The organism is Lacinutrix sp. 5H-3-7-4 (assembly GCF_000211855.2).
In the GTDB taxonomy this organism is placed as follows: Bacteria; Bacteroidota; Bacteroidia; order Flavobacteriales; family Flavobacteriaceae; genus Lacinutrix.
On the sequence record NC_015638.1, the window covers coordinates 2585875 to 2643545 of the forward strand.

Consider the following 57671-nt stretch of genomic DNA (forward strand, 5'->3'; position numbering starts at 1 on the left):
GGCATATTCTAATAAAAGTAGAAGGCGAACCAAACCAACTTCTGCCGCGCAATTAGTTGCAAACAAAAACAATGTAGTAAGAACACTTCAAGGTAGCGTTTCAGGTGTTAAAATAAAAAAAGCTACAAAAACTCGAATAAATAAAGAAAATTCTTCTATTGTTTTAAGAGGTAATACATCAACAAACGGAAAAATAGAACCTTTAGTTATTATAGATGGCAAACCATCAACACAAGAAGATTTAAGAAAACTAAAAGCTAAAAAAGTAAAAGAAATTAAAATATTAAAAGATGCTGGAGCAACAGCTATTTATGGCAATAGAGGTGCAAACGGTGTTATTTTAGTAAGTACAAAAAAAGGAAACTTTACAATGCCAGATGTGCATAAAATAGCTAACGAATCGTATACTAAAATTCATGAAAATAAATTTAAATTAACAAATACATCTGCATTATCTACATTTTCTATAGACGTTGATAAAGCATCATATAGTAATGTTAGACGCATGATAAATAATGCACAGCATATTCCGGCAGATGCTGTTAAAATTGAAGAAATGATTAATTATTTTAATTATAATTATTCACAACCAAAAGATGAACATCCTTTTGCTATTCATACCGAAGTAGCACAAACGCCATGGAACAACCAAACCAAACTTGTTAAAATAGGACTACAAGGTAAAACCTATGAGAATAAAGAGCTTCCAGCTGCAAACCTTACTTTTTTAATAGATGTTTCTGGCTCTATGAGTCACGAATTAAAATTATTAAAATCTGCTTTTAAGCTATTAGTAGATCAATTAAGAGATAAAGACAAAGTATCTATTGTAGTATATGCTGGAGCAGCAGGCGTTGTTTTAGAGCCAACCTCAGGAAAAGATAAAAAGAAAATTTTAAAGGCTTTAAATAAATTACAATCTGGTGGTTCTACAGCTGGTGGAGCTGGAATAAATCTAGCTTATAAATTAGCTGAAGAAAATTTTAATAAAAACGGAAATAATAGAGTGATTTTAGCTACAGATGGTGATTTTAATGTTGGAGCATCTAGTAATCAGGCAATGGAAGATTTAATTATTGAAAAAAGAAAATCTGGCGTATTTTTATCTGTTTTAGGCTTTGGTTACGGGAATTATAAAGATGATAAATTAGAAACTTTAGCAGATAAAGGTAATGGTAACCACGCTTATATTGATACTATGCAAGAAGCAAAATTAATTTTTGGAAAAGAGTTTGGCGGTACACTATTTACTATAGCAAAAGACGTTAAAATTCAAGTAGAATTTAATCCTACAAAAGTTCAGGCTTATAGATTAATAGGGTATGAAAATAGATTATTAGCTAATGAAGATTTTATAGATGATACTAAAGATGCTGGAGAATTAGGTAGTGGTCACAAGGTTACTGCTTTATATGAAGTAATCCCGGTTGGTGTTGAAAGCAAATATATAAAAGGAGAAACACAATTAAAATATACAAAAACAGTAGAGCAGAAGCAATATTCTAATGAATTATTAACAGTAAAGTTTAGATATAAAAAACCAGATGAAGATACTAGTATAGAAATGGTACACGTAGCTACAGACAAAACAACAGAAGCATCAGTAGATATGAAGTTTGCATCGGCAGTGGCTTTATTTGGTATGCAATTAAGAGAATCTCAATTTGATAATAATTCAAATTTAGACACTGTTATAAAACTTGCAAAACAAGGTAGAGGTGAAGATGAAGATGGTTATAGAGCAGAGTTTATTAGGTTAGTAAAATCTTCTCAAAGTATATAAAAAGGCACAGTAAAAAAAGCATTTAATTTTTAAATGCTTTTTTTACAATGTTTATAAAATAAAACCGAAGCTAACGTACCAACCAACGAAAAACCACTCATAATAGCAAAAACATGTCTTAATCCCAAAGCTCCTGGGTTTTTATCTAAAAAATAGCCCATTAATGGTCCTGCAAATATATCTGGTGTGTAGCCTATAATAGAAACGACACCAACGGCAGTACCTGTAATTGCAATAGGAATTTTACTTTCTTCAAAAGCAGCAAAATATAAAACTCTAGCAGAATATACGCCTAAAGCCATTGTGCCAATTGAGAGTACGAAGAGTAATGTAAGATTTTCATTAATTATTCCGCTAGCAAAAAGCGCGCTTGTTAATAGCATTAAAATAAAACCAATTACAATCCATAAAGATGCTCTGGTTCTATCGGCAAGTAAGCCTATTATCACACCAATTAGAGGTCTTAAATACAATAAGTAAGTACCAACTTTTGCAGCTTCAATTTTATTATATTTCATAACATCTTCTGCATATTGACTAAATAAATCTGTCATTTTATAACTAAAATAAGCACAAAGTATAATAATCATTAAAAGCCAAATGGCTTTAAATTTTAATACTTGTTTAATGTTTTTTAAAGTTGGCTGATTAAAGTTTTTGTTAGAAATGTTATTAGGTAATTTTCGTAATAGAAAAAACACTAATAAAGAAACGAGAACAACAGCTACAGAAAAATAAATTATAACTTGTTTAAACGCTAAGCGTCGCTCTGCTATAGAAGTAATTTCAATATCTGTAGAAATAAACAAGGAAAAAACATAAACACCAACTGAACCAAACAAGGCGGCAACAAGTCCACGTCCACCATCTAAAAAGCCAAAAGCGAGGCCTTGTTTTTGTGTTCCTCCCCAAATTCTAGTAGCTTTAATCATTGCAGCCCAAAACAAAAAAATAGTAGTAAAACCCCAAAAACCATATAAAATATGAAGGTTAACTAAATCTGGATATGTAGAAAGGTAAAAGCCTCCAAGTGCTGTTAGTAATAAAGCCACAAACATAAGTGTATGTGGTTTAAATTTATCTGCAATTGGTCCGCCAAATAAATAAGAAAAAAATGCAACCAAACCGTAAACTGAAAAGCAACTTCCTAGTTCGGTTTGACTTATATTAAAAGCCTCTAGAAACGTTGTTCTAAAGATCCTTACAATAACAAAAGGTAATATAAAAACTGCCTCACCAGCTAGTATAAGTAACAAGATTATAAAAACTGGTGATTTAGATTTCTTTTTCATAATATTAAACCTGTAAAACACCCATATTAAAAGGTTTCTCTATAGGAGCATGATTAGCAGCCTCAATACCCATAGAAATCCAGGTTCTTGTATCTAATGGATCTATTATAGCATCTGTCCATAAACGTGAAGCAGCATAATATGGAGAGACTTGATTGTCATATCTATCTTTTATTTTAGAGAATAACTCTTCTTCCTTTTCAGGTGTAATTTCTTCGCCTTTTTTTAGTAAAGAAGCTTTTTCAATTTGTAATAAAACCTTTGCAGCACTATTACCACTCATAACAGCCAATTCTGCACTTGGCCATGCAGCAATTAACCTTGGGTCGTATGCTTTACCACACATTGCGTAGTTTCCTGCACCGTAACTATTACCAACAACAATTGTAAATTTTGGTACCACACTATTACTTACTGCATTTACCATTTTGGCACCATCTTTTATAATACCACCATGTTCACTTTTACTACCAACCATAAAGCCGGTAACATCTTGTAGGAATACTAATGGTATTTTTTTCTGGTTACAATTAGCAATAAAACGAGTAGCTTTATCTGCGCTATCGTTATAAATTACACCACCAAATTGCATTTCTCCTTTTTTAGTTTTTACTAATTTTCTTTGATTTGCAACAATACCAACTGCCCAACCATCTATTCTTGCATAAGCTGTAATAATAGTTTGGCCATAGCCTTTTTTATATTCATCATATTCGCCATTATCTACCAATCTTGAAATAATTTCAAGCATGTCATATTGGTCGGCTCTTGATTTAGGTAAAATACCGTAAATGTCTTCAGGATTCTCTTTAGGTTTTTTAGCTTCAACTCTATTAAAACCTGCAGTATCGTGATCTCCAATTTTATCTATTAATCTTTTAATAGTATCTAAAGCATCCTTATCATCCTTAGCTTTATAATCTGTAACACCAGAAATCTCACAGTGAGTTGTAGCACCACCAAGTGTTTCGTTATCTATAGTTTCTCCAATAGCAGCTTTAACCAAATAGCTACCAGCAAGAAAAATACTTCCTGTTTTATCAACAATCAAAGCTTCGTCACTCATTATAGGTAAGTAAGCGCCACCAGCAACACAACTTCCCATAACAGCGGCAATTTGTGTAATGCCCATACTACTCATTACTGCATTATTTCTAAAAATTCTTCCAAAATGTTCTTTATCTGGAAATATTTCATCTTGTAATGGTAAATACACACCAGCACTATCTACTAAATAAATAATAGGTAGTTTGTTTTCTATTGCAATTTCTTGAGCACGTAAATTCTTTTTACCGGTAATAGGAAACCAGGCTCCAGCTTTTACTGTAGCATCATTGGCAACTACTATGCATTGCTTACCACTTACATATCCTATTTTTACAACAACACCACCAGATGGGCATCCGCCGTGTTCTTCGTACATACCATCACCTACAAAAGCTCCAATTTCAATACTTTTACGCTTACTGTCTAATAAGTAATCAATACGTTCTCTAGCAGTTAATTTTCCTTTTTCGTGATGCTTATCTATTCTTTTTTGGCCACCACCAAGTTTAACTTTTGCAAAGCGATTACGTAAATCTGAAACTAGTAATTTATTATAATCTTCGTTTTTGTTGAAGTTGATATCCATGTATTTAAATTTTTAAGCTAAAATACAAAGTTTAATCACAATAAAAATAGTTAATAAAGTATTAAACACCGCGACATTATATTCTATGGAAACTAAATTAATTATATTTGAGATAAACAAAAGTATATATGAAAAAAGTAATTGCATTTGCAGGAAGTAATAGTAAAGCATCTATAAACAAACAGTTAGCAACTTATACAGCTAATAAATTAGAAGATGTAACAGTAAAAATTTTAGATTTAAACGATTATAATTTACCATTATATGGTATAGATTTAGAAAATGATCAAGGTATTCCAAAAGATGCACATTCGTTTTTAAAAGAAATAAAATCGTCTGATGGAGTAATTATCTCTTTAGCAGAACACAACGGTGCTTATACAACAGCATTTAAAAATACTATGGATTGGTTATCTAGAATTGAAAATAATTTTTGGGATAATAAACCAATGTTACTAATGGCAACATCACCAGGAAAACGTGGTGGACAATCTGTGTTAACTATAGCCAGTGATAGATTTCCAAGACATAGTGCAAATATTATAGAAACATTTTCTTTGCCTTCTTTTTACGAGAACTTTTCAAGTGAAGGTATAAAAGATCACAACTTAAATACAGAATTAGAAAATGCATTAACTAATTTTAAAAATAATATGTAATGGGAGATATTTCAAAAGAAATACAATCTTCATTTCCTAGTAACGATTTAAAAGCTTATATAAATATATTATATACAGCAAGTTGGATAAATAGTGCACAACAAGAGTTATTAAAACCTTATAATATTTCTGCACAACAATACAATATTTTAAGAATTTTAAGAGGAGCAAAGAAACCTTTAAAAGTGCAAACAGTAAAAAGTAGAATGGTTCAACGTTCGCCAAATGTTACGAGGTTAATGGATAAGTTATTTGCCAAAGATTTAATAGATAGAGTATCTTCTACAACAGATAGAAGAGTTGTTAATATAAGTATAACAACTTTAGGGTTAAATTTATTAGCAGAAATAGACAAAAAATGGAATCCAAAATTCCTTGAAAATTTAAATGAAGAGGAAGCAGGCCAATTAAGTGATTTGCTCGATAAAATAAGGTGAAAACTATAAATAATAATGAAGACTATTATGAAAACAATACTACATAAAGCAAATAGTCGAGGTCATGCAAACCATGGATGGTTACAAGCTAATTACTCGTTTAGTTTTGCAAATTATTATAATCCTGATAAATTACAATTTGGAACTCTAAGAGTTTTAAATGATGATATAATTGCTCCCAAAATGGGGTTTGGTTCACATCCTCATGATAATATGGAGATAATTACCATTCCTATAAGTGGTGAATTAAAACATAAAGACTCTATGGCTAATGAGTGGTTATCTGTTACACCAGGAGAAGTACAAGTAATGTCTGCAGGATCAGGTTTACAGCATTCAGAAATTAACGGAAGTCTTACAAGTCATTTAAATTTATTTCAAATATGGATAATTCCAAATAAAAAAAATGTTACACCAAGATATGACCAAAAACATTTTAGTTTAGAAGGTCGAAAGGATAAGTTTCAAACCATTGTGTCCTCAATAGATAATGATGACGATGGATTAAAAATTCATCAAGATGCCAAAATTTCTAGAGTAGATATTTCAAAAGAAAAAACATTAGAGTATAAAACCATTTCAAAAAATCACGGTGTATATATAATGAATGTAAACGGAAGCATATCTATAAATAATACAAACTTAAATTCAAGAGATGCAATAGCGATTTCAAATACAAATAATTTTTTAATAACAGCAGAAACTAATTCAGAAATACTTTTAATTGAAGTACCAATGCTTTAAACAAGGTAATTAACTATTAAAAACACAGTAATTACGATGCTTTTTTTATAAAAAAAACGATATTTGTAATCCCTTTAAAATATAAAATATGGCAATGAATAAAAATACAGTGTTGGCATGGGCTACCACAATAATGATAATAGTAGGATTAGGTTTAATAGCAATGGGAGCTTTTAAATATCAAGAAGTAGCTGGTTGGGGATTCGCAGCAGTTGGTGTTGGTTTTTTTGCAATAGCCTGGGTTTTTAACGCTTTAAAAGGAAGAGTATAGATTATGAGTGACGATAAAAAAATAATATTTTCAATGTCTGGTGTAACCAAGACATTTCCAAGTGCAAACACACCAGTTCTTAAAAACATTTATTTAAGTTTTTTCTACGGTGCTAAAATTGGTATTCTAGGTCTTAACGGTTCAGGTAAATCTACCTTATTAAAAATTATAGCAGGAGTAGATAAAAACTATCAAGGAGACGTTGTTTTTTCTCAGGATTACTCTGTAGGTTATTTAGAACAAGAACCACAGCTTGATGAAAATAAAACGGTAATGGAAGTTGTTCGTGAAGGTGCAGCAGAAACTGTAGCTATTTTAGATGAGTATAATTCTATTAACGATCAATTTGCTTTAGAAGAAGTTTATAGCGATGCAGATAAAATGGAAAAGCTTATGGCTAGGCAAGCAGTGCTTCAGGATGAAATTGATGCCGCTAATGCTTGGGAGTTAGATACAAAGTTAGAAATTGCAATGGATGCTTTACGTACTCCAGATGGTGATAAAAAAATAGCAGTTCTATCTGGAGGAGAAAGAAGACGTGTAGCTTTATGTCGTTTATTATTAAAAGAACCAGATGTATTATTGTTAGATGAGCCAACAAACCACTTAGATGCAGAATCTGTACATTGGTTAGAGCACCACTTAGCGCAATATAAAGGAACTGTAATTGCAGTAACGCACGATAGATACTTTTTGGATAATGTTGCAGGATGGATTTTAGAATTAGATAGAGGTGAAGGAATCCCTTGGAAAGGAAACTACTCATCTTGGTTAGACCAAAAGTCTAAACGTATGGCTCAAGAAAGTAAAACAGCATCTAAAAGACAAAAAACATTAGAGCGCGAGCTGGAATGGGTTAAACAAGGCGCAAAAGGTAGACAAACAAAACAAAAGGCACGTTTAAAAAATTACGACAAGTTAATGAGTCAAGATCAAAAACAGCTTGACGAAAAACTTGAAATATATATTCCTAATGGACCACGTTTAGGAACAAATGTTATAGAAGCCAAAAATGTTGCCAAAGCGTATGACGATAAGTTATTATATGACGATTTAAACTTTAATTTACCACAAGCAGGAATAGTTGGTGTTATTGGTCCAAATGGTGCTGGTAAAACCACTATTTTTAAAATGATAATGGGTGAAGAAACTCCAGATAAAGGAGAGTTTATTGTTGGTGAAACAGCTAAAATAGCTTACGTTGACCAAAAACATTCTAATATAGATTCAGAAAAAACAATTTGGCAAAACTTTAGTGACGAGCAAGAGTTAGTAATGATGGGAGGAAAGCAAGTAAATTCTCGTGCCTATTTAAGTCGTTTTAATTTCAGCGGAAGTGAACAAAACAAAAAAGTAAAGTTATTATCTGGTGGTGAGCGTAACCGTTTACATTTAGCAATGACGCTTAAAGAAGAAGGAAACGTATTACTGTTAGATGAGCCAACAAACGATTTAGATGTAAATACACTAAGAGCGCTTGAAGAAGGCTTAGAAAATTTTGCAGGTTGTGCAGTTGTAATTAGTCACGATAGATGGTTCTTAGATAGAATTTGTACACATATTTTAGCTTTCGAAGGTGATAGTCAAGTTTATTTCTTTGAAGGTGGATTTAGTGAATATGAAGAAAACAAAAAGAAACGTCTTGGTGGAGATTTAATGCCAAAACGTATTAAATATAAAAAGTTAATTAGATAATTATTTTAATAAAACAATAAAAAAAAGCAGACTTAATTTAAGTCTGCTTTTTTTTATTGGTATAAATGGCCATCTGTAAAATCCTCATATTTTTTAGAGACCTTATTTTGTAGTGAGTCTAATTGCTCGCTTTCTTTTTTAAGTTTTTTTTGCTGTTTCTTTATTTTAATTTGCTGAAAAGAAATAATCAATATTAAAAATACAAGTACAGCGAGAATTCCAGTTAAAATAAAAATATTAGATACTAAACTAATCATCATATTTATTTTTATGCTGCTTAAGTTTAATACTAGATCTTAAACTATTTATTAATAGTAATAATACAGCTACTAACGCTATTACAAGAATAATACATACTTTATTAGACAGTATTTCTTCTAGCAAAGAAGAGAATAGTTTTTGATTAATTATTATGGATAACATTGATTATTAGCAAATTGGTTCATCAAATATATAATAATATTAACTAAAACCTATAAAAAATGTTAAACAATAAAATTTTAAATAATTAATTATTAGAGTACCAATCTAATTGTACAACTTCAATTTTATTATTTTTTTTGTTAACAATATCTTTAAATGCACCTACATCACTTAAACCTTCAGTTCCTCTATAATGATATGGGTAAACTTGTTTTGGTTTAAAACTTAAAACAGCATCGGCAGCACTTTCTACAGTCATTGTATAAGGTAAATTCATACAAATAAATGCTTTATCAATATTTTTTAATGCTCTCATTTCAGGAATATCTTCTGTATCTCCAGAAATATAAACACGTTGTTTTCCAAAAGTTAAAACATATCCATTTCCTCTACCTTTAGGATGGAAGTGTAGTGCTTCTTCTCTTAAATTATACATAGGTATGGCTTCTATATTAAACGTTTCAAATTCTTCTTTAGCGCCATTAATCATTGTTGTAGTTATACTTCTTATATTTTTAGGTAGCTGTTCATAAACAGCTTCTGGAGCAATAATTTTAGCGTTAGATAAATCTAAAGCTTCAATAGTATTTAAATGTAAATGATCGCTATGTATATCTGTAATTAAAATATAGTCAGGTTTCGAAAATGTTTCAAAAGCATCTTTACCACCAGTTGGATCAACATATATTGTTTTTTCACCATAATTTAAAACCATTGTGGCATGCTCAATAGGTGTTATTTTTAATTCAGCAATTTCTTTTTCAGGAGCTTCAATTTCTATAGTTTCTTTTTTATCATTTTTACACGCAGTTAAACTAATAGCTAGAGCAAGAATTAGATAGTATTTTATTTTCATATTTTATAGTATTATAATTTTGGTTAAAGATAATTTCTTTATTTAAAATAATATAATTGTAACATTTAAATTAAAGTTAATACATATAAGTATGCAATTTTATTTTGAAAGTAGATTTTTTTAACGAAATTGCTTAGCATAAAATGTACAACCTTAAAACTAAAAATACCTTATGTCTGACGATTTTGACTTACTAGAAACAAATTCAAACGAAAAAACCGAAAAAGTAGATGTTAATTGGGGAAAAGCTATAGATACCATGAAGTCTAAGCTTGCTCAAGAAGACGATCCAGAAAGCCGTCAAAAAATTCTTAACGCAACATTAGACGATGTTGTAAACATGGCAGAAAAAGACAGAACAACGCTTTTAGATGCTATTAAAGATTTAACAGATTATCAAGATGAGGTTGGTATATTGTTCGAGCGTTTTTCATCTTTAAACGAAACCGAACAAAAAGTAATAGACGATGCACAAAAAGCATTAGAACGTGCAAAGGTTGAACTTGAAGATGCAAAAAACAAACCAGACACGTGGTGGAATAACCTTTGGGGACGTAAAAGCAAAATCGCAAAAGCAGAACAAGCATTAAAAGATGCAGAGAAAGTTAGAGCAGGAGCAGACAATAAGGCAAAAGCAATGTTTCAAGAGCGTATAGAAAGCGCAGATGTACAAACATTATTAAGCGAGTTATCTTACAAATCTCAAGCAGCAGTAACGCGTTTAAAAAACCGTGAAGTAGAGATTAAAGAAGTAGAAGAAAAACTTAAAGACGCTATTGTAGAAGCATCAAAAAACCATACAAAAGCCTTAGAGAAAAAGAAAGAAACCGAAGCGAAGCTAGAAGAGCAATACGCTTTACTTAAACAAGCACGTCAAGCACTAGAAGAAATAGTAGATAAACAATCTGCCGAATACTCAGAAGCCTTATCAAAAGTAACCACTTTAGAGCAAAAAGTAGAAGAGTTAGAAGGACTTAAAAACGCTTACACAACACTAGCCGCTTCAAAAGACAGTTTCGTGCATAAACATAATTTAACCATTAAAGTACTAACATCTTTACGTAGTAACTTACAAACGCATCGTGCAAAATTAAAAAGTGATACAGACGAGCGTTTAAAATATTACGATGGTTACGTTGTGGCTTTAAAAGCAAGAACAGACCAAGAATTCGCAGCAATTTTAGAACATTTAGGAGTTAAAACCGATGAACATATTGGAGAAACACTAGCATCTATGCATACCGCAAGTGCAAAAGCAAGACAAGAAATGATGGACAATATTCCAGTTCACGAAAAAGTAATGCAAGGTGTTTACGGTAGTTATGCTGAAGCTTTAAGCGAGATTCGTGCAAAAGATGTAGACATCCAAAAAAACTTTGCAGAACGTTACGGTATAGACATGAAAGAAATTTTTGAAGACTATTACGCAGCAGATGCAAACGCACCTTCAGGCGATGGAGATAATGCTCCAGCACCAAAAAAGGAAGACACAAGCAACGAAGATTTACTAGGCTAAAATAATGATGGCGTTACCTACTTTTGCTTTTAATGGCAAAAGTAGGTCAGGCTTTCACTACTCGCTCTCTGCGAGGAGCTCAAACAAGCCGTTCAATCCTTAACGCATACACTATTAAGTTCTGTTTAAGCCTAAAAATTGGTGCTATTTATAATTTATATTTACATTTTGTAAATATTTATTACATTTGTATTAAGTAAATAAATAAAAACAAATTCATGGCAACATTTACATCTTCTTTACCAAACGAGCTTTTAGATAAGTTATCAAATGCAGCTAAAGAGTTAAAGCTTCCTAAAAACAAACTTTTAGAAAAAGCTTTAGAGCTTTATTTAGAACAAATAGAAAAAGCGAGTTACATTAAATCTTACAAATTAGCTGGTGAAGATAAAGACGTTTTAATGGTTGCCGAAGAAGGTATGCAAGACTATTTCAATACAATAAACGAAATAGAATCTTAATACATGAAACAAGGCGAAATTTGGGAGTTGTATTTAAACCCAACAAAAGGTAGTGAGCAAAGTGGTAGAAGACCAGCAGTAATAATAAGTGGTAATATGTTAAACACCTATTTGCAAGTGGTAATTGTTTGTCCTTTAACAACTAGTGTGAAAAATTATAAAGGTAATTTAATACTTGAGCCTAACGCAATAAATGGTTTAGCTAAAACATCAGAAGTCTTAACCTTTCATGTACGTTCTGTTTCTAAAACAAGATTAGATAAAAAAATTGGAAAAATACCAATTAAGGATGTGGAGGTTATTAAAAAAACCTTAAACGATATTCTTAAATTTTAACAAAATTGAAATCAGTAGTAATCGTGTTTAAATAACACAAGAGTAAGCAGGCTAAAAGTAGTTATTGAAAACTGCAACTAAAAATTGAATACTAAAAACATGTCATTAAACCACATAGTAACACCATTAGACTCAGCTGTTTTAGACAGTAAAGAACAATACGTGTTCTATCATAAAAAAGTAGATTTTGCATTAAAAGAACTCATTACAAGTGTGCAATTCAACACATTATGCACAGGACAAGAAATGACGTATTTTAAACAATACTGCGACCTACTATTATATTCTATCGAAGCCATGCGTGTAAAATACATGTACGACGATGAAGATAATATGAAGGTAGATTTAACCGATTCTGGTTTCCCAAACTACTTAGAGTTTCGTTATCTGTATAACGATTTATCACTACGCGATAATTACTTAAATAAATTAAAAGACGTAAGCGAATTACAAGAAGAGTTTTTAACGCAATTAATGCATAAAAAGGAACCTGTAAGACGCGACAAACTCTTTCAAGCAGCATCCATTGTTTATTACACTAGCGTAGAACAAAAATATATATTCAACCGTTTTGTACAAGGTAAAATAATAGAAGCAGAAGCAGGAAGTCAAGCAGAATATATGGTAAGTTGGAGTTTTTACGACGTGGCATTAAACAGACCATTTATCTGTTTTATGTATTTCTATTACGATGGTAAAAGTCCAGAAAGTATAAAAGAAGAACTTTACGATACACTAAAAAACGTTGCAGACAGAAAAATGCCGTTAGACACTATGGCTTATGGTATAGACAGACGATTAAAAGACGTAAAACCTAAACACATAAAACGTATAGATTTAGGGCCATTCCATAACATATTTGCAAAAGACGAAAATATTTTAACGCACAGTATTTTAGAAAGCATAGCTAAAAAAGAAATACCATTAGAATCTTACGCATTATCTCTAAAAATAGATGAGGTTTTATCTGGTAGTGAATTTAAAGAAGGTGGCTATTTTAGTAAACAAACCTTACAGAAATGGAGCGATGTAATAAAGCAAAACTACGTGTTTGCACCACATCGTATCATTCAATTATTATACAACAAAAATTCTGAAATTATGAACAAGTTGGCAAAACCACCTTTTCAAGTAGCAGATTTAAAAATGAAGTAAAAATTTAATTATGAAAAAACAATTACTATTTACAACCTTATTATTTATTACATTTTTTAGTTTTTCACAATCAGCACCTAAAGAGAGTGCAGAACTTTTCTTTAAAGAATTTAAAGAGAAAGGTTCATCAACAGCTATCGATAATTTATACAAACCTAATAAATGGATTAGTAAGAATTCAGATGCTATAATTCAATTAAAAAGTCAAATAGCAGGATTAAATGAAGATTTTGTTGGCAAGCTATATGGCCATGAATTAATGTTTGAAAAAAAACTAGCAGATAGCTATATATTATTGAGTTACATGGTTAAATACGATAGACAACCAATTCGTTTTACATTTCAATTTTATAAACCTAATGATGAGTGGGTTATTTACAGCTTTAAATACGATGGTAATATTGACGAAGAAGTAGAAGAGTCTGCAAAACTTTACAACTTCAGACTTTAAAAATATTACTTTCAAAAACCAATAATCAAAAATATTTGCTGAAAACTGAAGACTAAAAAAAATGGAGCATAACTCAACATTCCCTATAAAACAAAACGAATTAAACATGCTTCGCGACGAAGCAAGCGGTTACCTTAAAAGTATACAGTGGGAGCAAGGCGCAAGAGCTAAAAATAAAGATAAAGACGCAAAAGATGAATCTATATTATTGTATTTATCTCGTGCAAATAATGGAAGTGGAGCTACTCAGGTAACTTCGGTGTCAAAAACCATATTAGCTTTAAAAAAGCGATTATTACCAGATTCTATTGCCATTCCTGTACATTTAAATCAAACACTTTATGCCGTACAAGAAGGTATAGCATTAGGTATTTGGGTTAAAGATAGTTATTATGATGCTTCAGGATTATCTGGTTTGCACGAGCGTAGAAGTGGTTTAGATAGTAACGGAAAACGAGAATACGAAAGTAAAATGCATACAGCAACAGCATTTATGCTCTTTTCTATGGCTTACAATGTGCTTCATAATTTAAAACCACATGCATCAGATGATTTATCTGTAATGAAACAAAAATTTGCTGGACTTCCAGAAGTTTCGTTTATGTCACCATTAAAAGGTATTGCGTGTAGTTTATTTTACTACGATAAATATTTAGGGCATCCAGATATTATAAAAACCGATAAAGATGTAGTAGATTTTACAGTGGTTTATTTCGAGGCATTAATAGATGAAATTCAACTACGTAAAAGCAGCTTAGAGTACACCGAAACCATTGTCGATAGAACCTATAAATTAGAAAATAGCGATTTTGCCATTTCAGGTTGGGACAACGTATTTGCAGGAACAGCAAAAAGCGTTGAATTTAATAAAATACAATTCGAACAAATAGTAGGAAACAGAGATGCAAAGCACTTTGCAAGACGTTTAACAGAACGTATGCTAAGCTACGATTTCGAGGCTAAAAAGAATCCATTTCAAGAGCTTGGTGGTTTTATGCCAGTTTTTATGGGTTACGGTATTCCAGGAACAGGAAAAAGTATGCTTATTGCAGCCATTGCAACACGTTTAAAAGAACATTGCGATAATTTAGATATTCCGTTTTTATTTCATCCAATGCCAGATACTTTAATAAGTACATTTCAAGGTGGAAGTGCCGAGAAAATGGTAGAATGGATGAAACCAATGCAAGATCCTTCAAAATTAATTTTTGCACCAATTGATGATGCCGAAAACAATTTACAAGAACGAACAGCACAAGGTGTTTCGGCAGGTGTAAAAGAAGTTATTGGTGTTTTTCTGCGTTATACCGAAGGCGCTTACGCTGTAAATTATGGTAATAGTTCAATTGGGTTATTTACCAATTTACCAGAAATGTTAGATAAAGCGGTAATTTCTCGTGTACAAGGTCGATTTAAAATTGATGGTGCAAGAACAGAGCACGATTTCTTAGACCAAGATCATTTATGGTGGCGAAAACTTGAGCAAACCATGCCAGAATTTATAAACATGAAAAGCCCAGGCGATTACGAATATTTAAAAGCCCAAGGTTTAGCAAAAAACATGGGAGATATTTTAAATACTATCGAAAAACCAACCGAAGCTAGAGTTTTAGAAGCTTACCATAAAGCCGAAAAGCAAAATAAGGTTAACGAGCATGAGTTTTTTGCTAATTTATATTTAGAGATTCAAAAAATATTTCCATTCTTTTCTTCAAGAGATGTTAGAAATATTCAATCGGCAATATCATTACGTTTAACCGATTTTGATTTAGAACAAGATTGGTTTGATAATCCTGAAATTTATTTCAAAAAAGATTACAATACCAAGTTAAATATGCTTCAGGAATTGATGAAGCAAAACATGAAAGGTTTAGATTTTTCAGAAATTAGAAGACAAGAAGTTGTACGTTATTTAGATAATGTGGCAACCATTGCAGATACCGATTTTAAACGAAAAGTTGATGCACGCGTAAATCAATTAAATATTGAAACCAAAGCAAGAGAACAGTTTGGGAAATAGAATAAAAAATATAACCGAAAGAACTTTACATAAAGGTTGGGCAACATTAAGCGAGATTTTTTTCGATTATAAAATGAGTTCTGGCGAATGGACGCATAAACGGAGAGAATCGTACAATCGTGGTGATGGCGCAACAATTTTATTATACAATAAAGAAAAGCAAACTGTAATTTTGGTAAAACAGTTTAGAGTTTCGGCATATTTAAACCAACATAAAACTGGTTTTATACTAGAAACTTGTGCAGGAATGTTAGATGACGATACGCCAGAAACCTGCATAATTAGAGAAGTAGAAGAAGAAACAGGTTATAGATTACCTAAAGTCACCAAGATTTTTGATGCCTATTCATCGCCAGGCGCATTAACCGAGAAACTTCACTATTTTGTTGGAGAATATACCAGTGATATGAAAGTGAGCTCTGGTGGTGGCGTTGAAAGTGAACAAGAAGATATCGAAATTATAGAGATGCCTTTTAAAACAGCCTTAAAAGGCATTGAAACAGGAGAAATTGTAGATATAAAAACAATAGTTTTACTACAACACGCAAAAATTAATAAGCTGTTATAGTTTTTATTTAATATAAAATCAATCAATAAATCCTTTGTAAAAATTAAACTAAGAGTAATTAAATTAATATTACCGCTTTCGCGGAAATAAAATGGATAAATTAAAACAAGCAAACCTTTATAGAAGCGAACTAATTCCTATTAGCGGGAAACTAGTAGAACGTTATAATAAGTGCTTAGTAAAACTTGGTTTTTTACCAACAAAACTCACTACATTTTCTATAGATGGAAAAGGTTGGAGTCCAGAAATAGCAGAAGAAAAACAAAATTTGCATTATCTTAATAATGGTGAGGCAAATATGCATGCTATTATAATTTCACCATTACAAAAAGGCAAACCGGTTTACGTACCATTTCACACGTTCGACCGTGAAATGATGCAACATGTATTTAGAACACACGAAGCTAAAATTAATAATATAACTCGAGACAGTGCAATTTGTTTAGATTTCGATCAAAATATAGATGCATTTTACGAACCTTTAGATGTTTTAAAATACAGTGTTGTTACTATAAATTTTCATTTAATAGATAACTTAGATCAAATTCAAAAAGACCAATTAGAACTTGTAGCAAAATTTAAGCACGGTAATAATTTTATAGATGAAGACATTCATGCGCAATTATTAAATTCTGCTAAAACATATGGCGATTTAAGAACGCGAGATTTAAAGTTGCACGAACTCCAGTATACAACAAATTCATTTTATACAAAGGCATTTGGAGGCGTTTACGTGCTACGAGATTTTATTAAGGAAATTGTAGTTTTTGAAGATGAAAAATGGCATAAAGAAGCCATTAAAGATACAGCGCACGATGTATTAATTTATCATATTTCTCAGCCAGAATTAATGGATAAATTGAGAGATCATATTATAATTGAATGTGATTTAGAAGATGAAGTTAAAACACCAAGATACGAGCGTATAAAAAAGTTTGTTTTTGCCGAAGCTATAAAAGAAGCACAACATCCATTTACTAATATTTTAAACGATAAAGTGTTATATAAAAGCTATTTGAATAAGCTTGATATAGAAAGTAGAAAACGTGTAATGAGCGTAGAACGTTATCTCGAAAAATTAGAAGTAAGTAACGAATTTAAAATTGCAGATATTGTAGATGTTAAGTTTTTTGAGGCTTTACATAAACCACACTCATCTTTACACGCAAAGCATCAAGATTTAATATGGAAGCTATTAATAAATGTTTCTGCTAAAGATGTATTATTTTTATATTGGTATGATAAGGAACAATTTTATAAAACATACGAGACTTGGAACGACTCTTTAAAAGATTGGGTAATAGAGGAAATTAGTAACAATATTTAAAAAATGGTTACTAATAGTAAAATGGATTCTGCGTCGTAGCGCAGAATGACAGAGAGTATATTAATTTTTTAATTGTAAGAATGTCGATTTTTATTTGAAGTTTAAATGCAATAATAAAATTATTAATTGAAACACGAATGTTTGTCATTCTGCGTTACGACGCAGAATCTATAATAAAATGAAAGGAAATTATCATCAATATTACATGTATATTCTTTCAAACAAGAAAAATGGAACATTATATATAGGTGTTACAAACGATTTAGAAAGAAGAATTTTTGAACATAAAAAGAAATTAGTAGAAGGATTCACTAAAAAGTATGGATTAAATAAATTAATCTATTTTGAACAATTTCAATATGTTAATGATGCAATAAAAAGAGAAAAACAATTGAAGAATTGGAATAGAAGTTGGAAAATTAAATTAATAGAAAAAGAAAATAAAGATTGGACTGATTTATCGTCTAATTGGAATTTTTAAAATAGACGCTGCGTCGTAGCGTAGAATGACAAACCTTAAAATCATAAAAAACTACTCAAATGACAATAGAAATAATAGTATTCATCGCATCAATCCTTTTTGGAATACTGCTGTATTGGAGAGAATCTAAAAGCAATAAAATTTATAAATTTTTCAATAAACTCTTTTATTCTAAAGACCTACAAATGAAGGATGATAGTAAAAAAGGCTTTTTATATCAGCAGTCCTTTTTAATGCGATTGGTTTATATTGGTGTTTTGTTTTTAATTGGTGTATTAGTTTTAAGATTAATAATTCCAATAGATATGTACACCATCCAACTATTTATTGCCAGTATTTCTGGAACATTAATAGGTACGTATTTAGCTAATTTTGTCTTCAAATCTTCAGAAGTTATGGATGAACAAGGAGATTCACTTTTCGATGCAGTAAAAGACACTGTAGATAAAGGTAAAGACTTTATAAAAGATCTAGAAACTAAAGACACAAAAGCAGTGCAAGAAGCAAAAAAAGAAATTAAAGAAGAGCCAGAACCACCTAAAAAAAGTGCAAGACAACGATTAAAAGATAAAGGACATTTGTAATTCTGTACTTGATTCTTAACCTATAGAAATTAAATAACAATTAAACAGATTCCTGCTTACGCAGGAAAATATTATGATAAAAAATTACTGGAATAAAGGCGGAAAACAAAAACGCATTGTTGTAATACTAAGTATAATAATTATCGCATTATTATTTTTTATGCGTGACGATTATCAACCAGCATTACTGTTTATTAGAAAATTTATTTTCATAATAATACTTTGTGCAATTGTATTATTTTTTGGATTACGTCTCTTTAGAAAACAAGCCGAAACAGGAAAACGTATTTTAATACTTGCAATTTTAGCCGTGTTTTTTGGAGCATTATATTTTGTTGGTTGGAGTATGCAGTTATACGATTATATGAAAACCTATAACGTGTTTAACGATTTAAATAAAGTTGAAATACATGATTTACCATTAACACAAAACGAACGCATACAACCATTAAAAAACATCCATTCTATGGGTAACGAAAGTGTTGGTGAAACTAAAGATGTTTCGTTGCCACATTTAGTTAGAGTAGATGGACAAAATAAATGGACCATGGCCATACAGCCAACCGAGAAGTATTACTGGCAAGGTATGCGTGATAATACCGAAGAGGTTTTTGCTGTTTCAAGTACAACACCTTTTCCTCGTTTTTCTAACGAGAACAGAATACCTGTAACATTTTCTATTGGTGAATCGTTAAAATTTAGTAGAAACACTTACAATGCAGTTGTACAGCGTTTTAATCCTTGGATGCTTGTAAATTATGAGCCAAGCGATACGTATTACATGAAAAACGATACCGGTCAATGGGTTGAAGTTGTAAGTTTAATAAAATGGAAAGGCTTCTTTTTTCCGTATCCAAGTTTTGGTGGTGTTATGGTTATAGAAAATGGTGAGCATGATGCAAGCGATTATTTAGAGCGTATAACAATTGGTAAAGGAGAATATATTGCTCCAGAGGAAATGAAAAACTATCCATACCTAACAAAACAAAATACTTTAGCAGAAAAAGTATCAAGACTTCAAGCAGAATCGCTTAAATTTTTAGGTGGTTTTAGCGATCCATTACCGTGGAATATGGAAACAGCAGTAAAAATTCCAGATTTAGCAGACGACCAAAACCAACAACCATTTGTAACCGATTTTAATTTTGAAGATACCAAAATAGAGGCTTACAGCGGTTTATACCATTGGTTTGGATTAGAGCCAGTAGGCGATGAGCGTACTAGTTTAACATACAGTGTTTTTATTCCTGCCGATGGTACAGATAAACTGTTTTATTATGATCACGCAGCAAAAAAACAAGGTTATGCAGGAGTGTCTGCAATGCCTTTAAAAGTAATTGAATCTCGTAAAGAGTTTGATTGGTCTGTAAATAAACCAGTAGAATTTAGACCATATATTAAGAATATTGCAGGAAGAAAACGATTGTTTTTTTTAGGAACAATAGCAGCAATTCGTGAAGGATCAGATAATTTTGATGGTTCTGCCACACCAGATTTGGCTTTAATAGATAGCGAATATCGTGATGTTGTTTGGATAGATGTTAAACACCCAAGCGGTTGGGAAAAAGAAGTCTATAATCAATTAAACGAAGCTTGGCGATCAAGCGAAGGTATTGAAGAGTATTTTATTGAAGACACCAAAATTATTGATGTGGTTGGAGATGAATTAGAATCAATTACTATAGAAAATGTAAATGAAAACAATACAGAAGAAACTGTTGAGTCCTTACAACATAAAGTAGATTCTATTAAAAAACTTAAAAAAGAGGAAGAAATAAAGCGTTTAAAAAAAGAATTAGACTCTTTAAAAGGTATTTAAATTATGAAAAAAGCTTTACCATTTATAGTAATTTTAGCAAGCATAGGATTGATATTTGTAAATATTTTAGACTCTGAAGCCTTCGATAAACAATTCTGGCTTCGCACCGGTTCTAGTATTTTACTAATTGTAGCTATGATATTTACAATACGTTCTCAAAATGCATCAGAGGATTAATTTATAAATCAAAAAATTCCATCTTTATATTACAACGTTCGTACGGGCAATCTTTTTCTACATCAATGTCTTTAAATCCAAATTTTCTATATAAATAGATGGCATTTTCAAGCTTTGTATTAGAATAGAGAAGTAGTCTATTAAAATTATTTTTTTTAGCAAAACCAATACCATATTGTAATAATTTTTGTCCAATTTTAAAACCTCTATGTTTAGGAGAAACAGCCATTTTTGTTAGCTCATATGCATTATCTTCTTTTAAAGGCATTAATGCAAATGTACCCACAATTGTTTCTTCTATTTTGGCAAAAAAAATAAAACCACCTTTGTTAATTATATACAGGTCTGGATTTGTGAGTACCTCTCTATCAAAAGGTTCTACGTAAAAATAAGTTTCTAACCATTCTATATTTAAGTTGTAGAAGTCTTTTGAGTATTTTTTGTTAAAAGGAATAATATTAACTTTCATTAGCTCTAATAAAATCGGTTATTAAATAAGTAATTAATTTACCAACTTGTGTTGCAGTTTTGGGTGTTGGTGCAGCTTCACAAACGTGTAAGTATTTAGCATTTTTATTTGAAGCAAAATAGCTAACAAACTGTCTTGTTTTACTAACAGAGAAACCGGAAGGTGTTTTTGCGCTACTAGGTATATTAATTATAGCATCGCAATCTATTTCAATTCCAAAGTTGGTTTTTGAAATAAACTTCAAAGCTTTTTTCATTTGCGGTTTGTATTTTAGTATTTTTTCAACTTCTAATTCTTCAAAGGTATTGTATCTAATTCTTTTTTTAGCATTTAACGCTGTATCAAAAATAGCTTGAGAAGTATAGTTTTTATGTAAGCCAAAAATAAAATATCTATTTAAAAAGCCTTCCGCGAAAGCGTAACTAAAACCATTTCCGCTATGTCTGCCTTCTAATGCTCTAAAATCTGTATGCGCATCAAAATTAACAACATTTATTTTTTTATTTAATGCTAATGATGTGCCTTTAATATTTCCATATGCGTTATTATGACCGCCACCAATTATTATAGGTGTTTTTCCTGCTTTTACAATATTAAATATAATATTGGTTACTTCTTTGTCTATATTTTCTACTATTTGCCTTGATTTTTTTAAGTCTTTATTTGAGTCTTGACTTAATTTAGAGCATGTTTTTAGCTCTTCACTAAAATCTAAATAACCCAGTATTAATACATTGTTGCCGTTGTTTTCTTGGTTATGTTGCGTATTTAACAAAATTTTAATTGTGGACTCCCATGCTTTGTTAGTGCCTGTGTTTCCTAGGTTTGCAAACACACCAACATCTTCTGGTAAACCAATAAGTACATATTTAACGTCTAAATTTTTTAACTTGCCGTATATATCATCGAATGCAGTTAACAATTTGATGCGTTCACCAAATTTAATTTCGCCTTCGCGTTTTTTTATTATGTTGTTTAATTGGTTTGAATTAAATAAAACAAGTTTACTCATATAATAAATGTTTAGAGAAATTAAAATTACGTTTAAAAAAGAAATATATTTAATAATTAAAAGAAAAAAGGTAAATCCTTTAAACATTTAAATTATGGCAAATTCAGGAAACACAGGATTAAAAGTTGCTTTAGGTATTGCAATAGCATTATTTATTGGCGTTGGAGTATTTTCTTCTTCACTTTATAAAGAGAAGCAAGAAAACGAAAAAGTATTAGTTCAAGAAAAAAACAAAGTTTTAGATGAGCTAAACCAAATGGCAAATCGTTACGATGTTGCTATGAGTGAAAATACGGTTGCAAACCAAAATTTAATTGAGGCTAAAGAGCGTATTGAAGGTTTAATTGACTCTTTAAAAGTATCTGAAACTAATTTAAAAAGTCTTTGGAAGTATAAAAATAAATACCTTGCCTTACAAGATGAGATGACAGCAATTTTATCTGAAAATGATAAATTAAAAGTTGAAAACCAATTATTAGCAACAGCGTCTGATAGTTTAAAAATACAATTAGAAGAGCGTACAACATTTACAGACTCTTTATTGGTACAGAATACAGCATTAGCAGATGTGGTTGAAAGTGCCGCTGTTTTAACAGCAAATAGTATGGAGGTTTATGGTGTAATAGAGCGTTCTTCTGGGAAACAAATTCCTACTGAAAGAGCAAGAAGAAGTGATAAAATTAGAGTTTGTTTTACTGTAGCTAAAAACAGATTAGTAGAAGCTGGTGATAAAGAATTATTTGTACAGGTTATAGACCCTAAAAACAATATTTTAGGTTTAAATAATCAAGTAGCTTTTGGAGAAGAATCTTTAAACTATAGTTTAATTAGTAAATTTAATTACGAAAATAATAGTATTGATATTTGCGAATATATTGCAAAAGCTGACGAAGATACAGATTTTGAAGCAGGTGTTTATAAAGTAAATGTATTTAATGGAAACGAATTAGTAGCCAATTCTAAATTCGCTTTAAAGTAAATTATAGTCGCATATATTTACTTAATAAAAAACCTGAAACTTAAGCGTTTCAGGTTTTTTAGTTTTAAAATTAAATGGTTTTAAAATTTATTAAATTAACTCTCCATTTATTAATACTTGATCTATATTATTTTCACCAAAAGAGTACGGTAAATAATTATAACTAGGTACTGGTTTAGTAATAATTAAGTTAGCTTTTTTCCCTTTTGTAATGCTTCCATAATTGTTGGCAATTCCCATAGCGTAAGCTCCATTTATTGTTGCAGCATTAATAGCTTCTTCTGGAGTAAGCTTCATTTTTATACATGCCGTACTAACCACAAAATTCATGTTTCCAGATGGAGTAGAACCAGGATTATAATCTGTAGCTAGTGCTAATGGTAAGCCTGCATCAATTATTTTTCGTCCAGGAGTATACGGTATACTTAAAAAATAAGAACAAGAAGGTAAAGCTACAGGCATTGTATTACTGTTTCTTAAAGCATCGATATCTTCGTTATTTAGCTCTTCTAAATGGTCTACACTTAAAGCATTATGTTTTACAGCTAAAGCAACACCGCCAAAAGCATTAAATTGGTTAACATGAATTTTAGAACGTAGATGATACTGCTTAGCAGCATTAAGAATTTGTGCGGTGTCATCTAAAGAGAAATAGCCTTTTTCACAAAACACATCAACATAATCTGCAAGATTTTCTTTAGCTACTTTAGGTAGCATATCATTAATTATTAAATTTAAATAATCTTGTTTATTTTCTTTATAAATTTTAGGTACAGCATGTGCGCCTAAAAATGTAGCTTTTATTTTAATAGGAGTGTCTTGCTTTATTCTTTTAATAACACGTAGCATTTTAATTTCGGCCTCTGTGGATAGGCCGTAACCAGATTTTATTTCTAAAGCACCAGTACCTAATTTTATTATTTTATTTACTCTATCTATGGATTGTTTATATAGTGCATCTTCTGAGGTGTTTTTAAGTGTTTCAGCACTATTTAAAATACCGCCACCACGTTTTGCAATGTCTTCGTAACTTAATCCATTAATTCTATCTACAAATTCTTGTTCACGATTCCCAGCATAAACAATATGTGAATGAGAGTCGCACCAAGTTGGTAATACCATTTTATTTTGGGCGTTAATAGTTTTATCTGCATTAATACCCTTACAGTTTTCCATTGGTCCAAAATCTACAATTGTATCGTCAATAATAAAAACAAATGCATTTTTTATACTAGGAAGCGTTTTCATTTCTTCTCCAGATACTTTTTCTATATTGGTTTCTCTTACTTGTAAAAGTTCTTTAATATTTATTATTAATGTAGACATAAATTATAGCGTTTGTGTAAAATTTGTGTTGTAAATTTTTATTGCAGCATAAAACATTAAAAGTATTCCTGCCATACTAATTAACCAATTATATTTTTTAAAAAGTAAACGAGATGCAAAATAGATGAATAAGGTAAATAAACCGATAAAAGCAGGTATCCATTTTGTTAAAACAGCTTCAATTCCAGTTAGATTATAATTGACTGTAAATGTAATTGTTAAGGTAATTATTTCAGTAATTATTACTGCTATAATATTGTTTTTTGGGTTGTTTAATATTCTATTCATGGGTCAAATATAGACAAAATGCATAAAGTTGAATGACTGTACAGCGTATGTTTTGTATCGTTTAATGTTATGCTTACAACGAAAAATAAAGTTTTGTATATATAATATAATTACTTTCAAAAAGTAAATGTGTAATAGAATTATATTAATTTAATATTTTTCATAAAAATAAAGTATGAAACCATACTATAAAGAGAGTTTTGATTATATAAACTCTTTCTCCCCAATTTCGGAATCTGTATTTGAAAAAATGTATGATGCGACTACATATAAAGTAGTAACAAAAGGTACCAAATTATTAAATTTAGGTAATATTTCTCAAAAAATATACCTTATAACTAATGGTGTTGTTAGATCTTACGTTGTGTTTGATGATGGTAAAGAGGTAACAAAATCTTTATTTGATTCGATAATGTTTTTTGCATCTTTCAATTCTTTGCTAAATAAAAAACCTTCAGATACAATTTATGAGACAATAACAGATTGTCATATTTTTGAAATTGATTTTGGTTTCTTTAAAAGATTATGTTTAGAAAATGTTTCGGTTTTACAATTCTACAGTAAATTTTTAGAATATTTAATTTTAGAAAAAGAGAAAACTTTTCTTGATATAACTACTAAAAATGCTAAAGAGCGTTACTTAAAATTAAGAGATCGTATTCCTAACATAGATAAAATTATGCCACAATATGAAATTGCTTCTTGTCTTGGTATAACTCCTGTGCAATTAAGTAGAATTAGGTCTAAATTAAATGCTGCAAATAATGAGCTTTAACCTATGTTAATGTAAATTACAATTAAAAGTTTTAAACTTGTGTAGTGAAAATTATTATCCCTTATAATAACTAACTAATAAAAACCAAAAAAACCAATTGAATTTTCAATTGGTTTTTTGAATTTTAGGAATATTTTATTTTAAGCCACTAACCATATTTTCTGGTCTTACCCATTCATCATATTCTTCGGCAGTTACATAACCTAAGTTTATAGCTTCTGTTTTTAATGTTGTTCCGTTTTTATGAGCTGTATTTGCAATTTCGGCAGCTTTGTAATAACCAATTTTAGTATTTAAAGCGGTTACTAACATTAATGAGTTATTTAATAACTGTGTAATTACTTCGTGGTTTGGCTCAATACCACTAGCACAATGCTCTGTAAAACTCACACAAGCATCACCAATAAGTTGTGCACTTTGTAAAATATTAGCAGCCATCATTGGTTTAAATACATTTAACTCGTAATGACCTTGAGTACCTCCAATTGTAACAGCAACATCGTTACCCATTACTTGTGCACAAACCATAGTTAAGGCTTCACATTGTGTAGGGTTTACTTTTCCTGGCATAATAGAACTTCCAGGTTCGTTTGCTGGTATAATTATTTCACCAATTCCAGATCTTGGTCCAGAAGCCATCATCCTAATATCGTTTGCAATTTTATTTAGAGATACAGCTATTTGTTTTAATGCACCATGTGTTTCTACAATAGCATCATGAGCAGCTAATGCTTCAAATTTATTTTCGGCCGTAATAAAAGGCAAGTTTGTAAATTTAGCAATATATTTTGCTACAAGAATATCGTAACCTTTAGGTGTATTTAATCCTGTACCTACAGCAGTTCCTCCAAGTGCTAATTCTGCTAAATGCGGTAATGTATTTTCTAAAGCTTTTAAACCATGATCTAATTGTGATACATAACCAGAAAACTCTTGACCTAATGTTAATGGTGTTGCATCCATTAAGTGCGTTCGGCCAATTTTTACAACATCTTTAAAAGCTTGAGCTTTATCGTTTAATGCGTTGCGTAATTTTATAACACCAGGAATAGTATTTTCTACTACTTTTTTATAAGCTGCAATATGCATTCCTGTTGGAAATGTATCGTTAGAAGATTGCGATTTGTTTACATCATCATTTGGTTGTATAGTTTTTTCACCTTCGCCAATAGTTTTTCCTGCTATTTGGTGTGCTCTATTTGCAATAACTTCATTCACGTTCATGTTAGATTGTGTACCAGAACCTGTTTGCCAAATTACTAACGGAAACTCTTTATCATGTTTTCCTTCTAAAATTTCATCACAAACTTGTGCAATTAAATCACGCTTACTATTATCTAAAACGCCTAACTCTGCATTAGTATAAGCTGCAGCTTTTTTTAAATAAGCAAAACCATAAACTACTTCTAATGGCATAGAAGCAGCAGTGCCTATTTTAAAATTATTTCGAGAGCGTTCAGTTTGTGCTCCCCAAAGTTTATTTGCAGGCACTTTAACATCGCCCATTGTATCTTTCTCTATTCTAAATTCCATGTTTTTTGGTTTGTTTTAGGTATACAAATTTACAAAATTAAAGTGTATTTTCGCTTAATAAATTATATCAATGAATATCGTTTTTTTAGTTTTTGGTAATGACTATAAAAATTATCAACAAGCCTTATTTTCTATGTTAACTTTTCTTTCTAAAATGAAAGAAGAAGACCATATTATTGTTTTAACAGATACTCCAGAATATTTTAAGGTAATTGAAGAGCAAATAACTATTTCATTATTAAATGAAGAACTTCTTAACTCTTGGAAAGGAAATTACAACTTTTTTTGGCGTATTAAAATTAAAGCACTTCAGTTAGTTGAAAAAGAGTTTGGTGGTAAACCTTTTATTTATTTAGATGCAGATACTTTTTTATTTAATGATTTAAATAAAATAAAAAAAGGTTTAACTCAAGGTTATAACTTTATGCATTTAAATGAAGGAAAACTTAGTGAACTAGGTTCTAAAACCGAAAAGCGCATGTGGAAACAACTAAAAAACACTGTGCACGCAAATGTTTTGGTAGATGAAAGCTCATGTATGTGGAATGCCGGTGTTATTGCTATTGGTACAAAAATTAAAGAAACACTACAATTAAGTTTAGATATTTGTGATAGTATGTGTGCACAAAATGTAACACCACGACTAATAGAACAATTCGCATTTTCACTAGCTTTAAATAAAGAAAACAAGCTTATTGAAGCAGATGATACTATTGGTCATTATTGGGGTAATAAAATACAATGGAATGAGAAAATATCTGCTTTTTTTAATGAAAATTTATTGAAAAATATCTCTTTAAAATCTCAAATTAAATTACTTGATGATTTTAAATTTGATGCACTTCCTGTTAATATTAAAGTACCAAATACTAGAAAGCGATTAAACACAAAAATTGAACATTGGTTTCCTAATAAATATGAAATTTATATTAAAAGGTAAAACCAATTTTAATGCCTCCCCATTTTGCAGATGAACCAGAATTAAATTCCTTCGTTATAAAATAACGAGAATACTCAAAAAACAAAGTCCTTGTTTTTAAGATAAAGCCATAGGCATATTGACCAGTTAGACGTTTAACTTCGCCAGATGAAATTGTATATGTACTAGAATTATTGAACATACCGCTTTGTAGTGTAGCATCGTAAACAACTGCAGTACCAATAGATTGCAAAAAACCATAAAAATTAAATTTTTTAGCGCTATTTTTTATAGAAAACGGTTTGTCTATAATACCAAAAGTAGCACTTAAACCAAAAGATGCATTAGTAAATAATGTACCAGCCTTAATTTTAGATTGAGCTTGTAAAGAAAAAACAGGAGCTACTGTAACGATTTGTTTTTCTAAACCAATTTCATAATTCACTACAATATCGTTTTTAATTTGATTTTTCCATCCTTTAGGAATTTTATTGCCCGTCCATTTATGTATTCCTACTTGCATATCTTCACCAAAAGCAGCAGGACCAATAATACCTAAGTTAAATGAAGAGATAAGTCTTATTTTTTTAGTTGTATTAATAGTAATAATCATACTCTTAAGCATGATTGCAGATGCAAACGGTCGATCTCCAAACTGAATGTTTTCACTTACATAATCATCTGGAGTAAAACCTATATGCTCTAATGATAAACCGTATTTTTTGGTTGAATTATTTGGTTTGAAGAAAAGAAAGTTAATAGGATTTTTTTTTAAGCTTTTTAAAAAGAGTTCAAAATTATAACCTTGTGTATAGTTCTCGTCTCCATTTGCAAAATAGTCGTTTTCATAGTTAAAGCGGAAATAAGAGGTATTGTCTATATCTCTAAAAGAAACTAAATTATCTATTTTTTGAGCATTACTAAATGTAAAGCATGTGCAAGAAATTATAAAAAAGGTAAATAGTTTTTTCATAATCTATTTACGGTTTTATTACAACTGTGGTTTTGTTTTAATTATTAAAAAGAGTATTATTTATTTTAAAATTTAATATAGTTAACAACTATGTTAATAATTACAAAGTTTATATTGTATAAAAAAACAGTTTAACTTATCTTTGCTGCAAGATTTAAAACAAGACACATCAATTATGTTCGAATTTGACCAATATTTAGGCTTTTTAGCATTTTTAACTATCTTAACCATAGGATTTTGGTTAATGATTTTTTTATTAACTTTTGTAATTCCTTATTGGATTGGTGGAAGTTTAATTGAGCGTCTTAAAGAAATTAAAGAAGAAAGAGACGCTAAGAAAAAAGCTTAATTAGCTTTTAAAACATAAAAAAAAGGGAAACTTAATAAGTTTCCCTTTTTTTGTTTCCCATTGTTGGGACTTAAGTTTGAAAGCTATTAACCTTCAAACTCTTCGCCACCATCATTATTTTGTTGTCTTTGTCTTCTATCTTTTTTCTGATTAAATCTATATGTAAACGATAAGTTAAAGCTGCGTTCTCTCCATTGAAACTCACTCTCGCTCATAAATGTTGGAGTAGTAGTGGTTTGAGATCTTACTCGGCTATTAAATAAATCACTTACATTAAAAGCTATAGATGCTTTTTCGTTAAATAAATCTTTACTAAATGCTAAGTTTGCAGAGAATATTCCATCTCTTTCGTTTTGAGCATCTGCACTTGGCCCTCTATAAACTAAACGAGTTTGCCAATCTATTTGTCCTGGTAAAGTATATTTGTTATTTAATCTAGCAAACCAAGATGTGTTTGTGTTTCCAAGGTTTAAACCGTTTGGTGTTACACCATCAGTTTCATTTTGAAAGATATTAAAGTTAGCATTTATATTCCATTTTCTAGATGGTCTATATCCTAAAGTAAACTCAAAACCTAAGCGTTCTTCTGTTGCTAAGTTTATTGGAGTTCTATTAATTACGGGAAGCTCTTCACCATTAACAATTACAGTTTGCCCAGTATCAAAGCTAACAAAGTTAAAAACATCTGTTGCTCTTGAGAAATAAGCAGAAGCATCTAAAGTATATTTTCCAAAACGTTTTACATATCCAACATCTACAGTACCAGAATAACTTGGTGCTAAATTTGGATTTCCTTGAAATACACTAGTTACACTTGATCGTGATGGAAAAGGATTTACAAAACGGGATCTTGGTCTTCTTAAACGACGGTTATATGCTAATGTTACGTTTTCACTATCACTTAATTCGTAACTAAGATTTACTGTTGGAAAAAATCCAGAATATTGATTTTTTACTAAACTACCAGATGTTGGTTGGTCTATTGTTATTTGTGTATCCTCAAAACGAAGACCTAATAAATATGAAAATTTACCAAACTTACTACCAAACTGTGTGTAAAAAGCTGTAAGATATTCTCTATAATTAAACAGGTTACTTAAGTTGTTATCAACTTCAAATTGGTTTGTAGTTTCGTTTAAAAATTCTACTGTATAATCTGTACTTTGGTTATTAAAGTTACCACGGTATCCTATTTCAAATTGAGACTTTTCTCCTATAGGTAAAACATAATCTGTTTGTAATAAAATACGTTCTTGATCTTCTAAAGTTGCAACTCTTTCAGAGTCTAAACCATTTACATTTACTAAAGAGTTTTCATCTTCAGAACTTTCTTCATATTGAAAATCAAATGTAAATTTATGTCCGCTAGTTTCAAATTGTTTATCAAAGTTAACAGCATATTGTATTGTTTTATCATCTTCTAATTCTGGATCTAAACGTAGCGTAGAAGAGGTTAAATTTCTATTACTATCAAATTGATTAAGTAAATTTTGAGTATTACTTTCGTTATCACTCTCGCTATATAAAATAGAAGTTGTTAATGATGCTGAATCTGTAATGTACCATTCTACACCTAAATTGGTGTTAAAACCTTTACGAATACGGTCAAAATCACTAGATTCTTCAACAAAAGTATCTGGATTATCTGTGATTAAATTACCATCATCATCAAATTCTTTATTAAAGTTTACTCTTGAATCGTTTGTGTTTCCAGGTACTTCTCTATAGTTATAACTTGTAGTATTAAAAATGTTTAAATCTCCAGTTCTATAATTTATATTTCCAGATATTCCTGCTGAAGGATTATAACCTGCATTTGCAGTAATGGCTCCATTTAAACCTTGTAATTTACTACGACGTAATATAATATTTAAAATACCACCAGTACCTTCGGCATCATATCTTGCAGAAGGAGAAGTGATTACTTCAACTCTCTCAATAGATTCTGCTGGTAATTGTCTTAAGGCATCAGTAGAATTTAAACCTACTAAACCAGATGGTTTACCGTTAATTAAAATGGTAACATTTTCGTTACCTCTTAAAGCTACATTACCTTCCACATCAACAGATACAGATGGTACGTTATCTAAAACATCACTTACAGTTCCTCCTCTAACAGTTAAATCTTTACCAACATTGTAGATTTTTTTATCTAATTTTATTTCAACGGTAGTTTTTTCTGCAATAATTTCTACTTCTTCTAAAGCTGTGGCATCTTCAGATAAATAAGTAATTCCAAAGTTTTCATTTTTAGAGATAACTTTATTTTCTAGTGTTTTAGATTTAAAGCCAATATATTCAAAAGAAATCGTGTATGTTCCTTTTTCTACTTCAATATTAAATTCACCGTTTTCATTTGTAATACCTCCAGTTGCTAGTTTTCCAGGAATATTGCTTTTTACAACTACTGTAGCATATTCAAGAGGTGTTTTTGTGTTTTGATCGAGAATTTTACCAGTTAATTTTACTTCTTCTTGTGCATGTAAACCAAACACTGTAAGAAAAGTAAATAGAAGGTAATAAGAGATTTTGTTCATAAAATTGGTTGTTTCTGTAATAGTTTTTTTAGTTAGATTGCAAAAATACCTTATGGTTTAACTGGCTTTGGTTAAAACTATGTTAAATAAAAAAAGCCTTGAAATTATCAAGGCTTTTTTAAATTATTGTGTGATTTGAAATATTTTTTTTGGTGGCTCGCCAATTACAGCTTTTTGGCCGTTAATTACAATTGGACGTTCTATTAATTCTTGATGTTCTATCATTATTTCAATATATTCTTCATCTGTGAATTCTACACCATTTTGTATTAAATGATCAAATTTTTGCTTCCAAAGTAAATCGTTAGTTCTAATAATTTCTTTTGGAGAAATTTTAAGAATATTTATTATTTTTTGAAGCTTAATTGCATCTAAAGGTCTGTCCTGATATTTAATTTTTTGAGTGTCATGTTTACTGGTTTCTAAAATTTCTAAACCAGATTTTGAGTTTTTAGATTCTGGATTGTGATATATTACTATCATTTTAGTTTAAGGGATTAGGTATTACTATCAATCTCAATAATATTAGTTTTAGGATATATTAATTATTAAATAATGGTATTAATTAATTCGGTTGGTCGACCTAAAACTGCTTTATCATTATTAATAACAATTGGTCTTTCAATTAATTTTGGGTGTTCTATTAAAATGGAGATTATTGCATTGTTAGATAATGTTTTTCCTTTATAGTTCTCTTTCCAAATTGATTCATTCTTTCTAACCAAATCTATAGGTTTAATTGCTAATTTTTTAATGACATCAGTTAATTCATTTGTGTTAATAGGTGTGTTTAGGTATTTTACTATTTCAAATTTTTTCCCTGAGTCTTCTAATAGCGCTAAACCTTGTCGTGATTTACTGCATCTAGGATTGTGGTATATTTTTATCATTTAAAGAATATAATAATTGTTTAGATAAAGTTATAATTCGTTTGTATTTGTAGATTGTTGTCCCATTGACATTAAATAGGATTTTAGAAAAGGTGTTATATCGCCATCCATAACAGCGTCTACATTACCAGACTCAAAACCTGTTCTTACATCTTTAACTAATTTATATGGATGCATAACATAGTTTCTTATTTGGCTTCCCCACTCAATTTTCATTTTAGCAGCTTCAATATCTTCACGTTGAGATAATTGTTTTTGAAGTTCGATTTCATATAATTGAGATTTAAGCATTTGTAACGCTCTAGATCTGTTATCATGTTGTGAGCGTGTTTCGCTACATGAAATTTGTATACCAGACGGTTTGTGAGTAAGTTGTACTTTTGTTTCTACCTTATTTACATTTTGTCCACCGGCACCACTAGATCTTGCAGTTGTTATTTCTATATCTGCAGGATTAATTTCAATTTCTATAGAGTCGTCTACTAATGGATATACATATACAGATGCGAAACTTGTGTGGCGTTTAGCATTACTATCAAAAGGTGAAATGCGTACCAACCTATGTACACCATTTTCTCCTTTAAGCCAACCAAATGCATAATCGCCTTCAATTTCTAAAGTTACTGTTTTTATACCTGCAACATCACCTTCTTGAAGGTTAAGTTCTTTAACTTTAAAATTGTTTTTTTCTGCATACATTAAATACATACGCATAAGCATTTGTGCCCAATCACAACTTTCTGTTCCACCTGCGCCAGCTGTTATTTGTAGTACAGCACTTAGGCTATCTCCTTCTTCAGAAAGCATATTTTTAAACTCTAAATCTTCAATAGCTGTTTGTGCTTTTGTAAATCTATTTGTAACATCATTTAATGTGGCTTCATTTTCTTTGTAGAATTCATAAATAACATCTAAATCTTCTATTAGTGTATTTGCAGTATTGTAGTCTTCTACCCACTTTTTTTTAACTCTAAGGGTTTTCATTATAGCTTCGGCAGCCTTGGAGTCTTCCCAAAAATTAGGATTAAAAGTTTGTTCTTCTTCATTACTAATTTCTATTAGTTTTGCGTCTATGTCAAAGATATTGCCTCAACAATGTTAGGCGGTTTGAGAGATCCTTAATTTGATCTTGTGTTATCATCTGTAGTATTTATTTAAAACAAAAATAGAATTATTACAATGATATGAAAATTATTACCTCCTTATTTTATAGTTTTATCATCAAAAAACAAGAATGATTATAGATTTAAGAAGTGATACGGTTACAAAACCAAGTCCAAAAATGTTAGAAGCTATGCTAAAAGCCAATGTTGGTGATGATGTATACAAGGAAGATATAACAACAAATGAGTTAGAAACTAGAATAGCAAATATGTTTGGTAAAACACGTGGACTTTTTTTTCCAAGTGGTACTATGGCAAACCAAACAGCAATTAAGTTACATACTAATCCTGGAGATCAAGTTATTTGTGATAAATATGCACATATTTTTAATTATGAAGGTGGTGGTGCTTCTTTTAATAGTGGTGTTTCTTGTAAATTAATAGATGGAGATCGTGGAATGTTTACAGCAGACCAGGTTTTAGAAGCTATAAATCCTCCAGATTTTTACCATAGTCCTTTAACCACTTTGGTAGAAATAGAAAATACTACAAATAAAGGTGGTGGCGCTTGTTGGGATTTTAATGAAATTTTAAAAATAAGAGCAGTTTGTGACTCTCACAATTTAGGCTTACACTTAGATGGAGCAAGGTTATGGAATGCTCTAATAGCAAAACAAGAATCTGCTAAAGATTATGGACAAGTTTTTGACACTGTTTCTGTATGTTTAAGTAAAGGACTTGGTTGTCCAGTAGGATCAGTATTAGTAGGTGATGAGAAATTTATGAAAAACGCTATTAGAATAAGAAAGATTCTTGGTGGTGGAATGAGGCAAATAGGCTATCTCGCAGCAGCAGGTTTATATGCTTTAGACAATAATTTGTCAAGATTACAAGAAGACCACGATAAAGCCAAGGAAATTGCTTCAGTTTTAACAAAAGCTTCATATATTAATAAAGTAGAATTAGTAGAAACTAATGTCGTAATTTTTAGTTTAGCTAAAGATATAGATGAAACTCACTTTATTAATCAATTAGGAGATAAATCTATACTCATAAGTAATTTAGGAAAAGGCAAAATGCGAATTGTAACACATTTGGATTATACAAATGCTATGCATAAGCAATTTTTAAAAGTTTTATTGACACTGTAAAATCAACTGTTTTTATAAAGTATTGATATTCATTTATTTAGTTTTATTTTTTTAAACTTAAACGACATTTTTTGCTTTTTATCGAATTATTAAGTAAATTTTAACAAAACTTAACAGTTTGAGTTTGATTACATTTAATTTTACACGTAATTAGTAACAAAGCTAGTGGTTTCCATTAGTTAATTAATCTTTAATATAACCATAAAACTTTTAAAAATGAAAAAAGTATTACTAACAATTTTATCTTTTGTAGTCTGCACCTTTGCATTTGCACAAGATTTACCAACTAACCCAGATCCGGGAAAATGTTACAAGAGATGTGTAACTCCAGATGTATGGGTAAATCAAGATGTAACTATTCAAGTTGCACCTGCGTACAAAAAATTAAAAGTTGTACCTGCACAATACAGAACAGAAAATCAAGAAGTTGTAGTTCAATCTGCAGGTCAAGAATTATCTGTAGTACCAGCAAAATATGAAACTCAAACTTTTGAAGTAGAAGTTCAAGGTCCTGCACAAAGACTTGAAAAAGTTGCTGCAACAACTGAAACTAGTACTGAAGTAATGGAGATACAACCAAGTTACCAAGAATTAAGTGTTGTACCTGCAAAATACGCTACAGAAAACTTTGAAGTTACAACTTTTGAAGGAGGACAAACCTTATCTGTAGTACCTGCTAAATTAGGAACAGAATCTTTTGAGGTTGTAGTAAAAGAAGCTAGCCAAAGATTAGAAGTTGTGCCAGCACAGTACGAAACAAGAACAGAGACTGTTATTGTACAGCAAGCATACCAAAAATTAGAAACTATTCCAGCACAATACGAAACAAGAACAGAAACTGTTGTTGTAACAGAAGCGGGTCAACGTATGGAAGTTGTTCCTGCTAAATGGGGAACAGAAAATGTAGAAATTGTTGTTCAACCAGCTTCATCTAAATTAGAAATAATTCCAGCACAATACGGTACGGAAAATGTAGAAGTTGTTGTGAGTGAAGCTAGCCAACGTTTAGAAGTAATTCCTGCTAAATGGGGAACAGAAACTTTATCATATAAGAAAAGACAATATGGATCTACATTAACTGTAGTACCAGCTAAGTTTTCTTCAGATTACCAAGTGATTGAAACTAAACCAGCTACTGCTAAATGGGGTATGAGTGATACACCTGCTGCAGATTGTGCTTCTAGTGATCCTAACGATTGTAGATACTGGTGCTATAAAAATGTACCAGCACAAAACATTACTGTAAATACTACTGTATTAGCTTCAGATGCTCAAGTTGTAACTAAACCTGGATGTGACAATGGAGATGCTAGTAATGAGGATTGTGGAATGGGAACTTACACAAGAAAAGTTGTGTTAACTCCAGCTACAACAAGAGTAATTGATATTCCAGCTGTAACAAAAACAGTTAAAAGAACAGTAATGACTCAACCATCAACTACAAGAGTAATTGAAATACCAGCTGTAACAAAAACTATTAAGAAAACAGTATTAGTTTCTCCAGCTACAACAAGAGTAATCGATATTCCTGCAGTAACTAAAGAAGTAACTAGAAAAGTTATGGTTACACCACCAACAACAAGAGTAATAGATATTCCAGCGGTAACAAAAGAAGTAACAAGAACTGTAATGGTAACACCACCAACTACAAGAGTTATTGAAATACCAGCTGTAACTAAAACTATGAAGCGTACTATTGTTGCAACACCTCCAACTACAAATGTAACAGAGATTCCAGCTACAACTAAAACAATGAAACGTACAGTTATGGCTGCGCCTCCAACAGCAAGAGCTACAGATATTCCTGCAAAAACAACTGCTATTAAGAAATCTGTTCTTTCTCCAGAAACAACAAGAACAGTTGATATTCCTGCAGTATCTAAAACAATGAAGCGTACTGTAATGGTAACACCTCCAACAACTAGAGTTATAGAAGTACCACAAAAAACGGCTACTTTAAAAACTACTGTTTTAGCTAATGATGCTAGAGTAGAAGAAGTAACAATTCCTGCAGTTAACAAAACAGTAACTAAAGAAGTTTTACAAACAAAAGGAGGATTAACAACTTGGGCTGAAGTAGATTGTAAATTAGTTGAGTACAACAGTCTTAATATAAACTGGGACTTAGGTTCGGCAACATTAACTCCAGCAGCAAGAGCAGAGATTGATAGAATTTTATTACCAGTATTAGCAGATGGTGTTTCAGTTGAAATTGCATCTCATACAGATTCTAGAGGGTCTAAAGCATCTAACCGTTCTTTATCAGAAAGAAGAGCACAAGCAGTAACTAACTACTTAATCTCAAAAGGAATTAATTCTTCAAGAATTGTTTCTAATGGATTTGGTGAGTCTAGATTATTAAATAACTGTTCAGATGGTGTTTCTTGTACAGAAAGAGATCACAGAATAAACAGAAGAACTCAATTTAGAGTAATTGATGCAAATTAATAATAAGTAAACTTATTTCATTTATAAAAAAAAGGAAGCCAACTGGCTTCCTTTTTTACTTTTTTAAAGGCTATACACTTAAAAGTTAATTGCTATATTACTTAAACATATCCATACCAGGAATATTGGGCATACCTTCTTTAGTTACCGCAGCAATTTCAGTTTCATTAACTTCTGTAGCACGAGCAATTGCTTTATTTAATGTAAGAATTAAATAATCTTCTAATTGTTCTTTATCCTCTAAAAGAGAATCGTCTATAGTTATAGATTTAATACTTCTATTAGCTGTGATAGTAACATTTAATAAATTATCATTACTTTTTTCATCAATTAAAACACTATCTAAACGTGTTTTTGTTTCTTCAACTTTCTTTTGGGTTTCTTTTAATTTACCCATCATTCCCATTAAATCTCCAAACATAATTTTCTTTTTTAAATTAATTTTGATGCAAATTTATTAAAATCAACGGTTAATAACCAATAGCATATCTATTATAAAATTTTGAGTTTTTATTTCTATATAACTTATTTTTGTAAACTCTTAAAATTAGAATGTTTATGATATTAAAAAATGAAGCTTTAGTAAATATACCTATAGCTAAAAAAATAGAAAAAAAATTAGAATGTCATAATGATGTAAGAATAGACAATTATTTTTGGATGAATGATAGAGAAAACCAAGAGGTAATCGATCATTTAAATACAGAAAACAACTACACAAAATCTATTTTAAAACATACAGAAGCCTTTCAAAAAGAATTATTTGAGGAGATGAAAGGTAGAATAAAAGAAGACGATACTTCAGTTCCATATAAATTAAACGGTTATTGGTACATAACTAAATATGAAAAAGGAAAAGATTACCCAATTTATACAAGGAAAAAAGAAAGCTTAGAGTCTGAAGAAGAAATAATTTTTGATTGCAATGAAATGGCTAAAGGTCATGCTTACTTTAAACTTGGAGGTATTTCAATTAGTCCAGATAATACAATGGCTAGTTTTTCTATAGATACAGTAAGTCGTAGACAATATACTCTACAAGTAAAAAATTTAGTGACAGGCGAAATTTTTTCAGATAAAATAGAAAATACCACAGGAAGTTCAACTTGGGCAAACGATAATAAAACTTTGTTTTACACAAAAAAAGATGCTGTTACTTTACGCTCTAATAAAATTTATAAACATAAATTATATACTAAAGAAGAAGATGACATATTAGTATTTCATGAAGAAGATGAAACCTTTAATGCCTTTGTGTATAAAACAAAATCTAAAAAATATATTATAATAGGATGTTCAAGTACATTAACATCAGAATATCGTTTTTTAGACGCTAATACTCCAGATGCTGAGTTTAAAATATTTCAAGAGCGAGAACGTAAGTTAGAATACTCTATAGCCCATTATGATGATAGTTTTTATATAATTACAAATAATAATGAAGCTACAAATTTCAAATTACAAAAAACATCTATACATGCTACAGAAAAGTCAAATTGGGTAGACGTTTTACCACATAGAGAAGAAGTATTATTAGAAGATATAGAGATTTTTAAAAATTATTTAGTTGTAAATGAGAGAGAAAATGGTTTAAATAATATAAGAATTATAAGTTGGGATAAAACAGAAGACTATTACTTAGATTTTAACAGTGAAACCTATACAGCAAGTTTAGGTAATAACCCAGATTTTAATAGCAATACACTTAGGTACAGTTACAACTCATTAACAACACCAAGCTCTGTAATAGATTATAATTTTTCAACAAAAAAAAGCGAAGTAAAAAAAGAACAAGAAGTATTAGATAAGAATTTCGATAAAAATAATTATACATCACAACGTGTATGGGCTACAGCAAAAGATAATACAAAAATACCAATGTCTATTGTTTATAAAAAAGGAATAGAATTAAATGGAGAAAATCCAGTATTACAATATGCTTATGGATCTTATGGTTCTACAATAGACCCATATTTTTCAACCATAAGATTAAGTTTACTAGATCGTGGTTTTATATATGTAATTGCTCATGTTCGAGGTAGCGAATATTTAGGCCGTGAATGGTACGAAAATGGAAAACTATTAAAAAAAATAAATACGTTTACAGATTTTATAGACTGTTCTAAATATTTAATTAAAAATAAATACACATCACCAAAGCATTTATACGCAATGGGTGGCAGCGCAGGAGGTTTATTAATTGGCGCAGTTATAAATATAAATCCAGAGCTATATAATGGTGTAATTGCAGCAGTACCATTTGTAGATGTAGTTACAACAATGCTAGATGATACTATACCATTAACCACAGGAGAATATGATGAATGGGGAAACCCAAATGAAGAAACGTATTATAAATACATGAAATCATATTCACCATACGATAATGTTGCGGCTAAAAACTATCCAAATATTTTAGTAACAACAGGACTTCATGATTCGCAAGTACAGTATTTTGAACCAGCAAAATGGGTAGCGAAATTAAGAGAATTAAAAACAGATAAAAATAAATTAATTTTTCATATCGATATGGAAGCGGGTCATGGCGGTGCTTCTGGAAGATTTGAAAGTTTAAAAGAAGTTGCATTGGAATATGCTTTTTTATTAGATTTAGAAGAAATAGCCCATTAAAAATAATTTTCTTATTTTTGCGAGGTTTTTGGTTACAATTCTAACTAAAGTAACAGATCAAATATTGTTTATGGCACAAAACAAACAAGTTTTTGAAAATGTATTAGACTTAATTGGTAATACACCTTTGATAAAACTAAATAAAATGACATCAGAGTACAAAGCTGATTTTTTCGCAAAAGTAGAAGCTTTCAATCCAGGTCACTCATCAAAAGATAGAATAGCGCTTTATATTATTGAGCAGGCTGAGAAGCAAGGCATCATTAAACCAGGTGACACTATAATAGAAACTACTTCTGGTAATACAGGATTTAGTATAGCTATGGTTAGTGTAATTAAAGGTTATGATTGCATATTAGCAGTAAGCTCTAAATCTTCGGCAGATAAAATAGACATGCTTAAAAACATGGGAGCCAAAGTTTACGTTTGCCCAGCAAATGTAAGTGCAGATGACCCAAGATCTTACTATCAAGTAGCAAAACGTTTACATGATGAAATAAAAGGTTCGGTTTATATCAACCAATATTTCAATCAATTAAACATAGATGCTCACTATGCAACTACAGGTCCAGAGATTTGGAATCAAACTAATGGTGAAATTACACATTTGGTAGCTTGTAGTGGTACAGGAGGAACCATTTCTGGTACAGCAAAATATTTAAAAGAACAAAACCCTAATATTAAAGTAATAGGAGTAGATGCTTTTGGTTCTGTAATAAAAAAATATCATGAAACTAGAGAGTTTGATGATAAAGAAATTTATCCATACCGTATTGAAGGTTTAGGTAAAAACTTAATACCAACAGCTACAGATTTTGATGCAATAGATAAATTTATAAAAGTAACAGACGAAGAAAGCGCTCACACAGCACGTGAAATTGCTAAAACCGAAGGTTTATTTGTAGGTTACACCTCTGGTGCAGCAATGCAAGCAGTAAAACAATTAGTTGAAGCAGGAGAATTTAAAGCAACAGACAAAGTAGTTGTTATATTTCCAGATCACGGTTCACGATACATGAGTAAAGTATACAGTGATAAATGGATGAGTGATCAAGGCTTTTTTGATAGTAAAAATGAAGAAGCAGCACAGAGCATTCAATATATAAAATAACACATATTATTATGTAACATAAGCTGATGCACTACGTATCAGCTTTTTTTTGTTAACAATAGTATATAAAAATAATAGGCAAAAAACACAGAATTATGTAGTTTTGTAAATTCTGAACTAACGAAATAGCATTAATGAAAGATTTATTTGAAAAAATATACAGAGATAAAGGACCATTAGGTAAATGGGCTGAACAAGCAGAAGGTTATTTTGTTTTTCCTAAATTAGAAGGTGAAATTTCCAATAGAATGAAATTTCAAGGAAAAGAAGTTATTACTTGGAGTATTAACGATTATTTAGGTTTAGCAAATCATCCAGAAGTTCGTAAAGTAGATGCAGAAGCAGCTGCAGAATATGGTTCTGCTTACCCAATGGGAGCAAGAATGATGTCTGGTCACACAGAGTTACACGAGCAATTACAAAATGAATTAGCAGAGTTTGTAAGCAAAGAAGCAGCTTACCTTTTAAACTTTGGTTATCAAGGTATGGTTTCTACTGTAGATGCATTAGTTTCTAAAGATGATATTATTGTTTATGATGTAGACGCTCACGCATGTATTATAGATGGTGTTCGTTTACATATGGGTAAACGTTTTACATACAAACACAACGATGTAGAAAGTCTAGAAAAAAATCTAGAACGTGCTACAAAAATGGCAGAACAAACAGGTGGAGGAATTTTAGTAATTTCTGAAGGTGTTTTTGGAATGCGTGGTGAACAAGGTCGTTTAAAAGAAATAGTTGCACTTAAAGAGAAGTATAACTTTAGGTTATTTGTTGACGATGCTCACGGCTTTGGAACCTTAGGTAAAACCGGTGCAGGAGCAGGAGAAGAGCAAGGAGTACAAGATGGTATAGATGTTTATTTTGCAACCTTTGCTAAATCTTTAGCAAGTACAGGAGCATTTATAGCTGCCGATCAAGAGATTATAGACTACTTAAAATATAACTTAAGATCTCAAATGTTCGCAAAGTCACTACAAATGCAATTAGTTGTAGGAGCTTTAAAACGTTTAGATATGTTGCGTTCAATGCCAGAGTTAAAAGAAAACTTGTGGAAAATTGTAAACGCATTACAATCTGGGTTAACAGAAAGAGGTTTCGATATTGGAACCACACAAAGTTGTGTAACACCAGTATACCTTAATGGTAGTATTCCTGAAGCAATGGCTTTAGTAAAAGATTTAAGAGAAAACTATGGTATATTTTGTTCTATAGTAGTGTATCCAGTTATTCCTAAAGGATTAATTTTATTACGTATGATACCTACAGCTACACATACTATTGAAGATGTAAATGAAACTCTAGATGCTTTTGATGCTATTAGATCGCGTTTAGAAAATGGTACTTATAAAAGAATGTCTGCTGCTTTAATGAAAGCAATGGGTGAATAATATATTTAAGAATACAATAAAAAAAATCCGATTCGTAAGAATCGGATTTTTTTTATTTAAACTATGCTTAGTAAGTAATTTCTTTTCTAAAAGTTTTTCTACGCTTTACAACAACAGGATCAAAATGCTTCCAAATTTTATGTATGGCTTCATTATCTTCTAATTCTGGAGTTCTATAGCAGTTCATAATTCCTTTTTCAGTAAATATTTCATAATATTCATTAAAAATAACAGCATGAATACCTTTGTTTTGATATTCTGGATGTACACCAATTAAATAGAAAACAACGTCTTTACTATTCTTTTTAGCGTTTAATAGTTTTAAAAAACCAAAAGGAAAAAGTTTACCTTTCATTTTTTGTAAAGCATGAGCAAATCTAGGCATTACAATAGCAAAGGCAACCATTTCATCATGATCGTCTACTACAAATTTAATGTATTCTGGATTTATAAATGAAATAAATTTTTTCTTAAAATAGGCTTTTTGTATATCAGTAATTTCAACAAAAGAGGATAAAGACGCGTAAGAGCTATTAAATAAATCGAACATCTTATCTGCATAAGGCATAACTTCTTCAGTTTTTGTAAACTTTAAAGCTTTTAATTTATAGCGCCTTTTTATTAATTCCTGAGCTTTTTTAAAGAATTCAGGTTTAACATTTTTAAACGGGAATCTACTTTCAGAATAAGATTTTTCAACAGTATAGCCTAGAGCTTCATAATGTTTTACATAATATTCATGGTTGTACCAAGTAATCATATTACTTATCTCTTCAAAACCTTCGGTCATTACTCCAACTTTATCTAAGTTAGAAAAACCTACAGGACCTTCTGTATACTCTAAATTATGTTGTTTTCCTATAGAAACCACTTGTTCTATAAGTGCTTTAGATACTTCTAAATCATCAATAAAATCAAACCAACCAAATCGCATTTTCTTTTGGTTTTGATTTTTTACTTCTAGCCAATTAATTATAGCTGCAACTCGACCTACAATTTTTCCGTTTTTATATGCTAAAAAGAAAGTAGCTTCAGCATCATTAAAAATTGGGTTTTTATCCTTACTAAAAGTTTCTAATTCTTGATTTATAATAGGAGGAACCCAATATTTAGAATCTTTATAAAGCGAAAAAGGAAAAGTTACAAAAGCTTTAAGCTCTTTTTTAGTTTTAGCTGGTTTTACTGTAATCATATATTAATCTTCATCATCAAAATCGATGTCTTGTAATTCTTTTTTACGTTTTTTATCGCCACCAGAACCATCTTTGTCTTTATTTTTTTTCTTACTTCTTCTTTTATTGGCTCTACGTTCTGCTTCTTCTTCGGCAGAAGTACCATTATCAAGACCTGGATCTTTATGGAAATCCAAACGGTAAGATACACCAAAGTTTACACTAAAAACTGATGGAGTATCTTTAGTATTAAAGGTTAGTGCAGTATCTAATTGAAAGTTTTTATTCCATAAATATGCGCCTCCAAATCTAAATAAATTATCTGCATAAAAATCACTTTTTATGCCTTGAGTTTCTCCAAATAAAACCCATTGATCACTTATAGACTTGGTAAGTGTTAATATATATTGAAATTCGAAAGGGTTTACTGGTTCGCCATTTACAAATACTTCACCTCCAGTATCAGATTTTGTTTTTGTAAACGGTCTATTTCCAATAAAATTCATTACAAAAACCCAACCACTAGAAAAATTGTTTTGAGTAGCTATCATGATTTTAGGACTAAAACCACTAACTCCTGGTGGCGTATATGGGTTGTCTTCTGTATCATAATTACCGCCAACATATACTGCAACAGCAGGAATTAAATCTCCCCATTTAAAGCGTTTATTCGCATGGTAGCTATAAAGATTTGGTTTTTCTTCTCCTTTATTTTTGTAAGGATCATAAACTAAATATTTTGCACCTAAAGTAAGTGTTTTAAAATTTGCACGTTTTTGTTCTGTAGTTATAAATGAGCGATAATCTGTTCTGGTATCGTTTTGGTAAGAACCTTCTAAATTAATTTCTAATTGTGGTAATAACAAGCCATATCTAGCAGCAAAGTCAATACCAAAACCTTTATCTTCTCTCTTTAAAGGTGTGTGTTCTTCGTTAACTGTATAAGGTCCAGCTTCAAACTGTACAACATTTGTACCTACAGAAAAAGCCGATCTAGATACTCCAGGTCTATTAGAATTTATAACTTCGGTATATTGGGCATTAGCCATATAAACAAAAGCAAACAGAAATAATAAAAGATAAATTTGTCTTAGACGCATAAGTGATAGGTTTGCCTCAAATATAGAGATTTTATATTTTTTTTAGGTATTAATAATTAAAATTAAAGCCTAACTATTGTATTTTTGTACAGCAATTATTGAAGTAGATTATGTTAAAAATATTATTAATTATATTACTTGTTTATTTTGGTGTTAAAATTCTCTCTAGACTTTTTGCACCTTTATTACTTAAATACTTATCTAACAAAGCTGCCGAGCGTTTTGGAGGTCAGTTTAGAGATTTTGGAAATCAAAAACAGCAATCACCAAGACAAAAAGAAGGTGAGATTTCTATAGAAAAAATGCCAAATAAAAAAGAATCTAATACTACAGTTGGAGAATATGTTGATTACGAAGAGATTGATTAAGTAGTAATTTCATTTTACTTACAACACTTTTCTAAAAAATTATGATTAATTTTCACTTTCATAATTTCAAACTATTTTATGCAACCAGCGTTTAAAAAACTCCTACCACATTTATTAGTATTTATTGGTTTTATAATCCTTTCTTTGGCTTATTTTAGTCCAGTTTTACAAGGAAAACAAATTTTGCAAAGTGATATCGTTCAATATAACGGTATGGCAAAACAGCAGCGTGATTTTAAAGCAGCTACTGGACAAGAAACCTATTGGACTAATAGTGCTTTTGGTGGTATGCCTACGTATCAATTAGGTGCAAGATACCCTCATAATTACATTAAAAAATTAGACTCTGCATTACGTTTTTTACCAAGACCTGCAGATTATCTTTTTCTGTATTTTCTAGGATTTTACATATTGCTAATAAGTTTAAAAGTAGATTTTAAATTGGCAGCGCTTGGAGCTTTAGCTTTTGGTTTTTCTACATATTTAGTAATTATTTTAGGAGTAGGCCATAATAGTAAAGCACATGCTATTGCTTATATGCCTCTAGTTTTAAGCGGTATTATTCTCACCTTTAGAAAAAAGTATATTCTTGGCTTTTTGGTCACTGCAATTGCAATGGGATTAGAATTGGTAGCGAATCATTTTCAAATGACGTATTACTTACTAATTCTTGTTATTATATTAGGTATTGCATACTTAATAGATGCTTATAAAAAGCAAACATTACCACATTATTTTAAATCTGTTGGTATTATGGTTGTAGCTGTTATTCTTGCTATAGGAATGAATGCTACAAATATTTTAGCCACACAAGAATATGTGAAAGAAAGTACCAGAGGAAAAAGTGAATTAACCATAAACCCAGATGGCTCTCCAAAACCAGTAGCTACAGGATTACCAAAAGAAAAGATTACAGAATATAGTTACGGGTTTTTAGAAACATTTAATTTATACATTCCAAGACTTTTAGGTGGAGGAATGAGTGAAAATGTAGGTAAAGATTCTGCTTTTTACGATTTCTATATTTCTCAAGGAGCATCGCCATTGCAAGCTAAAGACGCAGTAAAAACGGCACCGCTTTATTGGGGAAGTCAACCTATTGTTGAAGCTCCAGCGTATGTAGGAGCAGTAGTTCTTTTTCTTTTTGTTTTTGCTTTGTTTTTAATTAAAGGACGATTAAAATGGTGGATTGTTGGAGGCGCAGTAATTTCATTACTACTATCCTACGGAAAGAATTTAGAATTTTTAACCAACTTTTTTATAGATTATGTTCCTTTTTACGATAAGTTTAGAGCAGTAACTTCTATACAAGTAATTTTAGAATTATGTATACCAATACTTGCTGTATTTGGTTTATCTCGATTATTTAACAATTTTGAAAAAGAAGAACAAAAAAAGAAAGCTTTACTGTATAGTGTTAGTATAACAGCAGGATTAGCTGTAATATTTCTTTTATTTAGATATACTGGAATTTTAGATTTTGAAGGCGGAAGAGATGCTAGTTTTAAACAAAATTATGGTCCAGATTTTTTAAACGCTATAGTTGAAGACCGAAAATCTATTTTCACCACAGATACATTAAGATCATTAATATTAGTTTTATTATCTGGAAGTATTATTTACCTATTTATAAACAAAAAAATATCTGAAGTAAAAGTTATTATTGCTTTTGCAGCACTTATAATTTTCGATTTAGTTGGTGTAGATAGGCGTTATGTTAATACCGAAAATTTTGTATCTGCAAGACAAGTATCACAACCGTTTCAAGCCAATGCAGCAGATGTCCAAATTTTAAATGATAAAGAAAACTTTAGAGTGTTTGATGTTGCTTCTGGTGGAGCAAAAGCATCATTTTTCCATAATTCATTAACAGGATATCATGCAGCAAAATTAAAACGTTATGATGAGTTATTCGATTTTTATATTGCTCAAAATAATTTGAATGTTTTAAATATGCTAAATACTAAGTATATTATAGCTCCAGACGAATCACAAAAACCGTATCCATATTTAAATAAAGATGCAAATGGAAATGCTTGGTTTATTGAAGATTTAAAGAAGGTAAATTCTGCAAATGAAGAAATTACAAGTTTAGCAAATTTAGATACTAAAAAAGAAGCAGTTTACACTAATGAAGAAACATTAAATGCAAAATATAAAGTAGATTCTTTAGCATCAATTTCTGTTTTAGAATATAAGCCTAACTATATTAAATACGAATCTAAAAACCTAAATGATGGTTATGCAGTTTTTTCAGAAATATATTATAAAGAAGGATGGCATGCATACATAGATGGTACTAAAGCACCTTTTAACCGTGTTAATTATGTACTTAGAGGTATGCAAATTCCAAAAGGAAGGCATATTATAGAGTTTAAATTTGAACCAGAAGTTGTACAACAAGGTATTACAATCTCACTAGCAAGCTCTGGAGTATTGTTACTTTTAATTATAGGCGGATTATTTTACAGTTTGAAACAAAAAAATGAAGAATAAAAAGGTTTTAATTATTACATATTATTGGCCACCAGCTGGAGGACCAGGCGTACAACGTTGGCTAAAATTTGTAAAATATTTGCCAGAATTTGGCGTAGAACCTATTGTGTATTGTCCTTATAATCCTATTTATCCTCAGGTTGATGAGAGTCTTCTAGATGAAGTACCTGAGAATATTACCATTTTAAAGCAACCTATTAGAGAACCATACAAGCTAGCTAATTTTTTTTCTAAACAGTCTAAAACAATTAGTAAAGGCATAATTCCAGAAAACGAAAAACAAGGACTGTTGCAAAAAGCAATGCTTTATATTCGTGGCAATTTTTTTATTCCTGATGCTAGAAAAGGTTGGGTTAAACCATCGTTTAAATATTTATCAACTTACATTTCAGATTTTAATATTGATACTATTGTAACTACTGGTCCGCCACACAGTTTGCATTTAATTGGTCTAAAATTAAAAGAGAAATACAATGATTTAAATTGGATTGCAGATTTTAGAGATCCATGGACAACTATTGGCTATCATAAACAACTAAAATTAACAAAGGCTTCTAAAAAGAAACATAAAATTCTTGAAAAAGCAGTTTTAAACTGTGCTAACCAAATTTTAGTAACTAGTAATAATACTAAAAAAGAATTTGAAGCGATTACCAATAATCCAATAACTGTTATTACAAATGGTTATGATAACGAAAACATAGAAAGTGTACCTTTAGATAAAGCATTTACATTTTCACATATTGGGTCTTTACTTTCAAAACGAAATCCTGAAAATCTTTGGAAGATATTTAAAGAATTAATTAATGAAAACGAAGCATTTAAAAAGGCGTTTAAGTTAGTATTGGTAGGTTCTGTTAGTGATACTATTTTAAAATCTATTGCAGCATATGGTTTAACAAATTTTTTAGATAATGTTGGCTATGTGTCTCATAAAGAATCTATTAAATACCAAAAAAAATCTCAAGTATTATTACTTATAGAAATAGATTCAATAGACACTAAGGCTATAATACCTGGAAAGTTATTTGAGTATATGGCTTCACAAAGACCAATTCTTGCCATTGGGCCAAAAGATACAGATGTAGAACGTATTTTAAAATCAACCAATAGTGGTAGCTATTTTAATTATAATAGTGATAACGATTTAAAAAATGAAATATTAAAACATTTTGAAGCCTTTAAGCATAACAATTTAAAAGTTAATGCTATAGGTTTAGAGCAGTATAGTCGTAAAAATTTAACAAGAGAATTATCTAAAGTTATATTAAAGCCTGTTACGTAGTAGCATATTCTTCAGGTTTTAAATTTTAAAAATATATGGGAGTAGTTGTAAACCAATCTATTAAAAATACTATAATCACTTATATTGGTTTTGGTATTGGTGCAATTAACATCTTGTTTTTATTTACCAATTTTGTTAGTGATACCTATTTTGGTTTAATAACATTTATATTTTCTACGGCAAATATTTTAATGCCACTCATGGCATTTGGTGCACATAACACAATTATAAAATTTTATACTTCTTTTAAAACAAGGCAATCTCAAAACAATTTTTTAAGCTTAATGTTGTTATTGCCGTTGTTACTTATTATTCCTGGGATTTTAATAACTTATTTTTCTTTCGATTTTTTAAGTAACTGGTTGTCATCTCAAAATAGTATTGTAAAAAGTTATACATGGTATATTTTTATTAGTGCAGTAGCTTTTGCATATTTCGAAATTTTTTATGCATGGAGTAGAGTGCAAATGCAAAGTGTTTTTGGAAATTTTATGAAAGAAGTATTTCATAGAATTACAACCACTATTTTATTAATTCTATTGTATTTTGGACTCCTTACGGCAGAAGAATTAGTACTTTGTATGGTTGCCGTTTATGTACTTAGAATGTTAATTATGAGTGCTTATGCCTTTAGTTTAAGGTTTCCTATTTTTAAAAGTTTTAAAATTTATAACGGAATTAAAATAATAAAATATGCAGCCTTAATAATTGTTGCAGGTTCTGTAGCCAATATGATTTTAGAAATAGATAAATTCATGATTGGTAAATATGTAACCATAGAAAATGTAGCGTATTACGGTGTTGCTATTTACATTGCAACAGTTATAGGAGTTCCAGCTAGAGCAATGCAGCAAATAACGTACCCATTAACAGCTAAGTTGTTAAATAATAAAAATAATAAAGAGTTAAGCCTACTTTATAGAAAAAGCTCATTAAACCTTTTTATTATTGGTGGCTTTATTTTTTTACTAATTATTTTAAATATAAATCAACTTTATAAACTTTTACCAACCGATTATAGCGAGGGTTTAATAGTTGTTTTTGTAATAGGTATATCAAAACTTTTTGATACTATTTTAGGAAATAATAATGCCATTTTATTTTATAGTGATTATTATAGAGTAGTATTGTTAATGGGCGTGTTTTTAGTAATAGTTACCGTTTTATTAAATGTATATTTTATTCCAAACTATGGTATAAATGGAGCTTCTTATGCAACAGCACTAGCTATATTTTTATATAATATTATAAAACTAGGCTTTGTTCATTTTAAAATGAAAATGCAACCATTTACAGTAGCAACAGGTAAAACATTTTGTTTAATTATTGCATGTGTTTTAGCATTTTATTTTTGGGATTTTAGGTTTCATTCTTTATTAAATATTGCTGTAAAATCTCTGTTGCTAGCTATTTGTTATGGCTTTATTGTGTACAGGTTTAATCTTTCAGAAGATGTTACAAGTTTGATAAATAAACTTATAAAACGCTAAAAATCCTGCTAAAATGTTTTGGGAGCACATTATAACAGGATTTTATTTTTTCTGTGTAAATACAGAAAATTCTATATTTTAACCTCTACGGTTTCTTGAGTTTCTAGACGTACTTTTAGAACGTGAACTTGAGCTTCTAGAACTTTTACTTTGTACTTTACTACTTTTTCTAGGTGTAGATTTTACAGCACTTCTAGTTTGTTTTGTTCTAGTAGAACTAGGCCTTACATTTTTAGTTCTAGTACTTTTAGTTCTAACACTAGAACGCGTTTTTGGTGTTGCCGCTTTTGTATTACTTCTTACATTTCCACGCGTATTACTTTTTATTCTAGTAGATGTACTTTTTCTAGTTGTACTGCTTTTAGCTTTAGCATTACTATTATTACGTTGCCCACCAATAACAGTATTATATCTTGTTCTAGATCTTGGAGCTGTAGCCGTATTATTACGCGTTCTAGATCTTGAGTTGGTAACATTTGCATTACTTCTTCTTGTATGGTTTGCTTTAACGCGGCCATTGGTTCTTGAAGCATAACTTCTATTTCTTACTACAGTATTTCCTCGTCTGCTTGCAACAGCAGTAGTTCTGCGGTAGTTGTTTCTATAAGGTCTATCGTATCTATAACGAATAGGTGTATAATATTGTCTGTATGGTCTATTATATACTACACAGTAATTTACAGGAGGAATAGCATAAAATCTATGCCAAGGTCTATAAACATAAGCTCTGTTGTAAACATTTATAAAACCAGTATAATGAGAAAATACATTATATGTATTATAGTGAACATATAAACCTCCAACACGAGAAATGTAACCTCTGTTATTATAGTTTATAAAAACATCACCAGCCTGTACAATTCTACCATAGTGGTCGTAAAATATTGGAGTATTTTCAATTTGAATAACGGCGCCAAACTCATCATACTGTACATAAGCGCTATAATCGTAACCTGTATTAAAACTAATATTTACATTATTGGTATTAACTGAAACAGCAACATTTGGACCATAATTAGGCATATAGAAATCAAATTGACCATCTGCATAAACAGAGAATTCTATACCTTGTTCATTAAATATAAAAGATTTACCATAACCTCTATAAGCATTTGTAGTATTGGTTTCTATAGATTTTAGCGTGTTAGTATTGTCTGCATTTACAGTAAAACTCGTAAAAAGTAATGCTGAAAAAAAGTACATTAATTGTTTCATAATAATTCGTTTTTAAGATTGAATATTAAGTAAAATACAAGCATCGTGCCAAAATCGAAAACGTGTATGTTTTGTAAACCGAAGAAATACACGTAGTTTCGCAGTATACTTATAATTAAGCAGTAAAATATGTCTTTTAAAAAATTGAATCCTGAAATTTTAGAAGCTTTAGAAACTAATGGTTTTGAAGCTCCAACACCTTTTCAAAAAAATGTAATACCTATTATAAAAGGTGGTGCAAATGTTTTTTGTATTGGAAATAAAGGCTGCGGAAAAACAACAGCAATTATTATTAGTGTAATGCAAAAATTAAAATGTAAGGCTGAAGGTGATGCTCCTAGAGCTTTAATTTTAGTTGAAACTAAAGCTGATGCCTTAAAATTAAAAGAAGAATTTGAAAAATTTACAAGACGAACAGATTTAAGGATTTATACCGCTTACGACGAGCAAACTTTAGAGCAACAACGTGAAGAAGTTTATTATGGTCAAGATATTTTAATAGCTACGCCAAAACGCTTAAACAAGCTTTATTTATTAAATAGTTTAGATTTAAGCCAATTAAAAATGTACATTTTAGAAGATGCAGAATTTGCAGAAAAAGGCGCTTATTTTGCAGCAATAAACCGTATTCCAGAAAGTATAGACAAATGTCAATACCTAATATTTGCCGAAAAACTAACACCTAGATTAAAGCGTTTTGAAGACACCTTTATGTTTTTACCTCAGGTAATAAAACAATAAAAAAATCCCATAAGCCTTTAGGTTTATGGGATTTTTTAATTCTAAATAATTAAATATCTATTGTTTTGGTTTTACTGTTTTAATTTTTTTCTTTTTTAAAACTTTACCATCTTTTTTATAGTAGTAGTGACCGTTATTTGTATTCCAGTTGCTACCTTGATTATTAGAGTGATTACCAGGACTAGTTTGTATTAAATTACCCTGATGTTTATTTCTAAAATTTACAAAACCAGTTGTTTTAATAATTTGCCCGAAACGGTTATACTTTATACGTAAACCACCAACTTGTGTTAACCAACCTTTACGGTTATATTTCATGTAAACACTACCTAAACGTTTTACCTGGTTGTAACGGTTATAGTTTACAAATACATTACCAACACGTCTTACTTTACCATCGTTATCATGCGTTACAATTACACCGCGACTTCTTGGAGTAGAGTAAGTAACTTGAGTTCCTGGTGCACCAAATGTTCTATTAACACCACTACGTTTTGTGTTTGTATTTCTATAATAACCATCATTATAATTATTATGGTTAGATTCTATATTTGTATTAAAATCGAATGCGCCATCTGGAAAAATTAAAAATTCTACACCGCGCTCAATAAATTGAATAGGTTCAATAAAATTATAATTGTTATTACTAATTCTATTTTCTAATTGTTTAACTTTATTTAAAGATTTCTCTTTTTTTTCAGTTGCTGTTACAGTTGTTAATCCCATTAACAATCCTGTAAATAATAGTACTAATTTTTTCATAGTATTACGGTATTAAATTTATGCGTATTTCTGAGCGTTTCAGAAAAGCTTAAAAGCCTACGCGATTTGTTATATACGTTTTCAATATACGTGCCAAACTGTAAAAGTGTTATTTTTACTAGGTGTTTCAGCCTATTTTAAATAGAGTTTAGTTATTGTTTAAGTTTTTCAAAATTGGTTTTTTATACTATATTTACATGTAGAAACCAACCCAATGTCTTTAGAATATAAAAGCTGCAAAAACTGCGATTCTAATTTTAGAAGTAGTTATAAATACTGTCCAGAGTGTGGCATGAAATCTAAAGAAGAACTTACCTTAGGTGTACTTTTTTACAATACAATAAATAACTATTTACTTTACGACTCTAAGTTTTTTAAAAGTTTTATACCATTAATGGTTAAACCAGGTTTTTTGGCTAATAAATTTATAGCTGGAAAGCGTTTGTCTTTTTTACATCCTGCCCAATTGTACTTGTTTGTAACTTTTATTTTCTTTTTTATGTTCTCGTTTGTAACCAATAAGCAAGAATTAAAACTAAATCAAGAATTTAATAAAGCAACTACAGAAATTAAAAATGAATTAGAAGCTCAAAAAAGTGATTCTTTAAATAGAATAGAATTGTATAACACTTTAAAAAAAACACAGCAGTTTACAGGACAAAATGATAAAGTAATAGATTCTATTGTTGCAAATACAGATTTTAGTAAATCTAAAAATAAAATTAGTTTTGGTTACGATGTAAAAAAAGTAGATTCTTTATTAGAAATTAATGCACCTAAAAATGATATTTATCTAGAAATGGGTATGCATGAAAACCCTTACTGGATAGAGAAAATAATCTATCCACAAGTTTTAAAATTTCATCAAGAGCAAAATATAGGAACCATTTGGAATTCTATGATAAAAGCAACGCCAATAGCTCTATTTATACTTTTACCAATATTCGCATTATTATTAAAAATTTTCTATTATAATAAAGGAAAATATGCATACCATTTAGTATTTACATTTTACTTTTTTTCTTATTTGTTTGTAGTATTTAGTATTCTTTTAATTGCCGATTTTATAACTACAGTACCAGGTTGGATAGATTTATTAATATTACTATCTACTTTTATATACTTGGTAATTGCATTAAAAAAGTTTTATAATCAAGGTTGGTTTTTAAGTTATTTAAAAAGTGCTTTAATTACTTTTTTCTTTTTAATATTTGTAATGCCTATAGCTTTTGTAGCACTTGGTTTTATTACTTTTTTACTATACTAAAAAGCAATTTAAAACATTATAATTTTTCTTTTAAATACTTTCCTGTTTCAGAGGATTTTACTTTTATAATTTCTTCTGGTGTACCAAAAGCCACTAAATTACCACCATTTTCTCCACCAGTTGGACCTAAATCTATAATGTGGTCTGCACATTTTATTAGTTCTAAATTATGTTCTACAACAATAATAGAATGTCCTTTTTCAATTAAAGCATTAAAAGATTTTAGTAGTTTTTGTATGTCATGAAAATGTAATCCTGTTGTAGGTTCATCAAAAATAAATAATGCAGTTTCTTTAGTGTTTCCTTTTCCTAAAAACGATGCTAATTTAATACGTTGTGCTTCACCACCAGAAAGTGTAGAGGAACTTTGACCTAAGGTTACATAACCTAAACCTACGTCTTGTAAAGGCTGTAATTTATTTTTAATTTTAGTAACATGATTAGTGTCAAAAAATGCAATGGCATCATCAATTGTCATGTTTAAAATATCGTCAATATTCTTATCGGCAAAAGTAACCTCAAGTACTTCTTTTTTAAAGCGTTTACCTTTACAGGTTTCACATTCTAAATGCACATCGGCCATAAATTGCATTTCTATAGTTACTTCACCTTCACCTTTACAAGTTTCACAACGTCCGCCATCTACATTAAAACTAAAATGCTTGGCTGCATAATTTCTTATAGTACTAAGTTTTTGTTTGCTGTAAAGTGCTCTTATATCGTCGTATGCCTTTATATAAGTTACAGGATTTGATCTAGACGAGCGCCCAATAGGGTTTTGGTCTACAAACTCTATGTGTTTTACGTTGCTATAATTTCCTTTTAATTCTGAAAATTGTCCTGGTTTATCACCAAAGCCTGTAAGTTCCTTTTGTATTGCAGGATATAATATTTTTTTAACTAAAGTACTTTTTCCACTTCCTGAAACTCCTGTAATTACAGTTAGCATTCCTAATGGAAATGAAACATCAATATTTTTTAAATTATTTTCGCGAGCACCTTTAATATCTATACTGTATTTAGAGGTTCTTCGTTTTTTTGGTACTTTAATTTTTAAAGCTTCGTTTAAATACTGTGCTGTTAAAGAGTTAGAAGCTAATATATCTTTAAAGGTTCCTGTTGCAACAACTTGACCTCCAAGTGTACCAGCTTCTGGTCCAATATCTATAATCTCGTCGGCTTCTTTCATGATATCTTCATCATGTTCAACAACAATAACAGTGTTTCCTAAGTCACGTAATGCTTTTAAAACTAAAATTAATCTTTCGGTATCTTTTGGGTGTAAACCAATACTAGGCTCATCTAAAATATACATAGAACCTACCAAGCTACTACCAAGGGAAGTTGCAAGGTTTATACGTTGGCTTTCTCCACCAGATAATGTGTTAGATTTTCTGTTTAATGTTAAATAATCTAAACCAACATTAGATAGAAATTCTAATCGGTTTTCAATTTCTTTTAATAAGCGTTTTGCAATAGTTGTATCGTGGTCGTTTAACTCCAGTTGTTTAAAAAAGCTGGTAAGTTTATCTAGAGGCATTTCAACCAAATCCGTAAGTGTAGCATTACCAACTTTTACATAATTGGCTTCTGGTCGTAAACGTTTACCGTCGCAAACTTTACATTTTGTTTTTCCTCTGTAACGGGATAACATAACGCGGTTTTGAATTTTGTAGGCTTTACTTTCTAATTCTGCAAAAAACGAATTTAAGCCTTCAAAATACTTATTGCCTTTCCAAATTAAATCTTTATTTTTTTGACTAAGTTCAAAATAAGGTTTGTGGATAGGAAAATCGAATTTATGCGAGTTATTAACCAATTGATCACGGTACCAACTCATACTTTCGCCTCGCCAAGGAAAAATAGCATTGTCGTAAACAGATAATGCAGTATTTGGTATTACTAAATCGTCGTCTATACCAATAACATCTCCATAGCCTTCGCATTTTGGACAAGCGCCATAAGGATTATTAAAACTAAATAAATGAACATTTGGTTCTAGAAAAGTAATACCATCTAACTCAAACTTATTAGAGAATTGCTGCGTGGTATTATCGCTTAATTTTTCGATAAAGCATTCGCCTTTACCTTCAAAAAAAGCAGTTTGTATAGCATCAGCTAGACGGTTGTAAAAATCTTCATCATCTTTAGTTACAATTCTGTCTACAACTAAAAATAAATCTTTAGTATTTTCTGTAATAGCTTCTGCTTTATCTAAACGTAAAACTTCTCCGTTAGCTTTAATTCTAGCATAACCTTGTGCATTTAAAGCTTTTAGTTTGTCACTCATTTCACGACCTTCTTCCAAGTGAATAGGAGCGAGCAGGAGAAGTTTTTCGCCTTGAGCAATAGATTTTACATAATTTAAAACATCTGTAACTGTATCTTTTTTTACTTCTTGTCCAGAAATTGGAGAGTATGTTTTACCAATTCTGGCAAATAATAGTTTAAGATAGTCGTAAATTTCTGTAGTTGTACCAACGGTTGACCGTGGATTTGTAGAATTTACTTTTTGCTCTATAGCAATAGCAGGAGCAATACCTTTTATATAATCTACTTTAGGTTTATTTAAACGTCCTAAAAACTGCCTAGCATAACTGGAAAGGCTTTCTACATAGCGTCTTTGTCCTTCGGCATATAAAGTGTCGAATGCTAAACTAGACTTTCCAGATCCAGATAAACCGGTAATAACTACTAATTTATTTCTTGGAATTACAACATCAATATTTTTTAAGTTGTGCAATTTTGCACCTTTAATTATAATGTTTTGTTTAGGGTTTACTTCGGAAAGCTTAATATTCATAAGTATTTTAATCTAAAAGAAAAACAAAGGTAATACTTATATGGCATCTTATAAAAAAGTTTATTGTGCAATAAAATGTTAAAAATTATTTTTTTTTTGTTTTTTCGGAATGATTGTTGTTATATTTACGCTAATTATAATAAACTAATTCTCAAGCCTATAGTATAATATTACTTTTTTTTATAAACCCAAAGCTGAAGCCCTAACTTCTGCATTAAAAGTAATAATTATGCGACAAGAACTTATCTCTGATGCTACTCTAGTAAGTAGTTATATTAATGGCGACGAATCTTCTCTAGAAGTTTTGATTAAAAGACACAAACAACGTATTTATAGTTTTATCTACTCTAAAGTTTATGATAGAGATGTAGCTGAAGATGTTTTTCAAGACACATT

Annotated in this window: 54 protein-coding genes (2 of these 54 only partly in view); 34 read left to right on the forward strand and 20 right to left on the reverse strand. The window is 30.1% G+C overall.

Annotated elements, in window-relative coordinates:
* Positions 1-1783: the 3' portion of a VWA domain-containing protein gene (locus tag LACAL_RS11645; RefSeq protein WP_013870940.1), read on the forward strand. 314 nt of this gene lie to the left of the window's left edge; 1783 of the gene's 2097 nt are visible here — the last part of the coding sequence; its start codon lies beyond the left edge, outside the window; the stop codon is at positions 1781-1783.
* A gap of 29 nt (positions 1784-1812) precedes the next feature.
* On the opposite strand, the gene LACAL_RS11650 is transcribed toward LACAL_RS11645, so the two are convergent.
* Both LACAL_RS11650 and LACAL_RS11655 read right to left on the reverse strand, forming a co-directional pair.
* On the reverse strand, positions 1813-3075 hold the full coding sequence (locus LACAL_RS11650) for a nitrate/nitrite transporter (protein ID WP_013870941.1): 1263 nt from the start codon (positions 3073-3075) through the stop codon (positions 1813-1815).
* A gap of 4 nt (positions 3076-3079) precedes the next feature.
* The gene (locus tag LACAL_RS11655) at positions 3080-4708 is read right to left on the reverse strand and encodes an acyl-CoA carboxylase subunit beta (protein WP_013870942.1); all 1629 of its coding nucleotides are present in this window, start codon (positions 4706-4708) and stop codon (positions 3080-3082) included.
* Positions 4709-4836: 128 nt separating this feature from the next.
* Here LACAL_RS11655 and LACAL_RS11660 point away from each other — a divergent pair, with 128 nt between their 5' ends.
* The 5 genes from LACAL_RS11660 to ettA all read left to right on the forward strand — a co-directional run bounded on the left by LACAL_RS11660 (position 4837) and on the right by ettA (position 8514).
* Positions 4837-5367, forward strand: a complete 531-nt coding sequence (locus LACAL_RS11660) for an NADPH-dependent FMN reductase (RefSeq protein ID WP_013870943.1) — start codon at positions 4837-4839, stop codon at positions 5365-5367.
* Complete coding sequence (locus LACAL_RS11665; protein ID WP_013870944.1) at positions 5367-5804, forward strand: MarR family winged helix-turn-helix transcriptional regulator; 438 nt, start codon at positions 5367-5369, stop codon at positions 5802-5804. Before LACAL_RS11660 ends, LACAL_RS11665 begins: the two co-directional genes overlap by 1 nt.
* A 27-nt stretch (positions 5805-5831) precedes the next feature.
* Positions 5832-6548 (forward strand): pirin family protein, encoded by a 717-nt coding sequence (locus tag LACAL_RS11670; RefSeq protein ID WP_013870945.1) that lies wholly within the window; start codon positions 5832-5834, stop codon positions 6546-6548.
* Positions 6549-6636: 88 nt separating this feature from the next.
* A complete protein-coding gene (locus LACAL_RS11675) occupies positions 6637-6819 on the forward strand; it encodes a CAL67264 family membrane protein (RefSeq protein ID WP_013870946.1) in 183 nt (60 codons plus the stop codon).
* 3 nt (positions 6820-6822) lie between these two features.
* Positions 6823-8514, forward strand: a complete 1692-nt coding sequence (gene ettA, locus LACAL_RS11680; protein ID WP_013870947.1) for an energy-dependent translational throttle protein EttA — start codon at positions 6823-6825, stop codon at positions 8512-8514.
* Positions 8515-8567: 53 nt separating this feature from the next.
* On the opposite strand, the gene LACAL_RS11685 is transcribed toward ettA, so the two are convergent.
* Together LACAL_RS11685 and LACAL_RS11690 are read right to left on the reverse strand one after the other, a co-directional pair.
* The gene (locus LACAL_RS11685; protein WP_148256140.1) at positions 8568-8774 is read right to left on the reverse strand and encodes a hypothetical protein; all 207 of its coding nucleotides are present in this window, start codon (positions 8772-8774) and stop codon (positions 8568-8570) included.
* A gap of 248 nt (positions 8775-9022) precedes the next feature.
* A complete protein-coding gene (locus LACAL_RS11690) occupies positions 9023-9793 on the reverse strand; it encodes an MBL fold metallo-hydrolase (protein ID WP_013870950.1) in 771 nt (256 codons plus the stop codon).
* Between the two features lie 172 nt (positions 9794-9965).
* Here LACAL_RS11690 and LACAL_RS11695 point away from each other — a divergent pair, with 172 nt between their 5' ends.
* The 12 genes from LACAL_RS11695 (at position 9966) to LACAL_RS15415 (ending at position 20688) form a co-directional block, all read left to right on the forward strand.
* Positions 9966-11309 carry a hypothetical protein gene (locus LACAL_RS11695; protein ID WP_013870951.1) on the forward strand — a complete coding sequence of 448 codons (1344 nt, stop codon included), beginning with the start codon at positions 9966-9968 and terminating at the stop codon, positions 11307-11309.
* A 218-nt stretch (positions 11310-11527) separates the two neighbouring features.
* Positions 11528-11770, forward strand: a complete 243-nt coding sequence (locus tag LACAL_RS11700; protein ID WP_013870952.1) for a ribbon-helix-helix domain-containing protein — start codon at positions 11528-11530, stop codon at positions 11768-11770.
* A 3-nt stretch (positions 11771-11773) separates the two neighbouring features.
* Positions 11774-12106, forward strand: coding sequence for a type II toxin-antitoxin system PemK/MazF family toxin (locus tag LACAL_RS11705; protein ID WP_013870953.1), 333 nt, complete (start codon positions 11774-11776; stop codon positions 12104-12106).
* Between the two features lie 99 nt (positions 12107-12205).
* Entirely contained in the window at positions 12206-13261 is a 1056-nt protein-coding gene (locus LACAL_RS11710; protein WP_013870954.1) for a hypothetical protein, read from the forward strand.
* A 10-nt stretch (positions 13262-13271) separates the two neighbouring features.
* Entirely contained in the window at positions 13272-13712 is a 441-nt protein-coding gene (locus LACAL_RS11715) for a hypothetical protein (protein WP_013870955.1), read from the forward strand.
* A gap of 61 nt (positions 13713-13773) precedes the next feature.
* Positions 13774-15732: an AAA family ATPase gene (locus LACAL_RS11720; protein WP_013870956.1), complete on the forward strand. Its 1959-nt coding sequence runs from the start codon at positions 13774-13776 to the stop codon at positions 15730-15732.
* Positions 15722-16300, forward strand: a complete 579-nt coding sequence (locus tag LACAL_RS11725) for an NUDIX domain-containing protein (RefSeq protein ID WP_013870957.1) — start codon at positions 15722-15724, stop codon at positions 16298-16300. Before LACAL_RS11720 ends, LACAL_RS11725 begins: the two co-directional genes overlap by 11 nt.
* Positions 16301-16391: 91 nt before the next feature.
* Entirely contained in the window at positions 16392-17627 is a 1236-nt protein-coding gene (locus tag LACAL_RS11730; protein ID WP_013870958.1) for a DUF6638 family protein, read from the forward strand.
* A 178-nt stretch (positions 17628-17805) separates the two neighbouring features.
* Positions 17806-18108 (forward strand): GIY-YIG nuclease family protein, encoded by a 303-nt coding sequence (locus LACAL_RS11735; RefSeq protein WP_013870959.1) that lies wholly within the window; start codon positions 17806-17808, stop codon positions 18106-18108.
* A 59-nt stretch (positions 18109-18167) separates the two neighbouring features.
* A complete protein-coding gene (locus LACAL_RS11740) occupies positions 18168-18692 on the forward strand; it encodes a hypothetical protein (protein WP_013870960.1) in 525 nt (174 codons plus the stop codon).
* Positions 18693-18765: 73 nt separating this feature from the next.
* Positions 18766-20511, forward strand: coding sequence for a hypothetical protein (locus LACAL_RS11745; protein ID WP_013870961.1), 1746 nt, complete (start codon positions 18766-18768; stop codon positions 20509-20511).
* 3 nt (positions 20512-20514) lie between these two features.
* Positions 20515-20688: a hypothetical protein gene (locus tag LACAL_RS15415; RefSeq protein WP_013870962.1), complete on the forward strand. Its 174-nt coding sequence runs from the start codon at positions 20515-20517 to the stop codon at positions 20686-20688.
* Between the two features lies 1 nt (position 20689).
* Here LACAL_RS15415 and LACAL_RS11750 read toward each other — a convergent pair whose 3' ends face one another.
* Both LACAL_RS11750 and LACAL_RS11755 read right to left on the reverse strand, forming a co-directional pair.
* Entirely contained in the window at positions 20690-21157 is a 468-nt protein-coding gene (locus LACAL_RS11750) for a GNAT family N-acetyltransferase (RefSeq protein ID WP_013870963.1), read from the reverse strand.
* Positions 21147-22169: a formimidoylglutamase gene (locus tag LACAL_RS11755; RefSeq protein WP_041301996.1), complete on the reverse strand. Its 1023-nt coding sequence runs from the start codon at positions 22167-22169 to the stop codon at positions 21147-21149. The genes LACAL_RS11750 and LACAL_RS11755 overlap by 11 nt, the downstream gene beginning before the upstream one ends.
* 94 nt (positions 22170-22263) lie before the next feature.
* Here LACAL_RS11755 and LACAL_RS11760 point away from each other — a divergent pair, with 94 nt between their 5' ends.
* Entirely contained in the window at positions 22264-23148 is an 885-nt protein-coding gene (locus tag LACAL_RS11760; RefSeq protein ID WP_013870965.1) for a hypothetical protein, read from the forward strand.
* 90 nt (positions 23149-23238) lie between these two features.
* On the opposite strand, the gene hutI is transcribed toward LACAL_RS11760, so the two are convergent.
* Entirely contained in the window at positions 23239-24474 is a 1236-nt protein-coding gene (hutI, locus tag LACAL_RS11765) for an imidazolonepropionase (RefSeq protein WP_013870966.1), read from the reverse strand.
* Positions 24475-24477: 3 nt separating this feature from the next.
* Positions 24478-24762: a hypothetical protein gene (locus LACAL_RS11770; RefSeq protein WP_013870967.1), complete on the reverse strand. Its 285-nt coding sequence runs from the start codon at positions 24760-24762 to the stop codon at positions 24478-24480.
* A 175-nt stretch (positions 24763-24937) separates the two neighbouring features.
* Between LACAL_RS11770 and LACAL_RS11775 the strand changes: the two genes are divergently transcribed.
* On the forward strand, positions 24938-25537 hold the full coding sequence (locus LACAL_RS11775; RefSeq protein WP_013870968.1) for a Crp/Fnr family transcriptional regulator: 600 nt from the start codon (positions 24938-24940) through the stop codon (positions 25535-25537).
* 135 nt (positions 25538-25672) lie between these two features.
* On the opposite strand, the gene fumC is transcribed toward LACAL_RS11775, so the two are convergent.
* Positions 25673-27070 carry a class II fumarate hydratase gene (fumC, locus tag LACAL_RS11780; protein WP_013870969.1) on the reverse strand — a complete coding sequence of 466 codons (1398 nt, stop codon included), beginning with the start codon at positions 27068-27070 and terminating at the stop codon, positions 25673-25675.
* Positions 27071-27140: 70 nt separating this feature from the next.
* Between fumC and LACAL_RS11785 the strand changes: the two genes are divergently transcribed.
* Positions 27141-28010, forward strand: a complete 870-nt coding sequence (locus LACAL_RS11785; protein WP_013870970.1) for a hypothetical protein — start codon at positions 27141-27143, stop codon at positions 28008-28010.
* Here the strand turns inward: LACAL_RS11785 and LACAL_RS11790 are convergent.
* Positions 28000-28962 carry a lipid A deacylase LpxR family protein gene (locus LACAL_RS11790; RefSeq protein ID WP_013870971.1) on the reverse strand — a complete coding sequence of 321 codons (963 nt, stop codon included), beginning with the start codon at positions 28960-28962 and terminating at the stop codon, positions 28000-28002. The two genes, LACAL_RS11785 and LACAL_RS11790, sit on opposite strands and share 11 nt — an antisense overlap.
* A 142-nt stretch (positions 28963-29104) precedes the next feature.
* Here LACAL_RS11790 and LACAL_RS15320 point away from each other — a divergent pair, with 142 nt between their 5' ends.
* Positions 29105-29311, forward strand: a complete 207-nt coding sequence (locus LACAL_RS15320; protein WP_013870972.1) for a hypothetical protein — start codon at positions 29105-29107, stop codon at positions 29309-29311.
* Between the two features lie 86 nt (positions 29312-29397).
* Here the strand turns inward: LACAL_RS15320 and LACAL_RS11795 are convergent, their stop codons facing one another.
* The 4 genes from LACAL_RS11795 to prfB all read right to left on the reverse strand — a co-directional run bounded on the left by LACAL_RS11795 (position 29398) and on the right by prfB (position 33879).
* The gene (locus tag LACAL_RS11795) at positions 29398-31848 is read right to left on the reverse strand and encodes an outer membrane beta-barrel family protein (protein WP_013870973.1); all 2451 of its coding nucleotides are present in this window, start codon (positions 31846-31848) and stop codon (positions 29398-29400) included.
* A gap of 123 nt (positions 31849-31971) precedes the next feature.
* Positions 31972-32331: an ArsC/Spx/MgsR family protein gene (locus LACAL_RS11800; protein WP_013870974.1), complete on the reverse strand. Its 360-nt coding sequence runs from the start codon at positions 32329-32331 to the stop codon at positions 31972-31974.
* Between the two features lie 65 nt (positions 32332-32396).
* Positions 32397-32738: an arsenate reductase (glutaredoxin) gene (gene arsC, locus LACAL_RS11805; protein ID WP_013870975.1), complete on the reverse strand. Its 342-nt coding sequence runs from the start codon at positions 32736-32738 to the stop codon at positions 32397-32399.
* Positions 32739-32768: 30 nt separating this feature from the next.
* A protein-coding gene (prfB, locus tag LACAL_RS11810) for a peptide chain release factor 2 (protein ID WP_013870976.1) occupies positions 32769-33879 on the reverse strand; the annotation gives its coding sequence in 2 pieces (ribosomal slippage) (positions 32769-33815 and positions 33817-33879; 1110 coding nt in all).
* 93 nt (positions 33880-33972) lie between these two features.
* Here prfB and LACAL_RS11815 point away from each other — a divergent pair.
* Together LACAL_RS11815 and LACAL_RS11820 are read left to right on the forward strand one after the other, a co-directional pair.
* Positions 33973-34992: a low specificity L-threonine aldolase gene (locus tag LACAL_RS11815; protein WP_013870977.1), complete on the forward strand. Its 1020-nt coding sequence runs from the start codon at positions 33973-33975 to the stop codon at positions 34990-34992.
* 216 nt (positions 34993-35208) lie between these two features.
* Complete coding sequence (locus LACAL_RS11820; RefSeq protein ID WP_013870978.1) at positions 35209-37440, forward strand: OmpA family protein; 2232 nt, start codon at positions 35209-35211, stop codon at positions 37438-37440.
* Between the two features lie 97 nt (positions 37441-37537).
* Here LACAL_RS11820 and LACAL_RS11825 read toward each other — a convergent pair whose 3' ends face one another.
* The gene (locus LACAL_RS11825; protein ID WP_013870979.1) at positions 37538-37861 is read right to left on the reverse strand and encodes a YbaB/EbfC family nucleoid-associated protein; all 324 of its coding nucleotides are present in this window, start codon (positions 37859-37861) and stop codon (positions 37538-37540) included.
* Positions 37862-37992: 131 nt separating this feature from the next.
* On the opposite strand from LACAL_RS11825, the gene LACAL_RS11830 reads away from it, so the two are divergent.
* The 3 genes from LACAL_RS11830 to LACAL_RS11840 all read left to right on the forward strand — a co-directional run bounded on the left by LACAL_RS11830 (position 37993) and on the right by LACAL_RS11840 (position 42576).
* Positions 37993-40071, forward strand: a complete 2079-nt coding sequence (locus LACAL_RS11830) for a S9 family peptidase (protein WP_013870980.1) — start codon at positions 37993-37995, stop codon at positions 40069-40071.
* A 70-nt stretch (positions 40072-40141) separates the two neighbouring features.
* Positions 40142-41182, forward strand: a complete 1041-nt coding sequence (locus LACAL_RS11835) for a PLP-dependent cysteine synthase family protein (RefSeq protein ID WP_013870981.1) — start codon at positions 40142-40144, stop codon at positions 41180-41182.
* Positions 41183-41316: 134 nt separating this feature from the next.
* Positions 41317-42576 (forward strand): aminotransferase class I/II-fold pyridoxal phosphate-dependent enzyme, encoded by a 1260-nt coding sequence (locus LACAL_RS11840; protein ID WP_013870982.1) that lies wholly within the window; start codon positions 41317-41319, stop codon positions 42574-42576.
* Between the two features lie 67 nt (positions 42577-42643).
* Here LACAL_RS11840 and LACAL_RS11845 read toward each other — a convergent pair whose 3' ends face one another.
* Together LACAL_RS11845 and LACAL_RS11850 are read right to left on the reverse strand one after the other, a co-directional pair.
* Positions 42644-43768, reverse strand: a complete 1125-nt coding sequence (locus LACAL_RS11845) for a hypothetical protein (RefSeq protein ID WP_013870983.1) — start codon at positions 43766-43768, stop codon at positions 42644-42646.
* 3 nt (positions 43769-43771) lie between these two features.
* Positions 43772-44848, reverse strand: coding sequence for a transporter (locus tag LACAL_RS11850; RefSeq protein WP_013870984.1), 1077 nt, complete (start codon positions 44846-44848; stop codon positions 43772-43774).
* 110 nt (positions 44849-44958) lie between these two features.
* On the opposite strand from LACAL_RS11850, the gene LACAL_RS11855 reads away from it, so the two are divergent.
* The 4 genes from LACAL_RS11855 to LACAL_RS11870 all read left to right on the forward strand — a co-directional run bounded on the left by LACAL_RS11855 (position 44959) and on the right by LACAL_RS11870 (position 50487).
* Positions 44959-45216: a DUF4834 family protein gene (locus LACAL_RS11855; RefSeq protein WP_013870985.1), complete on the forward strand. Its 258-nt coding sequence runs from the start codon at positions 44959-44961 to the stop codon at positions 45214-45216.
* 78 nt (positions 45217-45294) lie between these two features.
* Positions 45295-47712 carry a YfhO family protein gene (locus LACAL_RS11860; RefSeq protein WP_013870986.1) on the forward strand — a complete coding sequence of 806 codons (2418 nt, stop codon included), beginning with the start codon at positions 45295-45297 and terminating at the stop codon, positions 47710-47712.
* On the forward strand, positions 47702-48997 hold the full coding sequence (locus LACAL_RS11865) for a glycosyltransferase family 4 protein (protein ID WP_013870987.1): 1296 nt from the start codon (positions 47702-47704) through the stop codon (positions 48995-48997). The genes LACAL_RS11860 and LACAL_RS11865 overlap by 11 nt, the downstream gene beginning before the upstream one ends.
* Before the next feature lie 35 nt (positions 48998-49032).
* Positions 49033-50487 (forward strand): lipopolysaccharide biosynthesis protein, encoded by a 1455-nt coding sequence (locus LACAL_RS11870; RefSeq protein ID WP_013870988.1) that lies wholly within the window; start codon positions 49033-49035, stop codon positions 50485-50487.
* Positions 50488-50565: 78 nt separating this feature from the next.
* On the opposite strand, the gene LACAL_RS11875 is transcribed toward LACAL_RS11870, so the two are convergent.
* On the reverse strand, positions 50566-51702 hold the full coding sequence (locus LACAL_RS11875; RefSeq protein ID WP_013870989.1) for a hypothetical protein: 1137 nt from the start codon (positions 51700-51702) through the stop codon (positions 50566-50568).
* A 129-nt stretch (positions 51703-51831) separates the two neighbouring features.
* On the opposite strand from LACAL_RS11875, the gene LACAL_RS11880 reads away from it, so the two are divergent.
* Complete coding sequence (locus LACAL_RS11880) at positions 51832-52443, forward strand: DEAD/DEAH box helicase (protein ID WP_013870990.1); 612 nt, start codon at positions 51832-51834, stop codon at positions 52441-52443.
* Between the two features lie 57 nt (positions 52444-52500).
* Here LACAL_RS11880 and LACAL_RS11885 read toward each other — a convergent pair whose 3' ends face one another.
* Complete coding sequence (locus LACAL_RS11885) at positions 52501-53205, reverse strand: hypothetical protein (RefSeq protein ID WP_013870991.1); 705 nt, start codon at positions 53203-53205, stop codon at positions 52501-52503.
* 214 nt (positions 53206-53419) lie between these two features.
* Between LACAL_RS11885 and LACAL_RS11890 the strand changes: the two genes are divergently transcribed.
* The gene (locus LACAL_RS11890; RefSeq protein ID WP_013870992.1) at positions 53420-54472 is read left to right on the forward strand and encodes a DUF3667 domain-containing protein; all 1053 of its coding nucleotides are present in this window, start codon (positions 53420-53422) and stop codon (positions 54470-54472) included.
* 16 nt (positions 54473-54488) lie between these two features.
* On the opposite strand, the gene uvrA is transcribed toward LACAL_RS11890, so the two are convergent.
* Entirely contained in the window at positions 54489-57275 is a 2787-nt protein-coding gene (gene uvrA / locus LACAL_RS11895) for an excinuclease ABC subunit UvrA (protein ID WP_013870993.1), read from the reverse strand.
* A 229-nt stretch (positions 57276-57504) separates the two neighbouring features.
* Between uvrA and LACAL_RS11900 the strand changes: the two genes are divergently transcribed.
* Positions 57505-57671 carry the beginning of an RNA polymerase sigma factor gene (locus LACAL_RS11900; RefSeq protein WP_013870994.1) on the forward strand. 418 nt of this gene lie beyond the right edge of the window, so only the first 167 of its 585 coding nucleotides appear in the window; its start codon is at positions 57505-57507; its stop codon lies off the right edge, out of view.

Coding starts and splice junctions, on each gene's coding strand:
- LACAL_RS11695 (WP_013870951.1), top strand. CDS start 9,966: ATGTCTGACGATTTTGACTTACTAGAAACAAATTCAAACGAAAAAACC.
- LACAL_RS11740 (WP_013870960.1), top strand. CDS start 18,168: ATGACAATAGAAATAATAGTATTCATCGCATCAATCCTTTTTGGAATA.
- LACAL_RS11750 (WP_013870963.1), bottom strand. CDS start 21,157: ATGAAAGTTAATATTATTCCTTTTAACAAAAAATACTCAAAAGACTTC.
- LACAL_RS11830 (WP_013870980.1), top strand. CDS start 37,993: ATGTTTATGATATTAAAAAATGAAGCTTTAGTAAATATACCTATAGCT.
- LACAL_RS11855 (WP_013870985.1), top strand. CDS start 44,959: ATGTTAAAAATATTATTAATTATATTACTTGTTTATTTTGGTGTTAAA.
- LACAL_RS11700 (WP_013870952.1), top strand. CDS start 11,528: ATGGCAACATTTACATCTTCTTTACCAAACGAGCTTTTAGATAAGTTA.
- LACAL_RS11840 (WP_013870982.1), top strand. CDS start 41,317: ATGAAAGATTTATTTGAAAAAATATACAGAGATAAAGGACCATTAGGT.
- fumC (WP_013870969.1), bottom strand. CDS start 27,070: ATGGAATTTAGAATAGAGAAAGATACAATGGGCGATGTTAAAGTGCCT.
- LACAL_RS11705 (WP_013870953.1), top strand. CDS start 11,774: ATGAAACAAGGCGAAATTTGGGAGTTGTATTTAAACCCAACAAAAGGT.
- LACAL_RS11755 (WP_041301996.1), bottom strand. CDS start 22,169: ATGAGTAAACTTGTTTTATTTAATTCAAACCAATTAAACAACATAATA.
- LACAL_RS11860 (WP_013870986.1), top strand. CDS start 45,295: ATGCAACCAGCGTTTAAAAAACTCCTACCACATTTATTAGTATTTATT.
- LACAL_RS11770 (WP_013870967.1), bottom strand. CDS start 24,762: ATGAATAGAATATTAAACAACCCAAAAAACAATATTATAGCAGTAATA.
- LACAL_RS11735 (WP_013870959.1), top strand. CDS start 17,806: ATGAAAGGAAATTATCATCAATATTACATGTATATTCTTTCAAACAAG.
- LACAL_RS11845 (WP_013870983.1), bottom strand. CDS start 43,768: ATGATTACAGTAAAACCAGCTAAAACTAAAAAAGAGCTTAAAGCTTTT.
- LACAL_RS11795 (WP_013870973.1), bottom strand. CDS start 31,848: ATGAACAAAATCTCTTATTACCTTCTATTTACTTTTCTTACAGTGTTT.
- LACAL_RS11875 (WP_013870989.1), bottom strand. CDS start 51,702: ATGAAACAATTAATGTACTTTTTTTCAGCATTACTTTTTACGAGTTTT.
- LACAL_RS11670 (WP_013870945.1), top strand. CDS start 5,832: ATGAAAACAATACTACATAAAGCAAATAGTCGAGGTCATGCAAACCAT.
- LACAL_RS11685 (WP_148256140.1), bottom strand. CDS start 8,774: ATGATGATTAGTTTAGTATCTAATATTTTTATTTTAACTGGAATTCTC.
- LACAL_RS11790 (WP_013870971.1), bottom strand. CDS start 28,962: ATGAAAAAACTATTTACCTTTTTTATAATTTCTTGCACATGCTTTACA.
- LACAL_RS11655 (WP_013870942.1), bottom strand. CDS start 4,708: ATGGATATCAACTTCAACAAAAACGAAGATTATAATAAATTACTAGTT.
- LACAL_RS11785 (WP_013870970.1), top strand. CDS start 27,141: ATGAATATCGTTTTTTTAGTTTTTGGTAATGACTATAAAAATTATCAA.
- LACAL_RS11710 (WP_013870954.1), top strand. CDS start 12,206: ATGTCATTAAACCACATAGTAACACCATTAGACTCAGCTGTTTTAGAC.
- LACAL_RS11800 (WP_013870974.1), bottom strand. CDS start 32,331: ATGATAGTAATATATCACAATCCAGAATCTAAAAACTCAAAATCTGGT.
- LACAL_RS11850 (WP_013870984.1), bottom strand. CDS start 44,848: ATGCGTCTAAGACAAATTTATCTTTTATTATTTCTGTTTGCTTTTGTT.
- LACAL_RS11885 (WP_013870991.1), bottom strand. CDS start 53,205: ATGAAAAAATTAGTACTATTATTTACAGGATTGTTAATGGGATTAACA.
- LACAL_RS11880 (WP_013870990.1), top strand. CDS start 51,832: ATGTCTTTTAAAAAATTGAATCCTGAAATTTTAGAAGCTTTAGAAACT.
- arsC (WP_013870975.1), bottom strand. CDS start 32,738: ATGATAAAAATATACCACAATCCTAGATGCAGTAAATCACGACAAGGT.
- LACAL_RS11720 (WP_013870956.1), top strand. CDS start 13,774: ATGGAGCATAACTCAACATTCCCTATAAAACAAAACGAATTAAACATG.
- LACAL_RS11825 (WP_013870979.1), bottom strand. CDS start 37,861: ATGTTTGGAGATTTAATGGGAATGATGGGTAAATTAAAAGAAACCCAA.
- LACAL_RS11730 (WP_013870958.1), top strand. CDS start 16,392: ATGGATAAATTAAAACAAGCAAACCTTTATAGAAGCGAACTAATTCCT.
- LACAL_RS11835 (WP_013870981.1), top strand. CDS start 40,142: ATGGCACAAAACAAACAAGTTTTTGAAAATGTATTAGACTTAATTGGT.
- LACAL_RS11760 (WP_013870965.1), top strand. CDS start 22,264: ATGGCAAATTCAGGAAACACAGGATTAAAAGTTGCTTTAGGTATTGCA.
- LACAL_RS11675 (WP_013870946.1), top strand. CDS start 6,637: ATGGCAATGAATAAAAATACAGTGTTGGCATGGGCTACCACAATAATG.
- LACAL_RS11650 (WP_013870941.1), bottom strand. CDS start 3,075: ATGAAAAAGAAATCTAAATCACCAGTTTTTATAATCTTGTTACTTATA.
- LACAL_RS11870 (WP_013870988.1), top strand. CDS start 49,033: ATGGGAGTAGTTGTAAACCAATCTATTAAAAATACTATAATCACTTAT.
- hutI (WP_013870966.1), bottom strand. CDS start 24,474: ATGTCTACATTAATAATAAATATTAAAGAACTTTTACAAGTAAGAGAA.
- LACAL_RS11690 (WP_013870950.1), bottom strand. CDS start 9,793: ATGAAAATAAAATACTATCTAATTCTTGCTCTAGCTATTAGTTTAACT.
- uvrA (WP_013870993.1), bottom strand. CDS start 57,275: ATGAATATTAAGCTTTCCGAAGTAAACCCTAAACAAAACATTATAATT.
- LACAL_RS11775 (WP_013870968.1), top strand. CDS start 24,938: ATGAAACCATACTATAAAGAGAGTTTTGATTATATAAACTCTTTCTCC.
- LACAL_RS11660 (WP_013870943.1), top strand. CDS start 4,837: ATGAAAAAAGTAATTGCATTTGCAGGAAGTAATAGTAAAGCATCTATA.
- LACAL_RS11865 (WP_013870987.1), top strand. CDS start 47,702: ATGAAGAATAAAAAGGTTTTAATTATTACATATTATTGGCCACCAGCT.
- LACAL_RS11820 (WP_013870978.1), top strand. CDS start 35,209: ATGAAAAAAGTATTACTAACAATTTTATCTTTTGTAGTCTGCACCTTT.
- LACAL_RS11815 (WP_013870977.1), top strand. CDS start 33,973: ATGATTATAGATTTAAGAAGTGATACGGTTACAAAACCAAGTCCAAAA.
- LACAL_RS11715 (WP_013870955.1), top strand. CDS start 13,272: ATGAAAAAACAATTACTATTTACAACCTTATTATTTATTACATTTTTT.
- LACAL_RS11890 (WP_013870992.1), top strand. CDS start 53,420: ATGTCTTTAGAATATAAAAGCTGCAAAAACTGCGATTCTAATTTTAGA.
- LACAL_RS11745 (WP_013870961.1), top strand. CDS start 18,766: ATGATAAAAAATTACTGGAATAAAGGCGGAAAACAAAAACGCATTGTT.
- ettA (WP_013870947.1), top strand. CDS start 6,823: ATGAGTGACGATAAAAAAATAATATTTTCAATGTCTGGTGTAACCAAG.
- LACAL_RS15415 (WP_013870962.1), top strand. CDS start 20,515: ATGAAAAAAGCTTTACCATTTATAGTAATTTTAGCAAGCATAGGATTG.
- LACAL_RS11665 (WP_013870944.1), top strand. CDS start 5,367: ATGGGAGATATTTCAAAAGAAATACAATCTTCATTTCCTAGTAACGAT.